This window comes from Mycobacterium sp. KBS0706 (genome assembly GCF_005938675.2).
GTDB lineage: Bacteria > Pseudomonadota > Alphaproteobacteria > DSM-16000 > Inquilinaceae > Inquilinus.
In genome coordinates, this window is record NZ_VCCH02000048.1 from 1 (window position 1) to 56,465 (window position 56,465).

General features: G+C 66.7%; 49 protein-coding genes and 4 pseudogenes (1 of these 53 running past the window's edge). 36 read left to right on the forward strand and 17 right to left on the reverse strand.

Annotated features, from left to right (window positions below; genetic code table 11):
* Positions 1-391: 391 nt before the first annotated feature.
* A complete protein-coding gene (locus tag FFK22_RS23935; protein WP_138891991.1) occupies positions 392-2,302 on the reverse strand; it encodes an adenylate/guanylate cyclase domain-containing protein in 1,911 nt (636 codons plus the stop codon).
* A 756-nt stretch (positions 2,303-3,058) separates the two neighbouring features.
* Between FFK22_RS23935 and FFK22_RS23945 the strand changes: the two genes are divergently transcribed.
* A complete protein-coding gene (locus tag FFK22_RS23945; RefSeq protein ID WP_138891990.1) occupies positions 3,059-3,808 on the forward strand; it encodes an SDR family oxidoreductase in 750 nt (249 codons plus the stop codon).
* A gap of 75 nt (positions 3,809-3,883) precedes the next feature.
* The gene (locus tag FFK22_RS23950) at positions 3,884-4,435 is read left to right on the forward strand and encodes a flavin reductase family protein (protein WP_138891989.1); all 552 of its coding nucleotides are present in this window, start codon (positions 3,884-3,886) and stop codon (positions 4,433-4,435) included.
* A gap of 56 nt (positions 4,436-4,491) precedes the next feature.
* On the opposite strand, the gene FFK22_RS23955 is transcribed toward FFK22_RS23950, so the two are convergent.
* Both FFK22_RS23955 and FFK22_RS23960 read right to left on the reverse strand, forming a co-directional pair.
* Positions 4,492-4,932 carry a DoxX family protein gene (locus FFK22_RS23955; RefSeq protein WP_138891988.1) on the reverse strand — a complete coding sequence of 147 codons (441 nt, stop codon included), beginning with the start codon at positions 4,930-4,932 and terminating at the stop codon, positions 4,492-4,494.
* A 176-nt stretch (positions 4,933-5,108) separates the two neighbouring features.
* Positions 5,109-6,026 (reverse strand): LysR family transcriptional regulator, encoded by a 918-nt coding sequence (locus tag FFK22_RS23960; protein WP_138891987.1) that lies wholly within the window; start codon positions 6,024-6,026, stop codon positions 5,109-5,111.
* A 118-nt stretch (positions 6,027-6,144) separates the two neighbouring features.
* On the opposite strand from FFK22_RS23960, the gene FFK22_RS23965 reads away from it, so the two are divergent.
* From FFK22_RS23965 to FFK22_RS23990, 6 genes are all read left to right on the forward strand, one after another.
* Positions 6,145-7,056, forward strand: a complete 912-nt coding sequence (locus tag FFK22_RS23965) for a pirin family protein (RefSeq protein ID WP_138891986.1) — start codon at positions 6,145-6,147, stop codon at positions 7,054-7,056.
* Positions 7,057-7,118: 62 nt separating this feature from the next.
* Positions 7,119-7,715, forward strand: a complete 597-nt coding sequence (locus tag FFK22_RS23970; RefSeq protein ID WP_138891985.1) for an NADPH-dependent F420 reductase — start codon at positions 7,119-7,121, stop codon at positions 7,713-7,715.
* A gap of 90 nt (positions 7,716-7,805) precedes the next feature.
* Positions 7,806-8,576 (forward strand): SDR family oxidoreductase, encoded by a 771-nt coding sequence (locus FFK22_RS23975; RefSeq protein ID WP_186002624.1) that lies wholly within the window; start codon positions 7,806-7,808, stop codon positions 8,574-8,576.
* A 128-nt stretch (positions 8,577-8,704) separates the two neighbouring features.
* The gene (gene wrbA / locus FFK22_RS23980; RefSeq protein ID WP_138891983.1) at positions 8,705-9,304 is read left to right on the forward strand and encodes an NAD(P)H:quinone oxidoreductase; all 600 of its coding nucleotides are present in this window, start codon (positions 8,705-8,707) and stop codon (positions 9,302-9,304) included.
* A gap of 92 nt (positions 9,305-9,396) precedes the next feature.
* A complete protein-coding gene (locus FFK22_RS23985; RefSeq protein ID WP_138891982.1) occupies positions 9,397-10,170 on the forward strand; it encodes an SDR family NAD(P)-dependent oxidoreductase in 774 nt (257 codons plus the stop codon).
* Positions 10,171-10,189: 19 nt separating this feature from the next.
* Entirely contained in the window at positions 10,190-10,624 is a 435-nt protein-coding gene (locus tag FFK22_RS23990; protein ID WP_138891981.1) for an ester cyclase, read from the forward strand.
* A gap of 412 nt (positions 10,625-11,036) precedes the next feature.
* Here FFK22_RS23990 and FFK22_RS24000 read toward each other — a convergent pair whose 3' ends face one another.
* Both FFK22_RS24000 and FFK22_RS24005 read right to left on the reverse strand, forming a co-directional pair.
* Positions 11,037-12,005: an NADP-dependent oxidoreductase gene (locus FFK22_RS24000; protein WP_138891980.1), complete on the reverse strand. Its 969-nt coding sequence runs from the start codon at positions 12,003-12,005 to the stop codon at positions 11,037-11,039.
* Positions 12,006-12,065: 60 nt separating this feature from the next.
* Entirely contained in the window at positions 12,066-12,470 is a 405-nt protein-coding gene (locus FFK22_RS24005; protein WP_138891979.1) for a cupin domain-containing protein, read from the reverse strand.
* 88 nt (positions 12,471-12,558) lie between these two features.
* Here FFK22_RS24005 and FFK22_RS24010 point away from each other — a divergent pair, with 88 nt between their 5' ends.
* The gene (locus FFK22_RS24010; protein WP_138891978.1) at positions 12,559-13,965 is read left to right on the forward strand and encodes a PLP-dependent aminotransferase family protein; all 1,407 of its coding nucleotides are present in this window, start codon (positions 12,559-12,561) and stop codon (positions 13,963-13,965) included.
* A 169-nt stretch (positions 13,966-14,134) separates the two neighbouring features.
* Positions 14,135-14,773: an HD domain-containing protein gene (locus tag FFK22_RS24015; RefSeq protein ID WP_138891977.1), complete on the forward strand. Its 639-nt coding sequence runs from the start codon at positions 14,135-14,137 to the stop codon at positions 14,771-14,773.
* A 296-nt stretch (positions 14,774-15,069) separates the two neighbouring features.
* Here the strand turns inward: FFK22_RS24015 and FFK22_RS24020 are convergent, their stop codons facing one another.
* Positions 15,070-16,650, reverse strand: a complete 1,581-nt coding sequence (locus FFK22_RS24020; RefSeq protein WP_138891976.1) for an aldehyde dehydrogenase (NADP(+)) — start codon at positions 16,648-16,650, stop codon at positions 15,070-15,072.
* 204 nt (positions 16,651-16,854) lie between these two features.
* Positions 16,855-17,886: a zinc-binding alcohol dehydrogenase family protein gene (locus tag FFK22_RS24025; protein WP_138891975.1), complete on the reverse strand. Its 1,032-nt coding sequence runs from the start codon at positions 17,884-17,886 to the stop codon at positions 16,855-16,857.
* Positions 17,887-18,152: 266 nt separating this feature from the next.
* On the opposite strand from FFK22_RS24025, the gene FFK22_RS24030 reads away from it, so the two are divergent.
* Complete coding sequence (locus FFK22_RS24030; RefSeq protein WP_221938810.1) at positions 18,153-18,851, forward strand: hypothetical protein; 699 nt, start codon at positions 18,153-18,155, stop codon at positions 18,849-18,851.
* 10 nt (positions 18,852-18,861) lie between these two features.
* Here FFK22_RS24030 and FFK22_RS24035 read toward each other — a convergent pair whose 3' ends face one another.
* Entirely contained in the window at positions 18,862-19,749 is an 888-nt protein-coding gene (locus FFK22_RS24035; protein ID WP_221938811.1) for a GlxA family transcriptional regulator, read from the reverse strand.
* 252 nt (positions 19,750-20,001) lie between these two features.
* Between FFK22_RS24035 and FFK22_RS24040 the strand changes: the two genes are divergently transcribed.
* The 3 genes from FFK22_RS24040 (at position 20,002) to FFK22_RS24050 (ending at position 22,018) form a co-directional block, all read left to right on the forward strand.
* The gene (locus tag FFK22_RS24040) at positions 20,002-20,826 is read left to right on the forward strand and encodes an alpha/beta fold hydrolase (protein WP_138891974.1); all 825 of its coding nucleotides are present in this window, start codon (positions 20,002-20,004) and stop codon (positions 20,824-20,826) included.
* A 26-nt stretch (positions 20,827-20,852) separates the two neighbouring features.
* Positions 20,853-21,572, forward strand: coding sequence for a hypothetical protein (locus FFK22_RS24045; RefSeq protein WP_138891973.1), 720 nt, complete (start codon positions 20,853-20,855; stop codon positions 21,570-21,572).
* Between the two features lie 98 nt (positions 21,573-21,670).
* Positions 21,671-22,018 (forward strand): carboxymuconolactone decarboxylase family protein, encoded by a 348-nt coding sequence (locus FFK22_RS24050; protein WP_186002625.1) that lies wholly within the window; start codon positions 21,671-21,673, stop codon positions 22,016-22,018.
* Positions 22,019-22,339: 321 nt separating this feature from the next.
* Here FFK22_RS24050 and FFK22_RS24055 read toward each other — a convergent pair whose 3' ends face one another.
* Together FFK22_RS24055 and FFK22_RS24060 are read right to left on the reverse strand one after the other, a co-directional pair.
* The gene (locus tag FFK22_RS24055; RefSeq protein WP_138891972.1) at positions 22,340-25,306 is read right to left on the reverse strand and encodes a Tn3 family transposase; all 2,967 of its coding nucleotides are present in this window, start codon (positions 25,304-25,306) and stop codon (positions 22,340-22,342) included.
* 217 nt (positions 25,307-25,523) lie between these two features.
* Positions 25,524-26,198 (reverse strand): annotated as a pseudogene (locus FFK22_RS24060) (IS6 family transposase); the annotation flags it as partial.
* A gap of 1,121 nt (positions 26,199-27,319) precedes the next feature.
* On the opposite strand from FFK22_RS24060, the gene FFK22_RS24065 reads away from it, so the two are divergent.
* A complete protein-coding gene (locus FFK22_RS24065) occupies positions 27,320-27,814 on the forward strand; it encodes a phage terminase small subunit P27 family (RefSeq protein WP_186002626.1) in 495 nt (164 codons plus the stop codon).
* Positions 27,815-28,331: 517 nt separating this feature from the next.
* On the opposite strand, the gene FFK22_RS24070 is transcribed toward FFK22_RS24065, so the two are convergent.
* The 3 genes from FFK22_RS24070 to FFK22_RS24080 all read right to left on the reverse strand — a co-directional run bounded on the left by FFK22_RS24070 (position 28,332) and on the right by FFK22_RS24080 (position 31,205).
* On the reverse strand, positions 28,332-28,691 hold the full coding sequence (locus FFK22_RS24070; protein ID WP_138891970.1) for a hypothetical protein: 360 nt from the start codon (positions 28,689-28,691) through the stop codon (positions 28,332-28,334).
* Positions 28,692-29,468: 777 nt separating this feature from the next.
* Complete coding sequence (locus FFK22_RS24075; protein WP_138891969.1) at positions 29,469-30,260, reverse strand: 2-keto-4-pentenoate hydratase; 792 nt, start codon at positions 30,258-30,260, stop codon at positions 29,469-29,471.
* A gap of 186 nt (positions 30,261-30,446) precedes the next feature.
* Positions 30,447-31,205: a 3-oxoacyl-ACP reductase family protein gene (locus tag FFK22_RS24080; RefSeq protein WP_138891968.1), complete on the reverse strand. Its 759-nt coding sequence runs from the start codon at positions 31,203-31,205 to the stop codon at positions 30,447-30,449.
* 739 nt (positions 31,206-31,944) lie between these two features.
* Here FFK22_RS24080 and FFK22_RS44510 point away from each other — a divergent pair.
* The 21 genes and pseudogenes from FFK22_RS44510 to FFK22_RS24185 form a co-directional block, all read left to right on the forward strand.
* A pseudogene (locus FFK22_RS44510) lies at positions 31,945-32,157 on the forward strand (helix-turn-helix domain-containing protein); the annotation flags it as partial.
* A 359-nt stretch (positions 32,158-32,516) separates the two neighbouring features.
* Positions 32,517-32,852 (forward strand): annotated as a pseudogene (locus FFK22_RS44825) (2'-5' RNA ligase family protein); the annotation flags it as partial.
* A 127-nt stretch (positions 32,853-32,979) separates the two neighbouring features.
* Positions 32,980-33,567 carry an AAA family ATPase gene (locus FFK22_RS24095; protein ID WP_143956866.1) on the forward strand — a complete coding sequence of 196 codons (588 nt, stop codon included), beginning with the start codon at positions 32,980-32,982 and terminating at the stop codon, positions 33,565-33,567.
* Entirely contained in the window at positions 33,564-34,646 is a 1,083-nt protein-coding gene (locus tag FFK22_RS24100; protein WP_143956867.1) for a tyrosine-type recombinase/integrase, read from the forward strand. The genes FFK22_RS24095 and FFK22_RS24100 overlap by 4 nt, the downstream gene beginning before the upstream one ends.
* A gap of 114 nt (positions 34,647-34,760) precedes the next feature.
* Positions 34,761-34,970, forward strand: coding sequence for a hypothetical protein (locus FFK22_RS24105; protein WP_138892392.1), 210 nt, complete (start codon positions 34,761-34,763; stop codon positions 34,968-34,970).
* Positions 34,971-35,661: 691 nt separating this feature from the next.
* Positions 35,662-37,125 (forward strand): class II fumarate hydratase, encoded by a 1,464-nt coding sequence (gene fumC, locus FFK22_RS24110; protein WP_138892391.1) that lies wholly within the window; start codon positions 35,662-35,664, stop codon positions 37,123-37,125.
* A gap of 17 nt (positions 37,126-37,142) precedes the next feature.
* Positions 37,143-37,538 (forward strand): cupin domain-containing protein, encoded by a 396-nt coding sequence (locus FFK22_RS24115; protein WP_138892390.1) that lies wholly within the window; start codon positions 37,143-37,145, stop codon positions 37,536-37,538.
* A gap of 17 nt (positions 37,539-37,555) precedes the next feature.
* Entirely contained in the window at positions 37,556-39,049 is a 1,494-nt protein-coding gene (gene mqo / locus FFK22_RS24120) for a malate dehydrogenase (quinone) (protein WP_138892389.1), read from the forward strand.
* Positions 39,050-39,146: 97 nt separating this feature from the next.
* On the forward strand, positions 39,147-40,868 hold the full coding sequence (gene poxB / locus FFK22_RS24125; RefSeq protein WP_138892388.1) for a ubiquinone-dependent pyruvate dehydrogenase: 1,722 nt from the start codon (positions 39,147-39,149) through the stop codon (positions 40,866-40,868).
* Between the two features lie 79 nt (positions 40,869-40,947).
* The gene (locus FFK22_RS24130) at positions 40,948-42,369 is read left to right on the forward strand and encodes a cytochrome ubiquinol oxidase subunit I (protein WP_138892387.1); all 1,422 of its coding nucleotides are present in this window, start codon (positions 40,948-40,950) and stop codon (positions 42,367-42,369) included.
* A complete protein-coding gene (gene cydB, locus FFK22_RS24135; RefSeq protein WP_138892386.1) occupies positions 42,366-43,352 on the forward strand; it encodes a cytochrome d ubiquinol oxidase subunit II in 987 nt (328 codons plus the stop codon). The genes FFK22_RS24130 and cydB overlap by 4 nt, the downstream gene beginning before the upstream one ends.
* 193 nt (positions 43,353-43,545) lie before the next feature.
* Positions 43,546-44,298 (forward strand): GntR family transcriptional regulator, encoded by a 753-nt coding sequence (locus tag FFK22_RS24140; protein WP_138892385.1) that lies wholly within the window; start codon positions 43,546-43,548, stop codon positions 44,296-44,298.
* Positions 44,299-44,345: 47 nt separating this feature from the next.
* Positions 44,346-45,860 (forward strand): ABC transporter substrate-binding protein, encoded by a 1,515-nt coding sequence (locus FFK22_RS24145; RefSeq protein ID WP_138892384.1) that lies wholly within the window; start codon positions 44,346-44,348, stop codon positions 45,858-45,860.
* 56 nt (positions 45,861-45,916) lie between these two features.
* Entirely contained in the window at positions 45,917-46,780 is an 864-nt protein-coding gene (locus FFK22_RS24150; RefSeq protein ID WP_306770159.1) for a BtpA/SgcQ family protein, read from the forward strand.
* A 7-nt stretch (positions 46,781-46,787) separates the two neighbouring features.
* Positions 46,788-47,696, forward strand: a complete 909-nt coding sequence (locus tag FFK22_RS24155) for a PfkB family carbohydrate kinase (RefSeq protein ID WP_138892383.1) — start codon at positions 46,788-46,790, stop codon at positions 47,694-47,696.
* Between the two features lies 1 nt (position 47,697).
* Positions 47,698-48,690 (forward strand): ABC transporter ATP-binding protein, encoded by a 993-nt coding sequence (locus FFK22_RS44515; RefSeq protein ID WP_138892382.1) that lies wholly within the window; start codon positions 47,698-47,700, stop codon positions 48,688-48,690.
* Complete coding sequence (locus tag FFK22_RS44520; RefSeq protein ID WP_138892381.1) at positions 48,687-49,769, forward strand: ABC transporter ATP-binding protein; 1,083 nt, start codon at positions 48,687-48,689, stop codon at positions 49,767-49,769. The genes FFK22_RS44515 and FFK22_RS44520 overlap by 4 nt, the downstream gene beginning before the upstream one ends.
* Positions 49,766-50,710 (forward strand): ABC transporter permease, encoded by a 945-nt coding sequence (locus tag FFK22_RS24170; RefSeq protein WP_138892380.1) that lies wholly within the window; start codon positions 49,766-49,768, stop codon positions 50,708-50,710. The genes FFK22_RS44520 and FFK22_RS24170 overlap by 4 nt, the downstream gene beginning before the upstream one ends.
* The gene (locus FFK22_RS24175) at positions 50,707-51,555 is read left to right on the forward strand and encodes an ABC transporter permease (protein WP_138892379.1); all 849 of its coding nucleotides are present in this window, start codon (positions 50,707-50,709) and stop codon (positions 51,553-51,555) included. Before FFK22_RS24170 ends, FFK22_RS24175 begins: the two co-directional genes overlap by 4 nt.
* Positions 51,556-51,665: 110 nt before the next feature.
* Positions 51,666-53,243, forward strand: coding sequence for a winged helix-turn-helix domain-containing protein (locus FFK22_RS24180; RefSeq protein WP_138892378.1), 1,578 nt, complete (start codon positions 51,666-51,668; stop codon positions 53,241-53,243).
* Positions 53,244-53,432: 189 nt separating this feature from the next.
* The gene (locus tag FFK22_RS24185) at positions 53,433-54,857 is read left to right on the forward strand and encodes an ATP-binding protein (protein ID WP_138892377.1); all 1,425 of its coding nucleotides are present in this window, start codon (positions 53,433-53,435) and stop codon (positions 54,855-54,857) included.
* 299 nt (positions 54,858-55,156) lie between these two features.
* On the opposite strand, the pseudogene FFK22_RS24190 reads toward FFK22_RS24185, so the two are convergent.
* The 4 genes and pseudogenes from FFK22_RS24190 to FFK22_RS24205 form a co-directional block, all read right to left on the reverse strand.
* A pseudogene (locus FFK22_RS24190) lies at positions 55,157-55,483 on the reverse strand (Tn3 family transposase); the annotation flags it as partial.
* 132 nt (positions 55,484-55,615) lie between these two features.
* Positions 55,616-55,972, reverse strand: coding sequence for a DUF983 domain-containing protein (locus FFK22_RS24195; RefSeq protein ID WP_138892376.1), 357 nt, complete (start codon positions 55,970-55,972; stop codon positions 55,616-55,618).
* Positions 55,973-56,015: 43 nt separating this feature from the next.
* Complete coding sequence (locus FFK22_RS24200; RefSeq protein ID WP_138892375.1) at positions 56,016-56,309, reverse strand: hypothetical protein; 294 nt, start codon at positions 56,307-56,309, stop codon at positions 56,016-56,018.
* A gap of 86 nt (positions 56,310-56,395) precedes the next feature.
* Positions 56,396-56,465: the final stretch of a hypothetical protein gene (locus FFK22_RS24205; RefSeq protein WP_138892374.1), read on the reverse strand. The gene runs 350 nt beyond the window's last position; 70 of the gene's 420 nt are visible here — the last part of the coding sequence; the start codon falls outside the window, past its right edge; its stop codon occupies positions 56,396-56,398.

Genomic DNA, 56,465 nt, shown 5'->3' on the forward strand with positions numbered 1-56,465 from the left:
CCTCCGGGCTCGGGACCCGAAGGCGATCCGCCGGGCCGCTGTCATTCGCGATGCGGCGTATTTCGCCGAGCTCAATCTGTCCGCTCCCGGATGGCTGCCTGTCGTCCGACAGCTCCGGCCGGATCATTCCTGGTCGACGGTGGTTCGCGTCCTGAACGGGCGCGGCCGATCTGGGACCTGGACCACCGAACGGCTGGTGAGAGCCGTGAGGCGCTTCGTCCGTGAGGGGCTTGCCGACAAGGCACTGCTCGATCGCGCGCCGAGGCGCACGAGAGCCGACCATGCGGCGATCCTGATATCGGGTATCGCCCAGGCGAACCCGACGCTGTCGCTGAGAGCCATCGGAGCGCAGCTCGACGCGATGCGAGTAAAGCCTCCGCGGGGCCCTGAACTATGGCTTCGCGGCGCACTCCGACAATCGCAACGGCGTGTCAAGTTTAGACATCTCTTCCGGCGGCGCACATGCCGGGAATCCGGCAAGTCGCATCGTCTCGGCCAGGCGCTGTCGCTCGACATCGTTGAGGCCGGGATCGTTCACATGGCCTTCGATCGTCAGGTTGGGATAGCGCTTCAGAGCTTCCTGGACCGTGGCCTGAGCCTCGGTCGCTCGGCCTAGCGCCGCGAAGCTTCCCGCGCGCTCGACCCAGGCGAACTTGCTGTAGTTGTCGGGTGTCTGGCGCTCCATCACGCGCAGCGCGTCCTGGTAGCGGCCGACCATGAAATAGGCATAGCGAAGCCCGCCGCACGCCCAGCTCGGGTAATTCGGATTGAGCCGGATGGCCCGATCTGCCATTTCTGCCCCGCGTTCGGGTTCGCCGAAGCTACTCGCCCAGCTGAGGTAGTAGATCAGAATCCGGAAGGAACCGGGGTTGAGGGCCAGGGCCGTGTCCATTTCGGCCTTGGCGTGGCCGAGTTCTCCGCGTCTACCCAGGATTTCTCCAAGGGCTCCGTGGGCTCCAGCATCATATGGATCCAACGCGATTGCTTTCTCGGCTGCCTCCAGCGCCATTCGGTTTGAGGCTTCCGTGTCGGCACCGAAATTCACTGCCAGCGTCAGGGCCCAAGCGAGACCGTTCCAGGCGCGGGCATAATTCGGATCCGCGGCGATTGCCTGCCTGAAGAGATCAGTCGCCTCTGCAACCCTCTCCCGCGTCAGGCTCGTCAGCTTCTCCGCACCGAGCAGCTCGAGTTCATAGGCGGTGAGACTCTGTGGCCGCCTGCGGCGTACGGCGCCGAGTTCCGCGGCCTTGATGGGGCCGGTGGTCAGCTCGAACTCGATGACCACCCGTTCCGCGATGTCGGTCTGCACGGCGAACAGATCTTCCGCCGGCCGGTCCCAACGCTCCGACCAGAGATGTGCACCCGTCGTTGTGCTGATGAGCTGGGCCGTGGTTCGGATCCGCTCGGCCTGGCGCTGAATCGAACCCTCCAGCACGTAACCGACGCCCAACTGCCGGCCGATCTTCTGCACATCGACCGGCTTCTCCTTGAAGGCCTCGGTGGAGTTGAGGGCAATCACATCGAATTCGTTGATCCGCGACAAGTCCGTGATGATGTCCTCGGTGATCCCGTCGGCGAGCCGGCCGGTGGCTTCGCTGCCGCTGAGATCATCGAACGGGAGCACGGCGATCGACGCCCTGACGCTCGTCCGCTCGATCGGCTGAAGCCACCACCAGGTACCACCAGCCACGAACAGAAGGATCAGGATCGCGACAGCCCAGCGCAGTTTTCCGAGATGCGGCCGCATGCGCAGGCGCCAGGGTCGCCGGCCGCCGTCCAGCCGGACCTTGTAGGTGCGGACCGGCCGCGCGATGTTCTTCACGTGCTGGTCCCCGGCGTAGTCCAGCACCAGGTGATCGAGCTTGCCTTGCAGGTGGTCGAACACCGTGCCGGAAATCAGAATGCCGCCCGGGCTGCAGAGCTGTTCCAGGCGGGCGGCCACGTTGACACCGTCGCCGAGCAGGTCCTCGCCTTCGACGACCACATCGCCGAGATTGACGCCGATCCGGAAGACGATCTGACGCGCACTCGGGCGGTCGCCCTGCCGGGTCGCGCAGCCCTTCTGCAGGGCGACCGCGCCGGCGACGGCATCGACAACCGAGCCGAACTCGATGATCGCGCCGTCGCCCATCAGCTTGACGATGCGGCCGTGGTGCTCGACCAGCAGCGGATCGATCAGCGCGTGGCGAAGCTCCTTGATCGCAGCCAGGGTGGCCGCCTCGTCGGCCTCCACCAGACGGGAATAGCCGACGATATCGATGGCCATGATCGCCGCGAGCCGTCGATCCACGGACATAGCCATGCCGACGTCCTCCAGAGCGTCCACGCCTCCCATGCACCGCGCTTCTTCTTGTGCCGACGGCCCGCCTGCTGCCACTGCTGACGGAAGTCGCTTGTATCGGCAGATCATACACCCGCCGAACCTGCGTTGCGATGGCACGGAGACGAGAGCGATCCCCCGTCCCGGGTGCCTTCTTCGGGCCCGCCAAGTCGATGTCCGCCACGGAGATTATGACCGGATATGGCGCAATGACGACGGCCGCATGTGACGATCGAGCGACCGCTTTCCGCCCTTCTCGGACGGTTGTGCCGGCTGCGCGGTGCCCGAAACCGGCCATCGCTATCAAGCGACTTCCGGAACTGGACCCCTGTCGTCAGGGGGAACTAGACCCCCTCGTGGTGGTTGGTTGCGGCTCATCCCCGGAGTCCACAGGAGGGACCCGCGCGTAGCGGAGCGCCTCCGCGCGGCTGGCGTAGCGAAGCGCGGGAGGTCCCTGTGGGCCCCCGGGGTTGAGCCGCGGGGGTGGGGGTTCGGGGGCGGGGGTGCGTGCCCAGCCATTTCGCGCAGATCTTCCGCCGCGAGACCGGCCTCTCGCCGACCGACTACCGTCGCGGTTGAAGCGTCAAGCCCGTCCGAGGTCAGAAAGAAGCAAAATCCCGACAGCCTCCGCAAAGCGCCGGGAGAGAGAAAAGCCAAGGTTTCCTAGATTTCTCCTTGTCGAACACGAACGCCTTTCCGCTCCCGCGAAAGCGTTCGCAAGCAAAAAGGAGACAGGCCATGACGAACATCGATGGAAGAGTCGCGCTGATCACGGGCGCATCGAGCGGCATCGGCGCCGCCACCGCCCGCAAGCTGGCGGCGGCCGGCGTCAAGGTCGGAATCGCGGCGCGGCGCGTTGATCGCCTCGACGCCTTGAAGGCCGAGATCGCGGAAAAGGGCGGCGAAGCTCTCGTGATCGAAATGGACGTGGTCGATCCGGCCTCCGTCGAAACCGGCGTCCGTAAGCTGATCGACGCCTACGGCTCATTCGACATTCTCTTCAACAATGCCGGTCTGATGCCGCTCTCCGACGTTGACCAGATCAAGATCAGCGAATGGCATCGCATGGTCGACGTTAACGTGAAGGGCTTGCTCAACACCACGGCCGCCGCACTGCCGCAGATGATCAAGCAGCATTCGGGTCACATCTTCAACACCTCGTCGATCGCCGGCCGCAAGGTCTTCAAGGGGCTGTCGGTCTATTGCGCGACCAAGCACGCCGTGACCGCCTTCTCCGACGGCCTGCGCATGGAGGTCGGGCAGAAGCACAACATCCGTGTCACCTGCATCCAGCCCGGTGCTGTCGCCACCGAACTCTACGACCAGATCACGGACCCCGGCTATCGCCAGCAGATGGACGACCTCGCCAAGCAGATGACTTTCCTGCAGGGGGGCGACATCGCAGAGACTATCCTGTTCGCCCTTCAGGCGCCGGCCCATGTGAACGTCGCGGAACTCTTCGTTCTCCCCGTCGACCAGGGCTGGTGATCGCCTAATCCGAGTCATCGAAACGTCCGCCTTCCCGCCTTTAGCGGGAAGGTCGGCGGTTAAGGGGACCTCACCATGAAGGAAATGCCCGCCTCGCAGGCCTATCGCCTGCTCGAGCCAGGTCCGATCGTACTCGTGACGACCAGCCACTTCGGAAAGCCCAATATCATGACGATGGGCTTCCACATGATGATCCAGCACGATCCGCCGCTGATCGGCTGCGTCATCGGCCCCTGGGATCATAGCTACAGCGCTCTGAGAGCGACCGGCGAATGCGTCATCGCCATTCCGACAGTCGATCTTGCAGAGAAGGTCGTCGACATCGGCAATTGTGCGGGCGACGCGGTCGAGAAATTCGGTCGCTTCGGCCTGACGCCGCAGCCGGCCCACGACGTGGCCGCGCCGCTGATCACGGAGTGCCTCGCGAATATCGAATGCAGGGTCGCCGATAGCCGCCTCGTCGAGGAGCACAATCTCTTCATCCTCGAAGCCCGGCGGATCTGGATCGACCCGGACCGCGAGGAGCAGCGTACCCTGCATCACCGCGGCGACGGTAGCTTCGCCGCCGATGGCGCCGTCCTCGACCTGCGCGAGCGCATGGTGAAGTGGCGCCATCTGCAGCGCTGACGCCGGTCGGCGCGTGGAAGGGCCAGAAGGATATGGAGCACCTTCCGGCCCTGCTCTTAGCGGGTGCGGGCATCGAGGCTGAAGCGTCCGGCGCCAAAGGCCACGATCTGCAGCAATCCGCCGACGATCGTGATGTTCTTGAAGAAATGAATGAACTGGTTCTGATCGCCGAGGTCAGCGTGGAACGCGAGTGCGGCCGCAAGGGTGAACAGCGCCATCACTGCCGCGACGAGTCGTGTGCGGTAGCCGAGGATGAGGGCGATGCTCCCCAGAACTTCGACAAGAACGGCAGCCGCGAAACCAAGCGTGGCCAGAGGCAGCCCGGAGCTTGCGATCATTCCGATCGTGGCGGCGGGAGCCGAAAGCTTGGAAATGCCCGAGAGCAGAAACAGCGGGGCGATGAGGAGACGCCCGGCCAACGGCGCGAATGACTGGATGGCTCCCACGGTGGAAACGGGACTGATCGAGTTCGAAGACTGGGTGGCGGTCTGTGACATGACGATTGCTTTCCTGAGGCGGCGCTCCCCGATGGAGCGCTGTTGCAGGATCAATCTGGCGATTCACCCCTTATCGAAATAGATGAATAGAATCGATGGTTAGGTTCTATAAATTCGACATGACTTCCGCGCCGCGAACAGCCGCCATGGGAGCGATGCCTGCGTGCCCTTCGCTGCTACGCCGCTTCGGCATCGTCGCTTTGCGCCTGAAATCGAAAGCGCTCGATCAGCCAACTGGCCGCCGGCCCCGGCGGTGTGTCCGTGCGATAGATGGCGTCCATGACGTAGTGACCTCCGATGCTGTCCGGCATGTCGAGGCAGACCAGTCGGCCAGCTTCGAGATCATCCCGAACCATGGGCTCGGGCATGTTTCCCCACCCAATTCCGGCCTTCAGCAGCATGTGCTTGGAACTGAGGTCGGCCAGGCGCCAGGTGCTCGTGCCGACCACCGCCATGTCACGGCCTCGGGTGAGTTCGGACCGATCTGTGAGAACCAGCTGGACATGCTCGCGACCGGCGCCGGGTTGATTCGTCTCCGCCGTGGCAAGGGGATGGCCGGGCGCGGCAACCGGAATCATGTGAACGCTGCCGATGCCGATCTTCTCGATTCCATCGACCGTCACCAACGGGCCGGCGACACCGATAGTTGCGACGCGATCAAGGACCAGCCGCGTGACGGCGCCGAGAGACTCCACATAGAGATGCAGGTTGACCGTCGGAAAATGTTCTCGAAAGCTCGTGAGGGCATCAACCACCCGATGCTCGGGAAGCAGCGTGTCGAGGACGACATGCAGTTCCGACTCCAGCCCCTGCAGCATCCCTTTCGACTTGGCCCGGAGATTGTCGATCCCATTGGCGACACGCCGCGCCTCGGCCAGGACCATGCGCCCGGCTTCGGTGAGCTGCGGCTTGCGCGTGGTCTCGCGGTCAAAAAGGGTGAGGCCGAGTTGCGCCTCGAGGTTCGCGATTGAGTAGCTGATGACGGAAGTGGCGCGGTTCAGCTTGCGCGCCGCACCGGCAAAACTCCCGACATCGACAACGGTCAGTAGGACCTTGAGCTGGTCGAGGGTGGGGGTGCCTGGTTCCGATATCATGTCGATTTCCTCGAACGTAAATGCCGATCTTATGCCGGTTTTTTCGTTCGTCTACCAGGCATAGCTTTTCCCCATCGCACAGGGGCACGGGCTTTCGAGCCAAGATGAGGAGAAGTCCATGAGCATCCAGTCCAACAATGCGCAGATTGACCAGGTTCTGCTTCCGTCCGTGCGGGATCTGGGCGATTTCCAGGTCCGCAGGGCTTTGCCCTCGGCGCACCGTCGCATGGTCGGTCCGTTCATCTTTCTCGACAGCTTCGGGCCGGCGGTCTTTCGCGAGGGTGCAGGGGTGGATACGCGCCCTCATCCGCATATCGGCCTCGCCACGCTCACCTATCTGATCGAAGGGGAGATGGATCACCGCGATAGCGAGGGCTATGTCCAGACGATCCGTCCCGGCGAGGTCAACCTGATGACCGCGGGGCGCGGCATCGTCCATTCCGAGCGCAGCGGTGCTGAGTTTCGGGCGCGGGAAGACCGGATGTTCGGTTTCCAAGCGTGGCTTGCCTTGCCGTTCGCGTTGGAGGAGACCGATCCCGGCTTCCAGCATGTCAACGCAGGCGAGATCCCCGTCATCGACGATCGCGGCGCTCGCCTTCGGGTACTGGCGGGCAGCTTTGGGGGCGTGACAGCGCCCACTCCGATCTTCTCCGATACTCTCTATGCCGACGCCATCCTTGCCGACGGCAAGACGCTCAAGCTCGCGTCGGACCATATCGAGCGCGCCGCCTACGTCGTCGAGGGTGAAATCGAGGTGGCGGGTCAGACCGGACGGTTCGGAAAAGATCGGCTGGTGGTTTTCAAGCCTGATGCGGAGATCGTCCTGAAAGCCATCGGGCCGACGCGCCTGATGCTGCTGGGCGGCGAGCCGCTTGAGGGCGAGCGGCACATCTACTGGAACTTCGTCTCCAGTCGCCGCGAGCGGATCGATCAGGCCGCCGCCGACTGGCAGGCCGGCCGTTTCCCCATCGTGCCGGGCGACCCCGAATTCATTCCGCTTCCCTCGGCAAAGCCGCGCCGGGCGGCGTGAAAGCGCTGCTCAGCACGCCTGCCACAAGTGACCCGACGAACAATTCACGAAAGGAAAGTTCCATGACCTACGCCATCATCGGTGCCGGCGCGATCGGCACGGCCCTCGCCCGGCAGTTCGCCCGCAAGTCCATCCCGGTCAAAATCGCCAACAGCCGAGGCCCCGCTTCGCTCGCGTCGCTCGCGAGCGAACTCGGCGCGAGCATCCAGCCGGCCGAGCTCTCCGAGGCTTTGGCGGCCGATATCGTTATCCTCGCCGTTCCCTTCACGGCTGTCGCAGCTACGGTGAAAGCAGCTGGGCCCTGGAACGGCCGCATCGTGGTCGATGCCACCAACGCGATAAATTTCACCGACTTTTCCCCGGCCGACCTCGGAGGCAGGCTTTCGAGTGAGATCACCGCCGAGGCGGTTCCCGGCGCTCGCCTGGTCAAGGCGTTCAACACGCTGCCGGCCGCCGTGCTTGCCGATGTGCCCGACGGCCCGAGCGGCCGGCGCACGATCTTCGTGTCGAGCAATGACGCGGCGGCATCGACGACGGTGGCGGGTCTGGCGGACAGCCTCGGTTTTGCCCCGATCGAACTCGGCAGACTCGCCGAGGGCGGCCGTCTCCAGCAGTTCGGCGGCGCGCTGATGGTCCACAGCCTGATCAAGCAGGGCTGACAAAGCAGCGCTCGACCCGAGCACATCATTCCAGAGATGCCCAAGGACCGCTTGACCGCGGAATGCGCTCGCGCGCCCAGGAGACAGACAATGAGCGATATTTTGAAAGACAAGACGGTCGTCGTGACCGGCGCATCGAGCGGCATCGGGCGCGCCATCGCCATCGCGGCGGCCCGTCACGGCGCCAAGGCCGTGATCGTCTCAGACATTACGGAGATGCCGCGCGAAGGAGGCGCGCCGACCACCTCCGAGATCGAAGCGCTCGGCGTACCGGCACGCTTCTTCAAGGCCGATGTTTCCAGCCGTGCCGACAATGATGCTCTGGTTGCCGCGGCGGATGAGTTTGGCGGCGTCGATGTGATGGTGCTGAACGCGGGCATTTCGCTCCGCTCTGACGGGGCCGAGGTCAGCGAGGAAGACTATCGCCGGCTGATGTCCATCAACCTCGATGGCACGCTATTCGGGGCGCAAGCCGCTGCCCGGCAAATGAAGGCGCATGGGAAGGCAGGCAGCATCGTCCTCATGGCCAGCATGGGCGGCATTGTCGGCGCCGGCATCACCGTGGCGTACTCGACGAGCAAGGGCGGCGTCGTCCTCATGGCCAAGGCCCTCGCGGATGCGCTCGGCCCGGACGGCATTCGCGTGAATGCCATCGCCCCGGGGACCATCGATACCGAGTTGCTCCGATCCACCCCCGACATTGCCGCAGCCAGCGAGGGCTTCCGCCAGCGCACGCCGCTGAGGCGGCTCGGGCAGCCGTCGGAAATCGGCGACGCCGTCGCGTTCCTCGGCTCGGATCTGTCGAGCTACGTCACGGGCATCGCCCTTCAGGTCGATGGCGGTCTGCTCGCCGTGATCTGAGCTCCTTGCCGAATTTTTCGAACCTATCTCTCGATCGTATTCGGATTTTCAAATCGACCGATGGGCGGCAGAAGTGCCCTGGCAAGCCCGTTCACGATCACCCTCTCACGAAATAGGAAGCCGCCATCATGGCCGAGGTTCTGGTTCTTTATTACTCGTCCTATGGACACATCGAGGGCATGGCGAATGCCATCGCCGAAGGTGCTCGCTCCGCAGGCGCAAGCGTTGACGTGAAGCGCGTCCCGGAAACAGTTCCCGAGGAGATCGCGGCGAAGGCGCATTTCAGGCTCAATCAGGCAGCGCCCATCGCCAGCATCGCCGATCTCGAACATTATGATGCGATCGTCGTCGGCACCGGTACGCGCTTTGGCCGGATATCGAGCCAAATGGCCGCCTTCCTCGACCAGGCTGGCGGTTTATGGGCTCGTGGGGCCCTGAACGGCAAGGTGGGCGCGGCGTTCACCTCGTCCGCGACGCAGCACGGCGGCAACGAGACCACGCTCTTCTCGATCATCACTAACCTGCTGCACTTCGGCATGACGATCGTTGGCCTGCCCTACAGCCATGCCGGCCAAATGACGATCGAGGAGATCGTCGGCGGTGCTCCCTACGGCGCAACCACCGTGGCCGGTGGCGACGGCTCGCGCCAGCCTTCGGCAATCGAACTGGACGGCGCTCGGCATCAAGGCGAAATCGTCGCGAAGACAGCCGCCAAGCTGTTCGGCTGACCGATAGGCCGGGCCGCATAGCCCGGCCGCCCCAACCTAAATCGACGGACCACTCACGCGAAGGACAATATTCCTTCGCAAGGGAGGAACTCATGCCCGATGACTTCAAAGACAAAGTCGTGCTTGTCACCGGCGCAGGTTCCGGGATCGGGCGTGAAGCCGCCCGGTTGTATGCGGCCAGAGGCGCCCATGTCTTCGGCGCCGATCTGAACGAAGCCGGGCTGGCCGAGACCGATGCCCTCATCCGCTCCGCAGGGCAGGCAATCAAGGTGCGAACGACCGACGTCTCCCGCGCGGCGGATGTGAAGGCGCTCATCGACCATATCGAACAGAACGCCGGGCAGCTCGACATCGCCTTTAACAATGCCGGCATCACCGGCGGCACCTATCGGATCGAAGACTACCCGGTCGAGGATTTCGACAAGGTCGTCGCCGTCAACCTGCGCAGCGTCTTCCTCGGCATGAAGCACGAAATCCCCGCCATGCTCCGGGCCGGCGGCGGCGCGATCGTCAATACCGCGTCGGTAGCGGCGCTGACGGGGCCGGGCGGCATGACCGCCTACGCGGCCTCCAAACACGGCGTTCACGGCCTCACCCGGGTCGCCGCCATGGAGAATGCTGCGCGCGGTATCCGAATCAACGCCTTGGCGCCGGGTTGGACCGAGACGCCCATGGTGGCCGCCAACAGCGCCCAGAACCCGGCTTTCGCGGAACTGGCACGCACGGCAATCCCGGCCAAGCGCGGCGGGCGGCCGCAGGAGCTCGCCGAGGCCGCACTTTGGTTGAGCTCGAACGCCTCGAACTATCTGTTCGGTCACATGCCGGTGGTCGATGGCGGAATGACCATCGGCGGCTTTGAACTCTAACCCACGAAGGAAAAATCCGATGACACAGGACATTAGCGAGCAGGCGAAGGCGATTGTCCGTCGCAACACGGAGGAAGTTCAGGGCGGAGGCAATTGGGCGCTCTTCGACACACTGTTCTCCGACGACTTCTACGATCACACGCCTCAACCGGGCATGGCCCGCGACAAGGCAAACGTTCTCGGCCTGTATCAGCGCCTGCGCGTCGCATTCCCCGATTTCAGACCGGAAATCCATTGGCAACGCGCCGATGGCGATGTCGTGACGACCTTCAAGACGTATCACGGCACGCATCTGGGCGACTTTCTCGGCGTTCCCGCCACCGGCAAGAAAGTGAGCTTCGAGACCGTCGACGCTATGCGCGTGGTGAACGGCAAGATCACCGATCATTGGGGTGTGGCGAACCTCTATTCAGTTCTCCAGCAGCTCGGCGTGATCGCGCCGATGGCGAAGTAAGGAGCGTGCCATGACCACCGTCAGGCCTAACGGCGTGACGATGATCCTTTTCTTGCGGCCAATTGCATCGGACTCGCGCGTCACATAACCGCGCTCCTCCAAGGCCAGGATTATTTTCGCGGCGGCTTGGTTTGACACGGAGAGGCGCCGGCCAAGCTCGACTGCACTCTCGCCACCTTGCGAATCGGGAGGGCTATGGAGGGGAATCGGCGACCATCGGCGGCAAGTCGTTCTTCTTCATGGTCATTTTAGCCAAGGTGGCGGATCGCGCGGGATTCGAACGACTAGGTCTTGGCAAGATCGCTGCGCGGGCGTCCGCTGAATCGCAGAAAGCGGCCAACCAGGCACAAGCCTTGCATTTCCGCTTGTGGCGCACGGCGGCCGCACTGGTCGCCGGCCTACGCCATCCTGCCTATGAGCCGATGCGCAGCACGATCTTGCCACGAGGGTGCGGTCTGGTGCCGTCCAGCATCTCATGCGCGGTCCGCACCTCGGCCAGCGGCAGGACCGTGCCGATCTGGGTGACCAGCTCCCCGGTGTCGACCATCGCTGCGATCCGTTCGAGATCCGCAGTGTTCACCTGCACCAGGAAGAAGCCCGCCGTCACGCCGCGGCGCGCGGCCTCCTCCTGGTCCGGCTGCGACACCGCCGAGGCCAGGACACCGCCCCGCTTGAGCACCGCGAAGGAGCCGGCCTGCGCGTCGCCGCCGACGAGGTCGACCACGGCGTCGACCGCCGCGACCCGGTCCTCGAGCCGCTCTTTCCGGTCCACCGCCTCGTCGGCGCCTAGGCTGCGGACGTAGTCGAGGTCGCCGGCGCTGGCGGTTGCGATCACCCGCGCCCCGGCGCGGTGGGCGATCTGCACCGCATAGGCGCCGACATTGCCGGCACCGCCAAGGACGAGCACGGTCTGGCCCCGGCCGATCCGGGCCTGCCCGAACAGCGCCTGCCAGGCGGTGACCGCCACCACCGGCAGCGAGGCGGCATCGACATGGCCAATCCGGGCAGGCTTGCGGGCGAGCATGCCGGCCGCGGCGATGGCATATTCGGCATAGGCGTCGGTGAAGCGGGCGTTGGTCACGCCGAACACCTCGTCGCCCGGGGCAAAGCCGGTGACGCCGGGGCCGACCGCCGCGACGGTGCCGGAGAGGTCCGAGCCCAGGGTCAGCGGAAGGGGCTGCGGCAACACGCTCTTGCCGGCCCGGATCCAGCCGTCCCAGGGGCCGACGCCGGCTGCGGCGACGTGGACCAGCACTTCGCCCTCGCCCGGCTCGGGCCGGTCGATGTCCTCGAGGATGATCGCCTCCGGCGGGCCGAAGCGGTGGACCCGCGCGGCCTTGATGGTGCGGGGCAGCGAGGCGGGGGACGCGGTGGAGGTCATCGGAAGAGTCCTTGGTGATGCACGGCGATGCTCACGTGATCGTCCTGCCTAGGAGATGGATCAGTCGAGGGGAGTCGTCAGGGCCTTGTCGTCGGTATCGACAACGAACACCGCCAGCAGCTTCGCGGGCTCGGTGGCACTCGCATTCCGGCTGACGAGGTGGCTGGCCCCGGGCGGCTCGTAGAAGCTCTCGCCCGCGCGGTAGATCCGCCTGGGCCCGTCATCGACCTGCGATTCGATGGCGCCCGAGACGACGTAGGCGTAGATGAACGCCGATTTGGCATGGCTGTGCGGGGACGATGCCGCGCCCGGCGGATAGTCGACGACGGCGGCGATCAGCGACTTGCCCGGGATGTTGGGGATCGCATGCGCGAAATTCGGCGTGACGATCTCGCCCGGGTCATGGGCCGCGGCCGGTGCTGCAGTGGCGATGTAGATGGCGGCGATGAGGGATCTGATAATCATGGCGGCTGTTCTCCTTCGCCGCTGAATTGACCCTTCGATGGTTCAAAGATAAGCACCAGGAATCGACAAAACTCGTGTACCAAGGGGCATGACCAAGCTCCTGCCGCTGGACCTCGATCGGTCCGCCAAGACGCCGCTGGCCGAGCAGATCCGCAACGGCATCGGCGCCGCGATCGAGAACGGCGCGCTGGCGCCGGGAGCTCGCCTGCCCTCCTGGGTCGACCTTGCGGCGCAGCTCGGCGTCGCCCGGGGCACGGTGCGGTCGGCATATGAGAAGCTGGCCGCCGCCCAGCTGATCGTCACCTCCCGCGCCGCCGGAACCCATGTGGCCGATCGGCCGCCCCTCGCCGTTCGCCAGGAAGCGCCACCCGATCCCGGGTCGTTCATGGAGATGTACCGGGAGATGACCGCCGGGCCGTCAGTCTTCCAGATGGGCGTGCCGGCGCAGTCGACCTTTCCCGCCAAGCTGTTCGCCCGGATCCGCTCGCAGGCGGTCCGCGCGGAATCGAGCGCGCCGGCCCTGTATCCCGATCCGCGGGGCGAGCCGGAGCTGCGGCGGGAGATCGCCGCCTATCTCGCCATCGCGCGCGGAGTCGAATGCTCGCCCTCCCAGGTCATCGTCACCGGCGGCTTCGGCAGCGGCCTCGGCCTGGCGCTCCGCGTGCTCGGGATCGAGGGGCGGAGCGCCTGGATGGAGGAGCCCGGTTTCTTCTTCACCCGGCGCGGCCTGGAGCTCGCGCGATTGGCGCTGGTGCCGGTCCCGGTCGATGACGACGGCATCGACGTCGACCACGGGCTGCAACACGCCCCGGATGCGGCGCTGGCCGTCGTGACCCCGGGCCAGCAGGCGCCGCTCGGGCCGACGCTGTCGCTGGCCAGGCGCCTGCGCCTGCTCGACTGGGCCGCGCAGGCCGGGGCCTGGATCGTCGAGGACGATTATCTGAGCGAGCTGCAGCTGAAGGGGCGGGCCACGCCGGCGCTCGCCTCGCTCGACCGCGCCGGGCGGGTCATCCATATCGGCTCCTTCAGCAAGACCATCAGCCCGACGCTGCGCCTGGGCTTTCTGGTCGCGCCCGCGCCGCTGGCGTCCCGGTTTGCCGAAGCCGCCGCGTGCCTCGCCCCGGCGCCCGGGCCGTCGTTGCAGCTCGCGACCGCGGCGTTCATGCGGGACGGGCACTATATGCGGCATCTCCGCCGCACCAAGCGCGTCTACTCCGCGCAGCGGGACGCGTTGCTGACATGCCTGCAGCCGCACGCCGACAGCATCACGGTCGCCGGGCTGGCCGCGCTGATGCGGCTTCCGGACGGCGCGCCGGACCTGGCCATCGCCCGGGAGGCGCAGGCCTTCGGGCTGGCGCCGGTCCCGCTGTCGCTCTGGTATTCGTCGCCCGCTGCCGCGCGATCCGGATTGCTGCTGGGCATCGCGACGACGCCGCAGAAGCAGCTCGAGAGGTCGTGCGACCGACTCCGCCAGGTCATCGCGCGCCTTGCGTGACGGACTGAGGCGCCGGCGAGGCCGGTGCGGAGAGCCGTCGCCCGATGGTTCAGCGGGAAATGCCGGTCTTGGTCCTGTTCCGGGGAGAGCCAGATGCGCATCTCTCCGCCACGATCATCAGCCGGGGCCGCGCGGTCGCGCATCGGAGGCTCCCGCAACGGAGGACGAAGTGGCGACAGCAACCCCCATTGCCGGCGTCGGGATTCCCGACAGCAGACTGGCGCGCGAGGCGACGCAGCTTGTCCGCGACACCGAGAGCGACCTGCTGTTCCACCATTCCACCCGGGTCTATTTCTGGGGGGCCCTGGTCGGGACGCGGAAGGGCCTGAGGTTCGATCCGGAGTTGCTCTACGTCGCGGCCATGTTCCACGACATCGGCCTGACGCCGCGCTATCGGGACAGCCAGCTTCGCTTCGAAGTGGACGGCGCGAATGCCGCGCGCGACTTTCTGCGAGGCCACGGCATCTCCGAGGGAGATATCGAGAGAGTCTGGGCCGCCGTCGCCCTCCACACCACGCCGGGGATCCCGGAGCATATGCATCCGGAGATCGCCCTGGTGCAGGCAGGCGCGGCGATGGATGTCGTGGGCCGCGGCTATCGCGACCTTACGGACGAGCAGCGCGAGGCGGTGATTGCCGCCTATCCCCGTGGCAGCGAGTTCAACCATGAGATGATCGAGGCATTCTATCAGGGGATGAAGCATCGGCCCGAAAGCACATTCGGCACCTTCAACGACGACATTCTTGCGTTCAAGGATCCGAACTTCCGGCGTGAGGATCTTTGCAGCATCATCTTGGGCTCACACTGACCAAATTGGCCGCTTGATCAATGGCCGGCCTGGTGGCACAGGCGGTGGACCTGGGCACTGCGCAGGTCCGCTCTCTGGCATGCTTGCGATGTCTCCTGTGGAGAGCCACCCCGTAGGGCTTCCGCGGCCGGACACGCGGGAAACTGCGAAGTTGGCCGGCGTCTGCTTCCAAGTCGCCCGCGTGAAGGCAGCTCTTGGCGCCTATCAGAAGGAAGTGCCGTGCCGAGTGCAAAAACCGGTGAGGTCGCAGCGGGCAACCCGTCCCAACTGCGATACCATTCGCCGGGCCACCCTTGCTACCCGCGCGTGCCGTCGAACAGGTGAGGCAGCCTCGATAAACCCTCCTGCTGCAGTTCCGGCGGCAGCAGCTCTTGCGGCAGATCCTGATAACAGACCGGCCGCAGGAAGCGCCGGATTGCCAGGGTTCCGACCGAGGTGGTGCGGCTGTCAGAGGTGGCGGGGAACGGGCCGCCATGGACCATGGCATGCCCGACCTCGACGCCGGTGGGCCAGCCGTTCGCGAGGATGCGGCCTGCCTTCCGCTCCAGGACCGGGATCAGCTGGCGGGCCAGCTCGGTGTCCGCGCGCTCGAGATGCAGCGTTGCCGTCAGCTGCCCTTCCAGCCGCTCGGCCACGCTCGCCATCTCTTCAATCGTTCTGCAGCGCACGACCAGGGCTGCGGCGCCGAACACCTCGTGCGCCAGGCGTTCGTCCGCGCCGAAGCTCGGCGCATCGGTGCTGAACAGCGCGCCCGGACTGCGGTTGACGCCGCTGCCGCATGCGCCCCGCGCCACGGCGCGCACCGCAGGATTGGTCTCGAGCGCCTGCACGCCTGCGGCATAGGCATTGTGGATTCCTTCGGTCAGCATCGGCGCCGGCTCCCGGGTCGCGAGTGCCGCGCCGGCCGCCGCGAGGAAGCGGTCGAGACCGGTGCCTTCGAGCGCGATGATCAGGCCAGGATTGGTGCAGAACTGGCCGGCGCCGAGCGTCAGCGAGTCGACGAAGCCGGCAGCGATTCCTTCGGCCCGGGCACCGAGGGCGGCGGGCAGCAGGAACACCGGATTGACGCTGCTCATCTCGGCATAGACCGGGATCGGCTCCGGCCGCTGCGCTGCGGCCGCGACCAGCGCCAGACCGCCGCCGCGCGAGCCGGTGAAGCCGACCGCCTTGATGTGCGGGTGCTTGACCAGGGCCGTGCCGGTCTCCACGGCACCGGGGAGCAGCGAGAACACGCCCTCCGGCATGCCGCATTCGCTCGCCGCCGCCTGGATGGCGCGGCCGACCAGCTCGCTGGTGCCGGGATGCGCCGGGTGGCCCTTCACAACGACGGGGCAGCCCGCCGCCAGCGCCGACGCCGTGTCGCCGCCGGCGACGGAGAACGCCAGCGGGAAGTTGCTGGCCCCGAACACCGCGACCGGGCCGAGCGGGATCTGCCTCAGCCTCAGATCGGCGCGCGGCAGCGGTGTCCGCTCCGGCTGCGCCGGATCGGCCCGCAGGTCCAGCCATTCTCCGCTTCGCACGACCTGGGCGAAGAGGCGCAGCTGCCCGACGGTACGCGCCCGCTCACCCTCGATGCGGGGCCTCGGCAGTCCGGTCTCGGCCATGGCGCGCTCGACCAGCGTATCGCCGAGTTCGAGAATGTTGCGGGCGATCGCCTCCAGGAACCCGGCCCGTTCCTCCAGGCCGGTCAGACGATATGCGTGGAAGGCGGACCAGGCGAGCTCGCAGGCCCGGGCGACCTCGGCTTCGCCGGCGAAGGCGAAGGCGGGATCGAGCGCGTCTCCCGTGGCGGGGTTCATCGCCCGCAGGGGCCGCTCGGCTGGGCTGATCGAGGCTGAGCCGATCAAGATGTCGCCGGTGATCGTCTTCGATACCATAGTGCTGATCCGGGTTAGGGCCTCACAGGTCGCATCCGAAAGCCAAGGCGGCGTTTCCGCCTCTGCCCGGTCAATGCCGAGAGCGCGGCCCGGAATCTGGCCGCGCTCCGGCTCGATCCGGCAGACGCCTCGAATGCGGTTGGCAGGACGTAGATGGCGCCGCCCGGGCGTCGGGCAAGGTATCCTGGACGCGAATCTGCCTTGTCAGCGGCCGCCGGTGGGCGCCCAGCCCGCCAGCACGACCTTGCCCTTGGCGCGACCGCTCTCGATCAGCGCATGGGCACGGCGGAGGTTCTCGGCCGAAATGGTCCCGAAGGTCTCTGCCAGCGTGGTCTTCAGGGTCCCGGCGTCGACCAGCCGCGAGACCTCGTCGAGGAGCGCTCCCTGCTCCGCGATGTCGGCCGTGCCGAACATCGAGCGGGTGAACATGAACTCCCAATGGGTCGACACGCTCTTCAGTTTGAAGGGCGACACGTCGAGCGACGCCGGATCGTCGATCAGGGCGAAGCGGCCCTGCGGCGCGATCAGGTTGGCGATCTCGGCGACATGCTGGTCGGTATTCGTGGTCGAGAACACGAAGGCCGGCTGCCCGATGCCGAGCCTCTCGATCTCTGCCGAGAGCGGCTTCGAGTGATCGACGACGTGGTGCGCGCCGAGGCTGCGGCTCCATTCCGCCGTCTCCGGGCGCGAGGCCGTCGTGATCACCGTGACGTCGGTGAGCCGGCGGGCGAGCTGGGTCGCGATCGAGCCGACGCCGCCGGCCCCGCCGATGATCAGGAGGGCGCTCGCAGCGCCCGGCACGGGCTTGCGGATGTCGAGCCGGTCGAACAGCGTCTCCCAGGCGGTGATGGCGGTCAGCGGCAGAGCCGCGGCCTCCGCGAAACCGAGTGAGGCGGGCTTGCCGCCGACGATCCGTTCGTCGACCAGATGGAGCTCGGCATTGGTTCCGGCGCGGCCGATCGCGCCGGCATAGAACACCGCATCGCCCGGCGCGAACAGGGTCGCCTCGGGCCCGACCGCCTCGACCGTCCCGGCCGCATCCCAGCCCAGCACCTTCCACTGCCCGGGCTCGGGCTGGGCCCGCACCCTGACCTTGGTGTCGACCGGATTCACCGAGACGGCCTCGACCCTGACGAGGATGTCCCGGCCGGTGGGCTCGGGCCGCGGCAGATCGATGTCGGTGAGGGAGGCTGGATCGTCGATCGGGAGAGGAGAGCGGTAGCCGACAGCTTTCATGATGGCACCCATCGCGATATGGCGTGACCCGCTATGCCGGGGAGCGGATTGCCGGCCCGTCGGGTGCCCCAGAGCTATCAGCCGGGCATCAGGGCCGACAGGACGTAGATGCCATCATTCCGGCCATTGGAGCGGGCGGATCTCTGGCCGGAAACAAGGCATCTACGACGTTCGTGCGCGCTCGACGAACGCCTAGCCTCCCTCCGACACGGCCGTATGTCGCGGCCATGCAGGAGGAGCATGTCATGACGGGGCTCAGGGATTTCGTGATCGACGCCCATGGCGGATTGCAGCGCTGGCGGCAGTTCGAGCGGCTCACCGCCGATCTCGCGCAGGGCGGGGTGCTGTGGCCGTTGAAGGGGCAGCCGCAGACCCTCGAGCGCACCACGGTCACGGTCGAGCTGCGCAGGGAATGGGCCTCGCATGCGCCGTTCGGCTCCGGGCGCCGCCGTTCCGAATTCGAGCCCGGGCGGGTGGCCCTGGAAACCATGGACGGGACGGTGCTGGAGGAGTTTTCGGATCCCCGGAGGAGCTTCGCGGGCCACACGCTGCAGACGCCGTGGACGGATCTTCAGCTGGCCTACTTCGCCGGCTGCGCGATGTGGACCTATCTCAACACGCCCTTCCTGCTCGCCTGGCCAGGCGTCGAGGCAGAGGAAATCGAGCCGTGGCGGGCGGGCGACGGGATCTGGCGCCGCCTCGCGGTCCGGTTCCCGGCGGACATCGCGACGCACAGCGCCGTGCAGACGCTGTATTTCGATGCCGAAGGGCTGCTGAAGCGCCACGACTATGATGTGGAGATCGCCGGCAACACCCCCGGCGCCCATCTCGTCGACGATTATGTGGAGGTCTCGGGCATCAAGTTCCCCACCAGGAGGCGCATCTTCGCGCGGCAGCCTGACGGTGGCTTCAACGAAGAGCCGCTGGTGGTGTCGATCGATCTGTCCAACATCCGGCTGAGCTGACGTCCGGTCCCTAAAGCACGGCGAGGGTGCCCGCTTCGTTGCGGATCGCCCTGGGCACCTCGCCATGCACCCTGATGAAGGCCTGGCGCATGCGCTCGCGGTTGGCGAAGCCCGACTGCTGCGCGACGACCTCGATGGGCAGCCGGCTCTGCTCCAGCATCAGTTTCGCGGCCTCGATCCGCAGCGCCTCGACCGCCTTCGCCGGGGTCGTCCCCGTCTGCGAGCGGAAGAGGCGCGTGAACTGCCGCGGGCTCAGGCATGCCGCGCGCGCCAGGTCCTCGATGCTCAGGCTCTCGCCCAGATTCTGCCTGGCATAGGTCAGCGCCCGCTGGATCCGATCCTCGCTCACATCGAGGTCCAGCAGGGCGGAATGCTGCGACTGCCCGCCGGACCGCCGGTGGTACATGACCATGCCTTTGGCGACGGCGCGGGCCGGGTCCGGCCCAAGGTCCCGCTCGATCATCCCGACGACCAGGTCCGTTCCGGCGCTCATCCCGGCCGAGGTCCAGATCTGGCCGTCCGCGACGTAGATCTTGTCCATGTCGACCCGGCACTCCGGGAACCGGGCCTGCAGTTCTGCCGCATAGCGCCAGTGGGTCGTCGCGCGCCGTCCATTCAGCAGCCCGGCATCGCCGAGAACGAAGGAGCCCAGACAGATGGACGCGACTCGCCGCGCGTCCCCGGCGGCGGCACGGAGAAGCCGGACCAGTCCGGGCGACGAGGTCGGGATCTCGAGCCCGGCGGCGACGATGAGCGTGTCGAAGGGGCTCAGGTCGAACGGCTCCGTTATCACCTGGATTCCCGAAGAGGAGGCGACGAGCCCGCCGTCCTCGGACAGGACGCGGACGTCATAGACCTTCTCTCCCGCATGCTTGTTGGCGACGTCGAAGGCCGCCACAGCGCCGAAGCAGACGGCCTGGAAGCTCGGGCACAGAACCAAGCCAATTCTCATGATTCCTCCTGGACCTCGGGTCCGTCGTATCTGGTCGCGCGGCTCCTCCCGTGCCAATTCCCATGGCCGAAATAATGGCATCTACGTCCTGTCGGCCCCGGTTGTCGACTGATACGTCTTCGCCACCAAGAGCGCTGGAGACGACACGGCCCGCATCGCCTGCCGGGCTCGTTCCGCGCATCCGAAAAAGGACATCGCATGTCACTCGAAACGGCGAAGACCGAGTTCGTCGAGGCCGGCGGCATTCGCTTCGGCTTCCGGCGCCTCGGCCCGGCAAAGGGCACGCCCCTCGTCCTCCTGCAGCATTTCACCGGCACCACGGATTCCTGGGATCCGGCGGTGGTGAACGGGCTGGCGGAGACGCGGCCGGTCATCGTCTTCAACAATGCCGGCGTCGGGACCTCGACGGGCGTCACGCCCGACAGCGTCGAGCGGATGGCGGCGGACGCGGAACGCTTCATCGGCGCCCTCGGCCTTGGGCAGGTCGATCTCCTCGGCTTCTCCCTGGGCGGCATGCTGGCACAGGTCCTCGCGGCCGAACGCCCCGGCCTGGTCCGGAAGATCGTCGTCGCCGGGGCGGCGCCCCGGGGCGGGGAGGAGCATCTGCTGGCGGTCGTCGAGGAGGCGTTCTCCCGCGGCGCGGCGGATGTCCGGCTGCCGCTGTTCTTCACGCCATCCGAAGCCAGCCAGGCCGCCGGAAGGGCCTTCATCGCGCGAGCCGCGGCGCGCGTGCAGGACCGGGATCCGGACAGCGGTGATGATGTCAGCCAGCCTCAGGCCAAGGCGATCATCGGCTGGTGCGCCCGCAAGGACGAGGGCGATCGGACCCTCCGCGCCATCGGGCAGCCCACGCTGATCGTCCATGGCAGCGACGACACGATGTTCCCCAGCATCAACGCCTACACGATGTTCAAGGCGATGACGCGGGCGCATCTAATCTTGTATCCCGACTCCGGACACGGCGCGCTGTTCCAGTACCCGGACCTGTTCGTCGCGCATTGCCGCACGTTCCTCGACAACTGATCGAAGTCACAGGTGGACCGAGCCAAATGAACGATCTTCGACAGCAGGTGATCGAGGCCCATGGCGGCCTGGATCGGTTCCGGCGGTTCACGACGCTAACGGCGAAGCTGCACCAATTCGGGATCCTCTGGGAGCTCAAGGGCAAGCCGGATGTGCTGACCCGGGCAAACGTCCGGGTGAACCTCAGGACGGAGGAGGTGTCGCATTGGCCCTTCCATCCGACGGAGAACCGGTCCCGCTTCACGCCGGAAAAGGTCACGATCGAACGGCCGGACGGGACCGTCGTCGAGAGCCTGACCAACCCGCGTGCGAGCTTCGCCGACTTCCAGATGGAAACGCATTGGAGCGACCCGCAGCTCGCCTATTTCGCGGGCTACACGATGTGGACCTATCTCACCTCGCCCTTCATCCTCGCCCAGCCCGGCGTGGTCTTGGAGGAGATCGCGCCCTGGTCGGAGGCCGGGCAGACATGGCGCCGGCTGCGCGTGACCTTCCCGGCCTCGGTCGCGACGCACAGCACCGCTCAGACCTTCTACGTCGATGCGGACGGCCTAATCCGGCGCCACGACTACGAGGTCGAGATCCAGGGGAACAACGCCGCCGCCCGATACCTGATGGATCCGGTGACGATCGACGGCATCACGCTGGCATCGAAGTTCAGGGTCTATCCAAGGGCGGCGGACAACACGCCGCTGCCGGAGCCGCTGATCGTGGGCGTCGATATCACCGACTACCATTTCGAATGAAGGGTGCAGGCCGGCGATGCAGACCGACTGGCCGGTGACGCCTGTCAGTGGCGCGATCACCGGCTTGGCTCTATCCCATCAACCAAGGAGATTGCACCATGCACATGCACGACTGGAACACCTACCGGCAGCAGCTCTTCGCCGGGGTCGGCGAACTCGGGAAGCTGAGCCCAGATACGGTCCGCGGCTATGTGACGCTCGGCGGCGCCGGCGCCAAGTCCGGCCATCTTGACGCCAAGACACGCGAGCTGATCGCCCTGGCTGTGGCCATCACGCTGCGTTGCGACGGCTGCATCACCGTCCACTCGGAAGCGGCGCACAAGCTGGGCGCGACCAAGGAAGAGATCACCGAGGCGCTGGGCGTCGCGGTCAGCCTCAACGCCGGGGCTGCGATCGTCTACTCCACCCGCGCGCTGGATGCCTTCGCCGCTGCCCAGGAAGGGTGATCGTCGAACACCTTGCCAGACATCGCGCGGGACCGATTGGTCCCGTGCGATCTGGCCCTGTCAGCGTTTGGCTGCTCTGCCGCGCCGCTGCGCATGGATCGCTAGCCGGCGGCACCACGCAATTCCAGTACGGCGTACCCCAGCCGCACGCCTTAAACGAGGCGTTTCCACAGTGCCTTGGTCGCCTCCAGACGCGTCCGCTTCCGGGACCGACTGGGTGGCCGATTTTGAGCTAGCTGCGACGGGCTGACTTGAGCGGAAGGGGGGCACCGCAAAGTTTTTCCGCCAATGCACCTTTCTCCGGACAAAGCGAGAACATAGTCAGCCGGCGGCAGCAGACAGGTCATCCTGCAGGCGAAGCGGCCAGTAGTCGAACGGGGCCTGGGCCGCCTGCTCCCAGAGGTAGTCGCCGGTCAGGCTGATGTGTTCCCAGCCCAGCGGCGCGACATGAGTCAGCGACTCGTCGGGCGCCAGGATCCCCCTCGAGCGGAGGTGCTGCACGGCCCGCCCCATGTATACCGTGTTCCAGTAGACGATCGCCGCGATCACCAGATTGAGGCCGGAGGCGCGGAAGCTCTGGTTGAGCAGGGTTCGGTCGGTGATCCGGCCCTGGCGCTGGGTGTGGATGGCCTGGGCGAGGAAGTGCCTGGCCTCGCCCTTGTTGAGTCCGGCGCGACAGCGACGCCGGAGGTTCAGGTCCTCGAGCCAGTCGAGGGTGAACAGCGTGCGCTCTATGCGGCCGATCTCCTGCAGCGCCAGGTCGAGCCGGTTCTGGCGCCGGTAGGCGGCGAGCTTCTTGAGGATCTCCGAGGGCGCCACGGTGCCGGCGTTGATCGACGCGACGGTGCGGACGGCGTCGTCCCAGCACTCGACGATGACATCTGTCCGGATCGGCTTGCCCATGAGATCCTTGAGGCCCGGATACTGGCCGGCGGAGCCGATCGAGGCCAGCTTGCGATCGGCCAGGTCGCGCAGCCACGGCACGAAGCGGAAGCCGAGCATGTGGCTCAGGCCGAAGATATGATCGCTGGCGCCGCCGGTGTCGGTGTAGTGCTCGGTGAGCTTCAGCGACGTGCCGTGCCGCATCAACCCGTCGAGCACATACGGCGCCTCGGAGCCGGTCGAGGAGATCACCACGGAGTGGTAGGATCCATGCTGGTCCGAGACATGGGTGTAGAAGCGGATGCCGGGGTCGATGCCGTATTTGGCGTTGACGGCGGCATGGCCTCCCTTGCCGCGGCCGGTCCGAACGAACTGGCCATCCGACGACGAGGTCGTGCCCTGGCCCCAGATGTCGGCGAAGGGATGGGCATGGTGGGCGTCGATGATCGCGGCCAGGCCGGCACGGTAGGTCTCCTCGCGCAGGTACCAATTGTGGGTCCAGGCGAGCTGGGCGTAGCTGACGCCCTGAGAGGCGTTCGCCATCCGCTCCAGGCCGAGGTTGCTTGCATCGGCCAGGATCGCCGCCAGCACGGCGTTCGGATTGTCATGTGGCCGACCGCTGCGGAGATCGGTGAAGGCCGACAGGAAGCCGGTGCGGCGCGCCACCTCCGTCAGCAGCTCGGTCACGCGAACCCGCGGCAGGATGCCGTCGATCATGCGATCGAGGTCGTCAGCCTCCGGCGGCGTGATCGCCGTCAACGGCGCGATGTGCAGCCTGCCGTCGCGCAGCTCGACGCCGCTCAGCTGGCCGCGCTTCAACTTCCGCTCGAAGCGCCGCAGCCGCCAGTCGAGCAGCTGCGTCCGTTCCTGGAGATAGGCGTGGACATCCAAGGTGAAGGGCAGCTTCGCCGCAGCGGCGGGGACAGCGGATTTCGGCAGGAGGTAGCGGTCGAAACGCTGGTAGTTGCGGGTGCCGTCGATCCAGATGTCGCCAGAGCGCAGCCGGTCGCGCAGCGTGGCGCAGACCGCGACCTCGTACCGACGCCGGTCGACCTTGCCGTCCTCGACCACCAGCGCCTTCCATTTTTTGTGCGAGAAGGACATGGGCGCCGTCGCGGGAATCGCGCCGCGGCCCTTGCGGTTCACCTCGCGGAGAACCTCGACGGCCGACAGCACGGGATCGCGCGCCCTGGATGCCTTGAAGGTGAAGGCCTCGAGGAAGGCCGGCGCGTATCTGCGCAGCGTCATGTACTTGCCGGTGGCGGTGACCAGCGCATCCTCCTCCACCAACTCGGCCAGCGCCGCGACCTCAGGCTGGGCCTTCATCAGCGTCCACCACCCGACTTCGTGATCGATGGCGTCGAAGGCGTCGAGATCCTGCTCATGGGCGTTCTGGAGGGCGGTCAGCGTTTGGTCGAACAGGCGCATCAGGCGGCCGACATCCTTCGCCGTCGCCTGATATTGCCGCTCCTTCCGCCGTTTGGCGCGGGTGAACATGGCGCCAACCAGCTTGTCGAACATCTCGACCGCGGCATCCGCCAGACGGCTCTCCAGGTCGATCATCTGGGCGACCAGCGTCGCCCGGCGCCGGCGCAGGCCATAGGCGCTCAGCAGGAAGGCCGGCGCGACCGCACCCTCCCGCACGAACTGCCGGAATCGGCTCTCGTGGATCGCGTCCGCCAGCGCCGGCTCTATGCCGATCCGCCGGACACGATCGAGCCGCGCCAAGACGGCGTTGACGTTGTCGGCGCTGGGTGACTCAGGATAGCCCCGCAGCCAGGCCAGCGGCGTGCGCCCCAGTTCCGGGTCGTTGAGCAGCAGCATATCGACCTGCGCCAATTGATCCGGCATCAGCGACGCTACCAAGGCGTCTGCCGTGAGCCGGCGGGCCCGGGCGCGGCCCGTGGCTCCGGCGCGCTCGATCGTCCCCGGCGCCGGCAGGATGATCTTCCGCTCCCGCAGACCCTCCATCAGAGCGACCGCGATCTCCAGGCCGCGGTCGGTCGACCAAGCCGCATCGGCCGCAAGGCCGATCATCAGCGGCATGTCGGTCCGACGCGACGCTCGCAATCCGAGACGCTGCGCGACCTCTTGGGCATGTCTCTCGCGGGTTTGGCGCCGACGCCCGTAGTCGCGGTAGACCTCTGCAGGAACGGCGAGCTGCATCCCGAGATAGCGCAGCACCTCGTCCGGAACCCCCTCCCAGTCGCGCAGGCCGAAGCCCGGATGCCGATGCAGGCAGAGCTGAACCGCAACGCCGAGGCGGTTTCTGTCACCATGCCGGGCCAGGATGAACTCCAACTCCTCCGGGGCGAGCGTATAGTGCCGGATCAGCGCCGCCCGGTCGGTCGGAATGTCGAAGAGCCGACGCCGCTCGTCGTCGGTCAGCAGGTTGTACCGCGCCATCGAGACCCTCGGCAGAGAGCGATCGGGTCAGACCACCTCAGCGCCGAAAGCGAGTCCAGCGGGAATGATCCGCCCGTGTCCGCAAGAGCATCGCTCAACGGACCGCCTGGAGCGGGACGGCCCTCCGCCTCCGTGACAACCGATCCCCGTCGCCGGGCGACCATGTTCTTGCTTTGTCCGGCGAAAGGTGCACTGGCGGAAAAACCTTGCGGTGCCCCCATGTGGCAAACGCCTCGGCGCGAAAGCGGCGGTGCGTGGCGGCGGTGGTGAGGTGGCGGCAAACGTTGAAGGTGTTGTAGGTCGCGGCGTGCATCGACAGGAACCGCTGCGCCGAGGCCGCCGATTTGAACCGTTGCAGCTTGCGCTCCCGTCGCCGGGCCGGGACGTGCGAGCTCTCGGCCCGGTTGTTCAGCCGCTTGGCCCGTAGGTGGGGTATTCCGTCGAGCCGCAGGTCACGAAGCGCCGCGCCGTAGGCCGGACACTTGTCGGTGACCCAGGTAATTGGAGCGATGCCCTGCTTCCGGAGAAGCTTGCGCATCAGCTTGCGGGCGGCCGCCGCGTCCCGCCTGGCTTGAACCAGCGCCTCGAGCACCTCGCCCTCGGCATCGACGGCGCGCCAGAGGTACATCGGCTTGCCGGCGATCCGGACGAACATCTCGTCGAGGTGCCAGCACCGATGCGGCGCCGGCCGCCGCGCCCGGAGGCGGCGGGCGATGATCGGTCCGAACACGTTCACCCATCGGCGGATTGTCTCGTAGGACACCTCGAGGCCGCGCTCGGTGAGCAGGTCCTCGACGTCGCGGTAGCTCAGGGTGAAGCGGAGGTACATCCAGACGGCGCGCTGGATCACGTCGGATGGAAAGCGGTAACCGGCATAGTCAGGCGGGGGCATGGCTACCGCTACGCCGCTCGCGGGCGCGCCGCAGGGCCCTGAACGTGACAAGCCCGGTGGGGCGGTCTCCCCAGACTTCTGGCCTTCGGCCCTGTAGCCCGGCTCTGGTCGCCGCCCTAACCGCGGGCGGCCAGGGTGGGTGAGTCCCCGTCGCCCCACCGACCCCTGACGGAGCTCGACCGAGGACACCTCGGTCCGCCCCGGCGATGGTCAGACCCCGTGGAGGCTCGCGGTCAAGCGGGGCAAGGATGGGCGCGACAGAGCATCGGCTAAGGTAGAAAGCTCGTCCGCAAGGGCCAGAAGGCTGCTATATTGGAGTTTCGCAACTTCCTATTTGGCGACCGCTAATTTGGGTCTTACCTGCAGAATGTGGCACGGACCGGAGTTGCTATGTGCAGAGTGCATAACTTGTTCATTTTGTTGATATCGGCTTTCATGCTCCTCTCCCAGACTGCTCTTGGGCAGAAGCCTAGTGCAGGGTCGGCTGAAGAAAGAAGCTTCAATCGGCAGCAATTTTCGGGGTGGGGTGGAATCGTGTTCCGTTGCCTCCCAAATAACTTGAGTGACTCATTGGAGAAACGTATCTGCAAATCCGCGTCATCTGACGCGCGATTCCTTGCGGAATCAGCTAAAATACCTTTCCAGGACACCGGAAGCGAAGATTACTCCGCCGTATTAATAGCTTCGAACGCACTGAGCCATGCTCTTGTATTGGAGACCAGCGTGCTATCTACGAAGCTCTATCCTAAAGGCGTGCATGTGGCAGTTAGAGCAGGATCATTCTACAGCGGGGCGATAGAGCTGGGTGCCATCCCAGGCACACCGGAGAGCACGGGACGAGATGGAGATCTCATTCTGTGGGAGCGATCGGCGATTGGTACTGGTGACGAGAATGGGTTGGCGCAATCGATGCCCGGCTACGTTTCGACGGTGTTGAAGGAATTCTTCGCGCTATTCCTGAAAAGTCGCAGCTAGGACCTTCGCCAAGGGTCCTGGACCGCACCCCCCTAGGGAGGTCAAAAGACCGGCCCATGGCGGCGGGATCGGCGCGGGGTCATTCATTTCAAACGCCGCAAAATTCGAAAATCGAGGTATTCTGCCGAGCCTGGAGGAGTCAGGTCATGCGAGGCCGTAAACGAACCCCGTCCTACCTCAAGGTGATCGAAGGCAATCCCGGCAAGCGGCGCATCCCAAAGCCGCTGTCGGTCGAGCCGATCCTGCCGGAACCGCCGGACCACCTCGACGAGATCGCGAAGGCCGAGTGGCGCCGGGTCGCAAAGCATCTCTTCCGGCTTCGGCTTCTGACCCCGCTCGATGTCGGCGCGGCCGCCGTGTACTGCCAAGGCTGGAACCGGCTCGTTCAGGCCGAACGTCTGCTCGCCGAGAAGGCCGAGCGGGATGGCGTCACCCACGGCCTGCTGATCCGGGGCAAACACGGCACGCCGGTCCAGAATCCATTGATCGGCATTGCGCGCCGGTCGGCGGCGACGATGATGCACGTAGCCGCCGAATTCGCGATGACGCCGAGCGCGAGGAGCAGGATCGGGGCCGGGCCGAATCCGCCGAGCTCGGAATTCGCCGGTCTCCTCGGCGACCTGGACGACGAGCCGGCGTAGCGCTGCAAGGCGCGGTGTCCTCACGGCGCCTCTCCGGGGGTCCGGATTCGGCTCGTTGCGGACGGCCGCTGGCGCTGCCGGCTTCTCTGAAGCGGACATCTCCGGCGGTCCAACCTTGCCCGAAAGCGGACAGGACCGCTTTGGTTCGAGTCAGGTTGGATCCCACTTTTCGGCACCGAGGGCGACGGCGGCTTCCGGGCGTCCGTCATTCGACGTGGCCGACCGCAACGGGCGGAAAGTGGAACTCAGGGGAGGTACGGCGTCGCTGCGCCTCATGACCGCAATGGGTGATGAAGCGGCCATTGGCACGGCCCTTCACATCAGTCCGGCCTTTGGCTCTAACCGGCCATCACAATCCTGTTTCTGAAATTGGACTAATTTCATCCGCGAGCATGATGTCTCGCATGCCCGAATTGTATGTTACGTCACTGTGGGCGGCGAAGCTGCCCATCGCGCCGATATCAAATATCAGGTTGATCGGGGGCAGCGCGGCAGTCGTGCTACCGCGCTGCGATCGTCACTTCTTGAACTGCAGCGTTCGTGAGTCGAACGGAATGACGCGCAGATGATCACCCTGCTCGAAAACCGCATTCTCGCGAATGAAGTCGATTGCCACGACTGACGAGAGCGGGGCCTCGCCGGGCTTGATCAGATTGGCCATTTGCATGCTGTTCAGCAACATGGTCCTCGCAACCTCATAGACCGAGTTGCCTCCAGTCGCGCGACGCTCGACTTCGGCCCGAGTGTCGGGCGAAAGTCCCTCCAGAATCGCCCGCTGGAAGGCCGGGCTGGGTGCCGGTTGGGCAATTCCTGCTGGCGCCGCCAAGGTGAAGGGAAAAAGTATGATGGCCACTAATAGTGCTTTGCGCGTGAGCATGCGAGTCCTCCCTTCTTGAATCTGTATCGGCTGCTCAAGGCAGTCGGATCAGAGCTGTTGGGACGCGGCGATAGATCTAGCCCTAAGCCGCGTCGCCTTTCGTGCAACTTGTCGGTGCGTCCTAGATGCAGCGGCCATTGCACACTCGGGCAGCAACATCATCGCACGATCCGCTCCGGTTCGCTTTGATCTAGAGCATTTTCACAGCAAGTCCCGAAAGCTTGATCGGCTGCTGCCTCGTTTCATGTCACCGCAGCCGAGTTTCCCAAGCGGGAAGCCTGGCCCGCCCGGCGAGCGAGGGGACGCCACTCTCCCTCGCTCGCCCGATTTGAGCTCCTGCCTATCGCGTGACTTGCTCGTCTGGATAGGATCGCAGAGCAGACGATTGCTACCCTGTTGCCGGATGTCCGCATCGAGCCGTAAGTGGTCGCGAAGAGTGGGCTGCATCGATGTCGTGCCTCATGACCGGATAGGGTCGAATCGCGTCAGGTTCGCTTTCCAGAGCGGAGGTTGACGTCGGCTCTCGGGCAGCCGGCCGTGGGCTTGGCTGACCGAGAAGGGCGGAAAGCGGAAGTTGGAAGCCAGGCTGTTGCATGGCCGGTTCATGCTGTAGCGGACGCCAGTCGCGGCGCGCACTGCTGCCCGGGATGAGGCGGACTTCGCCATCTATGCAGAGGAAGCGTTGTCTCTACTGTCCGGCTGGCGATGTCGTCATCCTCAACAGTCTCGGCTCGCACATCGCAAAGGCCTCCTGTCCGGCCATCAGTCCGCTTCATCTCAAACGATCGATGCCATCACGTCTCCAAGACCCTGGTCGAAGCTGCAGCAAATCTGCTCACCCGGCCGCATCGGGAAGGCCCGCACGAATGAGCCGCTCAGGATGGTCTGACCGGCATCGAGTGCAACACCGAACTGAGCCAACTTGTTGGCAAGCCAAGCAACGGCATTGATTGGGTGACCCAAAACCGCCGATGCCTCGCCCTCGGTCTCCTTGACGCTGTCCCGGTAGACCGCGCCCTTGACCTTGCCGAGTTCCAGTTGATCGAGCGTCCTTGGATTTGCGCCAAGAATAACGCCACCGCATGCAGCGAGGTCCGCAACCGTATCCACGATCGTCATTGCGGGATTGTAGGCCACCCGGAAATCGCAGATCTCGATGGCTGGCAGAACGAAGTCCGTGGCCCTGATAACATCGACAGGTAGGATGCCAGGCCCTTCAAGCCGATTGTTGAGGACAAACGCGATTTCCATCTCGGCGAAAGGCGTGATGAAACGGCTTGCTTCGATCGGGTTATTTTCGTCGAAAAACAGGTCTTCGGTAATTGCGCTGAAATCGGGCTCTTTGGAGTTCACCAGTTCCTGCATCGTCTTGGAGGTCAGACCTATTTTATACCCCCGCACAGGGATTCCCTGTTGCACGCGGCGGGCGATGAATTCCTCCTGGATGCGGTAGGAATCCTCGACTTCGATATTCTCGTAGGTCCTGGTCAGTAACGGGAGCTGCTTCCGTGTCCGATAGACGTCTTCGATGTCTAGGACGATCTTGGATCGTGTCGCTGCGTCAAGCATCTGTCCTCTCCTCATGCATCACAATTTCAAGGGTCTTCGCATCCGCATGAAGCGATGCTGATAGACCATGCAGGTCACTACCCTTCGAATTAGAAAGCCCAAGTCGCTGCGCTACACCCTTGGCAGCAGAGGCAGGCGACACACGGACCTTGAGCACCCTGTGCTGTACAATGCCTTTGCGGCAAGTCAGGCGGAGGTGCCGCCGTCGATCCTGAGGTTTGCGCCGGTGACAAAGGCCGCTTCTGGACCCGCGAGATACGCAATCAGTCCGGCAACTTCGTCGCAGGTTCCGTAGCGGTGCACGGCGATCATCTGCAGCACCTTGTCGGACGCCAGATCGTCGCCTGCGCTTTCTCGGGAGCTGCGCGTCATCTCCGTGTCCACCCGGCCAGGCTGAACGTTGTTGACCGTGATGCCGCGCGGGCCGAGGTCTCGCGCCAGGCCGCGTGTGAGACCGGCGACGGCCGCTTTGGTCATGGCGTAGACTGAGCCTCCGGCGATCGGCATGAACTCACTACTGATGCTGCCGATGTTGATCACCCGACCGCCTTCTTCCATGTGGCGCACGGCTTCCTGCGTGGCGACGAACAGCCCCTTGACGTTGACCGCGATCATCCGGTCCAAGTCTTCGAGGGAGTAGTCGGTGATGGTGCCGAGCTTTGCGATCCCTGCATTGTTGACGAGCACATCAAGCCGTTGGAACCGCTCCACCGTCGCGGCGACGGCGGCTCTCACAGCGTCGATATCCGCACTGTCGGCATGGATCGCCATAGCCCGGCCGTGATCTGCTTCGATGGCGGCGACGACCGCGTTTGCACTATCGCCGGATGACGTATAAGTGATCGCTACGGTGGCTCCTTCGCGCGCCAGCCGCTTGGCGACCGCGGCACCAATGCCCCGCGACCCGCCGGTTACCAGGGCGACCTTGTCCTTGAGCCTATCCATGCAAGACCTCTTGGTCAGGTGTGAAACGGCTACGCTTCTCGTGCCGTCCGATACGTCGTGGCTTCTGGAACGGCGATTCATGGTGCGGACGCGCCTCCACGAAGCTGGAGCGGGCATGCCGCATTCCCCGACTAGCGGTAGTGATAGGTGCCGGGCGTGAAGAGCAACGAACCGATCCGGACAGAAGCGAGCGACCGGAAGCCGTCTGCCCTTCACGGCCCATGGCGAAATCAGGCCGGGATGTCAGCGAACGGCTGGGCCGATGCCTATAGCGCTCGCCGACATTGTGAGCCCAAGTGATCCAGGTAATCGAACTCACCAAACTCGGCTGCGTGACGGCGAAGGTCGTTTTGTCGGAGCATCTCTGCCTTTCCCGCGCCCTGGCCGCGTAGTCTTCAGGATAAGAACAATCGTACCGGGACCGGCCGACTCCCCTCCACCCTACAGGCGTGCCAGCGGAGTCCTACGTTCGGGTCGCCAACCGCATACCTTGGTGTAAGGCGGGATGGCATCGTCAAATAGACGCGGTTCGGACTATAGGCCGAGGTCGCGGCAGTCTTGGCGGGCAGGTTGTGGCGCCAAGCCACGCTGCGACAATCTCTTGCCGAGCCGATGCCGAAGTTCGAGCCGAGACATCGGGACGACTGCTGCGTACCTAATGGATTGACCGGAACAGAAGAGCCCGGTTGAGGATTCTCGTGCAGCGCGGTCTGTGCGAATGTGAGGGACGCGCACAGGGATTTCCATCGAGGTCACCGCCGAGGACCGCCGCCGGCTGGAGGCGGTAGTTGCGGACCGCAACACGCCGCAGAAGCATGTCTGGCGAGCCCGGATCGTGCTTCTCACCGCCGCGGGCGCCGGCACGACCGCGATCATGCGCGAGGCGGGGGTGTACAAGACAGCGGTCTGGCGCTGGCAGGAGCGCTTCATGGCCGAGGGTGTGGACGGCTTGAGGGGCGTGGCTATCTAGGCCGGATGAAGCGTCCTCAGTGACCGAGGTCGGGTGCGCATCCTGGCAAGGCGGGGGCGTCACCGCCGTTGGTCGCATGCAACCGCGTCCGGTTTGGCGAACCGGGTGAGGTGACCGCATTTCACCCTATCCGGACATAGTAATCCATTGATTCCATTGGACAATAAGGGGGCTTATCGGGCGTTGGAGCTTTCGCACGCGGCGATGGACGGGTAGACTCCTCACGTCAGCCGCTCCTGGGAGGCCCCGTGCCGTTCGCCGTCCACCTCGATCTCGACCCGCCCAGCGCCGCCGCGCTGACACCGCTGATCGACGCCGTCGAGCGGGCCGATCCGGACGCGATGACGCCACGACGGGCCCAGGTCGCGCCACATCTCTCGCTCGGCGTCTACGATCGGCTCGACGCCACGGCGATGAGCGCGTCGTTGCAGCGCTTCGCCGCGCTCCAACCCGCCTGCGACATCCAATTGTCGAGCCTCGGCCTGTTCCCGGGACCACCCGCCGTCCTGTTCGTGGCGCCGGTGGTCGCGGCCGAGCTGCTCGACCTGCACGGCCGCTTGCACCACGCCGCGGCGCGCTTCGTCCCGCACTGCTGGGTCCACTACCTCCCGGGCGACTGGGTACCGCATGTCACGCTCGGCGAGGGCATGAGGCCGGCCACGGTGCCGGCGGCGATCGGCAACGCCATCGCCGCCTGGCGGCCGCGCGCGGCGGTGCTGAACCGGCTCTCGCTGGTTCCATCCGGTCGAGCTGCTGTGGTCGACGGCGCTGGCGCCGTCGCACGCTTGAGCAGGGGAGGGGAGGGTGATCGTGCATCTCAACGGCTGGCCCGGGGTCGGAAAGCTCACCGTCGCGCGCCTGCTGGCGCCGCGGCTCCAGGCCCGCCTGATCGACAACCACCTGCTGCACGACGTCGCCATCCGCTGCACCGGCATCGATGACCCGGCGCGCTGGCCGCTCTACGAGACCGTGCGCGCCGCCGCCGATCAGGTGCTGGCCGACCGGCCGCGATCGGAGACCTTCGTCATGACCAACGCGCTGTGCATCGGCTCTCCGCGCGAATGCGAGGCCTGGCGCCAGGTCGTCGCCCTGGCGGAGACGCGGGCGGTGCCGCTGGTGCCGGTGGTGCTCGAGGCCGACGCCACCGTGCTGCGCTCCCGGGTCCAGAGCCTCGAGCGCCAGGGACGCAAGCTGACCGACCCAGACGCCCTTGCGGCGATGATCCGCGCCGACCGGCTGCTGAAGCCCGACGTGCCCGAGCGGCTCGATCTCGATACGTCCCGTCTCGCCGCCGCCGACGCCGCCGCGGCGATCGAAGCCCATCTGCTGGCTGTTCGCGGCCTGCTGGCGCCGGCGGATGCCAGGCACCTGACCCTGGTGACCGCACCATGATCGACGCGACGATCGCGAACGGCGCGGCAGGGGAGGGCGCGCCGGCGGCCGGGCGCCCGGCGGTGGCGCTGCCGGACGCCGGCGCGGCGGCCGGCCTGACCGAGACCCAGCGCGCCGAAATCCGCCGGCTCGCGCAGCGCGCGGACGCGCTGGTCGAGGCCTCGCTCTCGGCCAACACCCGGAAGGCCTATGCCTCGGCCTGGCAGCAGTGGACCACCTGGTGCCTCGGCTTCGACCTCGATCCGGCGATCGCGGACGCCTCCTGGCTGGCCATGCACCTCACCGCCCTGTCCGAAACCCGGTCCCTGTCAACCATCGAGCTGCGCCGGGCCGCGGTGCTGGCGATCCGGCGCCGGCTCGGCCGCCCGCTGCATCTCGACGAGGGATATTTCCCAAAGTTCCTGCAGGGCCTGCGCCGCACCAAGGGTGTCCGCCCAGAGAAGAAGGCCGCCCTGCTCGAGGAGAATCTGCGGGCCGTCCTGGTGCTGCTCGACCCGGCCACGGCGCCGGCGCCGAAGCGCTGCCTGCGTGATCGGGCCCTGCTGCTGACCGGCTTCGCCGGCGGCTTCCGCCGCTCCGAGCTCGCCGGCTTCGACCTGCGGGACGTCGGCTTCACCGCCGAGGGCCTGGTGCTGTTCGTCGCCGGCTCGAAGAATGACCAGGAGCGGCGGGGCGAGGAGGTCGGCGTCCAGGCGGTGCCGACATCGCCGCTGTGCGCCGTGACCGCGGTCTCGGCCTGGCTTGCCGTCCGCGGCGACGCGCCCGGGCCACTGTTCTGCCGCGCCGACCGCGGCGGCCATCTGACCTATGGCCTCGACGGACGGCTGCAGCGGATCGACACCAAGACTGTGGCCCGCCTGGTCAAGCGCGTGATCAAGGGGACCGGGCTGGCCGAGGGGGAGTTTTCGGCGCACAGCCTACGCGCTGGCATGATGACGGCCGCCGACCGGAAAGGGGTGCCGCTCGAGGCGGCGATGCAGCACGGCCGCTGGAAGGACGCGCGGACAGCTCGTGGCTACCGCCGGCATTCGAGTTTGTGGGTGGGGAATTTCACCGGCAAGCTGCTGGCGGACGAGTAAGCCTCAGGGCATGTTGCACAATCACGCCGATGGCGCTGACAGAGCGTCCACCGAGATCTGGACGAGTTCGTCCGCCGCAGCATGCTTGCCGGAGCGTCGCAGAGCGCCGGCACGATGCTGAAGGAACGCTGCAATTTCCTCTCGTCCGGCTCTCTTGCCAGCCGAAAACCCGTGCAGGTACGCACCCTCAAGGGCCTCGTGAGCCGCTTCGCCTATGGCGGCTGGGATTGCAGGCGTCGGTGCAATTTTGGTCATGATCGCCATGAGGCGCAGTTGGTGAAGGATCAGGGGTCGTCAGCGGTGATGCGGGCGGCGTCCAGGTGACAGATAGTATCCGATTCTACGGAAGATCGGTGGTGCTCTGAACGGCAGCTTCGTCCCCATTGCTGACGTTCGGGTACCTTCCGACCTTCTCCGGACCGGACGTTTCCGGCGACTTGGCCGTGTCCGAACGCGGACTCAACGCGGTTGGGATGGATCGTATTGCCGATCTTCGCCTAGCCGTAAGGTCCCGCCACGCGGACATTCTCATTCGACCTGACTGCACCCATTCCAAAATCCCCAACACGCCGAGCGAGCGAGCGCAAAACGGGGCCAAGCGGCGCCCGCGATGAGTTCCTCCCCACTGTCGCCGCCCAAAACTCCGCAATCTCACAAAGCCATCCCCGCGCGGAGCCCGCATCGGCCTGGAGAGGCCTCGGCCTGCCGCAAGCCCACCCTGGCCCAAACCTTCAGCAAGGTCGGACGGCCGACAATAGAGTTCGGGACTGGGCTGGTTTCTCTTCGAATGCACAGATGTGTGAAGCCACCCATACGAAGGTATTGTTCCGGCAATCCAGATTCAGAGGACGGATGAACCTTCGTAGGCTAGGGGAGCCGGGAGAACTCATCATATCGTCCTATCTGACATAACGATGATTTCCAGAACAAAATCCGGATGCTTCATAATAAAACAAAAGCATCCAAGAAGATCTATGATTGAAGCGCCCTTGGTTTTCTGATGCGGAGGTTAGGAATGACATTCTCTGTCGAAGACGGGACGCGCCTTCTCCGTGACGTCCCGATAGGGCTGACGGCAACGGGACTACGCCACGAATTCGACAGCATGGGCGAGGTCGAGGTCCCGGCCGACCGGTACTGGGGGGCGCAGACCCAGCGATCCCTCCAGCACTTCTCCATCGGCGGGGATCGGATGCCGAAGGCGGTCTATCACGCCTACGGCATCGTCAAGAAGGCCTGCGCCCTGGTGAACGCCGCCGCCGGCCGGCTTCCGGACTGGAAGCGCGATGCCATCATCCGCGCGGCCGATGAGACCATCGGCGGCCAGCTTGACGAGCACTATCCGCTGTTCGTGTGGCAGACCGGCTCGGGCACCCAGTCGAACATGAACGTCAACGAGGTGATCGCGAACCGCGCCATCCAGCTGCTGGGCGGCACGCTCGGCTCGCAACACCCAATCGGACCGAATGACGACGTGAATATGGGCCAGTCGTCGAACGACACCTTCCCGACGGCGATGCACATCGCCGCGGTCGAGGCCATCGATGCCGCGCTGGTGCCGCAGGTGGCGAAGCTGGCCCAGACCATTGAGCGCAAGGCCGATGGCTGGATGGACGTGGTCAAGATCGGCCGCACCCATCTGGAAGATGCCGTGCCCCTGACGGTCGCCCAGGAATGGCATGGCTGGGCCGGCCAGATCCGCGCCGCCATCGCCGAGATCGAGGCGAGCCGCGCCGGCCTCTACGAGCTGGCGCTGGGCGGCACGGCCGTCGGCACCGGTCTCAATGCACCGAAGGGCTTTTCGCAGCAGGTGGCAGCGAAGATCGCGGAGCTGACGGGCAGGCCCTTCGTCACCGCGCCCAACAAGTTCATGGCCCTGGGGTCGCTCGACCCCATGGTGCGCGCCCACGCCGCCCTGCGCGGGCTGGCGGTGGCGCTGATGAAGGTCGCCAACGACATGCGCTGGCTCGCCTCCGGCCCGCGCTGCGGCCTGGCCGAGCTGAAGCTGCCGGAGAACGAGCCGGGGTCGTCGATCATGCCGGGCAAGGTCAACCCCACGCAGTGCGAGGCGATGGTGATGATCGCGATCCAGATCATGGGGAACGACACCGCCGTGGCCTTCGCCGGCAGCCAGGGCAATTTCGAGCTGAACGCCATGCGGCCGATCATCATCAGCAATTTCCTGCATTCGGCCCGCATCCTCGCCGATGGCTGCGGGACGTTCCGCCGGTTCTCGGTGGAAGGGACGGAGCTGAACCGCGACAGGATCAAGCGCTATGTCGACGGCAGCGTCATGCTCGTCACCGCCCTGTCGCCGGTGATCGGATACCAGAACGCCGCGCACATCGCCGAGAAGGCGATCGCCGACGGCACGACCCTGAGAGAGGCCGCGCTCGCGTCCGGCAAGGTCGACGCGGCGCTGTTCGACAAGACCATCGATCCGCTCAGCATGGTCGGCCACGGCCTGGCCGGCGCCTGACAGGAAAGGACAGCACCATGATCCGATGCGTGAGGTTGTGGACCGGCGATGACGGCAACTCCCATTTCGAGGAGGGGACCATCGACCTGTCCCGCGGGGAACGAGGCGATATAAGGAGCGACGTGGTCGCGGCCGCCAGCCTGTCCTTCCAGGAGACCGGATCCGGCGGATCCTATGAATGGCACCAGGACCCGATCCCGCGCTTCGTCATCACCCTCAGCGGCACGCTGGAGTTCGAGACGGTGGGCGGCGAGCGCTTCACCATCCGTCCCGGCGACATCCTGCTGGCGCAGGACAACTCCGGCACGGGCCACCGGTGGAAGCTGATCGGCGACGAGCCGTGGCGGCGCGCCTATGTGGTGTTCCAGTCCGGCGCCGCGCTTCCGTTCAAAGCCAACTCTCCCGAGGCCTGAACCGCAGGAGCCGACCCATGCCGACACAGATCGACACCCCCGACGTGGTCCTGATCGGGGCGGGCATCATGAGCGCCACGCTCGGCACCGTTCTGAAGGAGCTCGAGCCGTCGCTCTCGATCACGATGTTCGAGACGCTCAAGGACTGCGCCCAGGAGAGCTCCCAGGCGTGGAACAATGCCGGGACCGGCCATGCCGCCAATTGCGAGCTGAACTACACGCCGCAGCGCTCGGACGGCAGCGTCGACATCTCCAAGGCGCTGACGGTCAACACCGAGTTCGATGTGTCGCGGCAGCTCTGGGCCCATCTCGTCCGCAAGGGCGCGATCCCGGATCCGCGCGCCTTCATCCATCCCTGCCCGCATATGAGCTTCGTCTGGGGGCAGGAGAACGTCGACTTCCTGAAGACCCGCTACCGGGAGATGTCGGCGCATCACTGCTACAAGGGCATGGAGTACACCGAGGATCGCCACCAGATCGCCGAATGGGCGCCGCTGATCGTCGAAGGCCGTGACGAAAGCCAGCCGATCGCCGCCACGCGCATCATCACCGGCACCGATGTGGATTACGGCGCACTGACCCACCTCCTGGTCGGCGCCCTGTCCAGGCAGCCGGGCTTCGACCTCCGTTACGACAGCAGGGTCGTGGCGCTCGACCGCGAGGCCGGCGGCCGCTGGCGGGTCACGGTCGAACACACCTATGACGGCACGCGCCAGACCGTGTCCGCCGGCTTCGTCTTCATCGGCGCCGGCGGCGCCTCGATCGAGCTGCTGCAGAAGTCGGGCATTCCGGAGGGCCATGGCTATGGCGGCTTCCCGGTGAGCGGCATCTGGCTGCGCTGCGACGATGATGCCGTGAGCGCTCGCCACCACGCCAAGGTCTATGGCAAGGCCGCCAGCGGCTCCCCACCGATGTCGGTGCCGCATCTCGACACGCGCGTCATCGGCGGCAAGACCTCGCTGCTGTTCGGCCCCTATGCCGGCTTCTCCAGCAAGTTCCTGAAGCACGGGTCGCTCACCGACCTGTTCCGGTCGATCAGGCCGGACAACATCGTCCCGCTGCTCGACGTGGCGCGCGACAACCTGCAACTGACCGAATACCTGATCGGCCAGGTGCTGCAGAGCGCGAGCCATCAATTCGCGGCCCTGCAGCAGTTCTTCCCCAGGGCGACCCGCAACGAGTGGAAGGAAGCGGTCGCCGGCCAGCGTGTGCAGATCATCAAGCCCGACAAGGAGCGGGGCGGTTTTCTCGAGTTCGGGACGGAGCTGATCCCGGCCGCCGACAAGTCACTGGTGGCACTGCTCGGCGCCTCGCCGGGTGCCTCGACGGCCGCCTTCATCGCGACCGAGGTTCTCAAGCTCTGCTTCGCCGACAGGCTGACCGAGGACGGCTGGCTGCCCGCGGTCCGGCGCCTGTTTCCGACCTGGGGCATCGACCTCACCGTCGACGCCGACGCCTGCCGCCGCACCAGGGCCGACACGGCCCCGGTCCTCGAGATCGCCAACATCTGAGTCCACGCCGGCAGGGGGGCGCGCCGGGCGAAGCGATCGCCCGAAGGGGCGCTGCTGCCCCGCCGGCACCCATCCCGCATGTCCTGGAGTAGCACCGATGAAAGCCGCCGACCTGATCACCGATGTCCTCCACTCGGTGGGCGTCCGCCGCATCTACGGCGTCGTGGGCGACAGCCTGAACGGGATCACCGAATCCCTGCGCCGCCGCGGCGATATCGACTGGGTCCACACCCGGCACGAGGAGGCAGCCGCCTTCGCCGCCGGCGCCGAGGCCCATCTGACCGGCCGGCTCGCGGTCTGCGCCGGCAGCTGCGGTCCGGGCAACCTGCACCTCATCAACGGGCTGTTCGACGCCCACCGCTCACGGGTGCCGGTGCTGGCGATCGCGGCGCACATCCCGAGCGCGGAGATCGGCCGCGGCTACTTCCAGGAGACCCATCCGGAGCAGCTGTTCCGAGAGTGCAGCCACTATTGCGAGCTCGTGTCCCATCCCGAGCAGCTTCCGGGCGTGCTCGAAGCCGCGATCCGCGCCGCGGTGGGCCATCGCGGCGTCGCGGTCGTGGTGATCCCGGGCGACATCGCGCTGCAGGAGGTCTCGACGCCGATCTCGACCGGGCCTTCCATTGCCGTCAATCCGCCGGTCGTCGTGCCGAACGACCATGATCTCGGCGAGCTGGCCGCGCTGCTCAACGCCGGCGGCCGGACCACGCTGCTCTGCGGCCGGGGCTGCGCCGGCGCCCATGACCAGCTGCTGCAGCTCGCCGAAGCGCTCAAGGCCCCGATCGTGCACGCCCTCGGCGGCAAGGAGCATGTCGAATATGACAACCCCTACGATGTCGGCATGACCGGGCTGATCGGCTTCAGCTCCGGCTACCATGCGATGCTCGACTGCGACACGCTGCTGATGCTGGGGACGGACTTCCCCTACCGGCAGTTCTATCCGCCCCGTGCCAAGATCGCGCAGGTCGACCTGCGGCCGGAGAATCTGGGCCGGCGGACGCGGCTCGACCTCGGGCTGGTGGGCGATGTGCCGGCCACGATCTCGGCCCTGCTGCCCCGCCTGGAGACGAAGCAGGACCGGTCCCATCTGGACGACGCCCTGGCCAACTACCGCAAGGCGCGCGAAGGGCTGGACGACCTGGCGACCGGCACGCCCGGCCGCAAGCCGATCCATCCGCAATACGTGGCGAAGCTGGTCAGCGAGCATGCCGCCGATGACGCCGTCTTCACCTTCGACGTCGGCACGCCGACGGTCTGGGCGGCACGGTATCTGAAGATGAATGGCCGTCGCCGGATGATCGGTTCGCTGAGCCACGGCTCGATGGCCAACGCCATGCCGCAGGCCATCGGCGCCCAGGCCGCCTATCCCGGCCGGCAGGTCATCAGCCTGTCGGGCGACGGCGGTTTCGCCATGCTGATGGGGGATTTCCTGACGCTGGTGCAGCAGAAGCTGCCGGTCAAGATCGTCATCTTCGACAACAGATCGCTCGGCTTCGTCGCGCTGGAGATGAAGGCCAACGGCTTCCTGGAGACCGGGACGTCGCTGACCAACCCGGATTTCGCGGCCATGGCCCGTGCCATCGGCGTCCACGCCGTCCGGGTCGAGGACCCTGGCGAGCTGGAGGGGGCGATCCAGGAGGTGCTGGCGCATGACGGGCCGGCGCTGCTCGACGTCGTGACCAACACGCAGGAGCTGGCGATGCCGCCGGCGATCAAGCTGGAGCAGGCCCAGGGCTTCGGCCTCTGGGCGCTCAGGGCCGTCATCAACGGGCGCGGCGACGAGCTGATCGAGGTCGCCCGGACCAACCTGCTGCGCTGATGCCGCTGCGATCGGTGCCGGCAGGGCTGTCCGGCGCCGATCGACCTCCCGGTTCACCCGATTCCGCTTGGAGCGTGTCATGGACCTGACAGCGCTGCTGCTTTCGCGCCTGCAATTTGCCTTCACGGTCTCGTTCCACATCATCTTCCCGGCCTTCACGGTGGGCCTTGCCGCATGGCTCGCCGTGCTCGAGGCGCTGTCGCTCGCGACCGGCCGGCCGGTCTATCGCCGGCTGTTCGATTACTGGCTCGGGATCTTCGGCGTGGCCTTCGGCATGGGCGTCGTGTCGGGCATCGTGCTGGCCTTCGAATTCGGCACCAACTGGAGCGAGCTGGCACGCCGCACCGGCTCCATCCAGGGGCCGCTGCTGGCCTATGAGAGCTTCACGGCCTTCGCACTGGAGGCGGCGTTCTTCGGGATCGTGATCTTCGGCCGGGACCGCGTGCCGCGATGGTTCTACATGCTGGCCTGCATCATGGTCGCGGCCGGGACCAGCCTGTCGTCCTTCTGGATCATGGTCAACAACAGCTGGATGCAATGGCCCGTCGGCTTCGCACCGGGGCCGGACGGGGCGTTCATCCCCACCGACTGGTCGGCCATCATCTTCAGCCCGGTCGTCTGGGTCCGTTTTCCGCACATGATCCTGGCGGCCTATGTCACCTCGGCCTTCTGCGTCGCGGCGACCGGGGCCTGGCACCTGCTGCGCGGCCGCTTCAAATCCGACGCCCGGACCATGCTGCGCATGGGGCTGGGCCTCGCCGCCGTGCTGGTTCCCGCGCAGCTGCTGTTCGGCCATCTCGTCGGCGACTACACCCACGACAAGCAGCCGGCCAAGTTCGCCGCGATCGAAGCACGCTGGCATGACGAGCAGCCGGCCTCCGAGGTCGTGATCGCCTGGCCCGACCCGGAGCATGAGCGCAACCGCTATGCCCTGAGCATCCCCTATCTGGGCAGCCTGATCGGGTCGATGAGCCTCGACAGCAAGGAGGTCGGCCTGACGGATTTTGCTCCGGCCGACCGGCCGCCGGTTTTGATCCCGTTCTTCGCGTTCCGCATCATGGTCGGCTGCGGACTTCTCATGCTCGCCCTGGCGTGGCTCGGCGTGGCGCTCGTCGCGACCGGCGGGATCGAGCGGCAACGCTGGTTCCTGCGGGCGACCTTTTGGTCGTTCCCTCTCGGCTTCATCGCCACCCTGACCGGCTGGTTCACGGCCGAGGTCGGCCGGCAGCCCTGGGCCGTCTACGGCCAGGTCCGGATCGCCGATGCGGTGACGCCGTTCCTGACGGCGCCGCAGGTCGCGGCCTCCCTGGTCATCTTCGTCGCCGTCTACTCGCTGATCTTCCTGTTCGGCGGGGTCTACATCTACCGGCTGCTGCAGCGCGGGCCGGTGGTTCTTCCGGACTACACCGAGGCGGCGATCAATCCGAAACGGCCCCTGTCGATGGCAGGGCAGGGGCCTGGCGTGCCTGGTGCCACCCCAGCCCCGGAGGCCGGCGAATGATCACCTTCTGGACCTGCGCCCTCGGCCTCACGATCCTGCTTTACGTGACGCTGGACGGCTTCGACCTCGGGGTCGGCATGCTGTTCGCCTTCGCCCCGAACGAGACGGCGCGCCGCCACATGCTGGCATCGATCTCGCCGGTGTGGGACGGCAACGAGACGTGGCTGATCATCGCGGCCGCCATCCTGTTCGGCGCCTTTCCCCTGGTCTACGCCACGCTGCTGTCGGCGCTCTATCTGCCGCTGATCGTGATGCTGGTGGCCCTGATCCTGCGCGGTGTCGCCTTCGAGTTCCGGTACAAGAGCCGAGGCCTGCGGCGCCTGTGGGATATCGGCTTCGCCGGCGGATCCTTCGTCGCCAGCTTCGTCCAGGGGGCCGCCGTCGGGGCGCTGGTCGAGGGGCTCGCCATCCAGGATGGGCGCTATGTCGGCGGTCCGTTCGGCTGGCTGTCGCCCTTCTCCCTGCTGTGCGGGCTGGGGCTGTGCCTCGGCTACAGCCTGCTCGGCGCCGGCTGGCTGACCTACAAGACCGCGGCTGACGTCCAGGCGCTGGCCTTCCGCCTGCTGCCCGGCCTGACGATCGCCGTGCTGGCCTTCCTCGCCGCAGCCCTCGGCGTAGCGCTGGTGATCGACCTCCGGGTCCTGCGTCGCTGGCTCGATGAGCCGGTGATGGCGGTCTTCCCGCTCGTCGGCGTCGTGGCCTGCGTCGTCCTCTATGACGCGATCCACCGGCGTCGCGAGCTGGTGCCGTTCCTCTGCGGCATCGCGATCTTCGCCGCGGCCTTCGGCACGCTCGCCCTGTCCTTCTATCCCTACATGGTACCGTTCTCGATCCGCATCGCGGATGCGGTGTCGCCGCCGGCCAGCCTTGCCTTCATGTTCTGGGGCGCGGGCATCATCGTCCTGCCGATCACGCTGATCTACACGCTCGTCGTCTATTTCGTCTTCAAGGGCAAGGTCGATCCGGGCGCGGACTACCACTGACGGGCGGTTTCGGGCCGGTATCGGTCGCGGAGATCCACCGACGATCGGCGATTAGATCGTGAGCTAGACGCAGGCGACCTGGCTGATGCCGGTATCGGAGACGCCGGAAGGCCGAGGTCCTCTACCTGCTCTCGCCAGGCGCGATGAGAGAAGACACTTGACTCAAATGTCATGACGTCATTACATTCAACCCATGTCCTGGATGCTTCACGACCTCGATGACGGTCCGGCCCCGCTTTGGGCCCAGATCGCCGATCGCCTTCGCGCCGACATCAAGAAAGGCGCGTTCCGTCCCGGCGACCTGCTGCCGGCGGAGTCGGAGCTGAATCGCCGCTTCGGAGTCAGCCGGACGACATCGCGAGCGGCGCTGGACTGCCTGGAGAGCGAAGGCCTGATCGTGCGGAAATCCGGCCGGGGCTCGATGGTCCTGCCGCCGCGGATCGAGCGCCCGCTCAACCGGCTCTCCTCCTTCTCGGAGGACATGCAGGCCCGCGGCCTTCGCGCCGGTTACAGGACCCGATCGATCCGGCGCTGCCCGGTGGAGGCAGCGGTGGCGGCCGAGCTGCAGATCGAGCCCGGCTCCATCGTCATCGAGATCGACCGGCTGCTGCTGGCCGATGACAAGCCGATCGCGACGTCGATGACCTATCTGGCACCCTTCGCCTTCGAGAACGGCCTCTTCCCGGACTGTGCGGAGCTGGACAGCGGGTCGCTTTACCAATGGCTGCAGGACAAGGCCGGAATCCGCCTTGCCACCGGCAGCGAACGGATCGAGGCCATGATCGCGGATGCGCCGACGGCACAGAGCCTGGGCCTGCGGTCGCCGGCCGCGGTGCTGGTGTCGCACCGGATCTCGCGCACGGCCGCAGGCCGGCCGGTCGAGTACGCCGTCCTGCACTACCGCGCCGACCGCTACAACTTCCGCGTCGAATCGGCGCGCCCGTGAGCATGGCGGCGCCCTTGCCTTCCTTTCCCTTGTAGAGGACGCCGCCCATGAGACAGATCCTCTCCGCCCTACTGGCCTGTGCCGCACTCCTCCTGCCGGCCCGGCAGGGATGGGCCGAGGATGCGGCGCCGCAGCCGGGCGGCACCCTGACCATCGGCGTCGTCTCCGACCCGGTGACGCTCGACCCCGCCTTCTTCGCCTCATATTTCGAGCTGTCGGCCCAGTACCTGATCTATGAGCCGCTGCTGACGCTGACCCCGGACCTGAAGGTCGAGCCGGGCCTCGCCAGCTACACGCAGCCGGACGACCGCACCTATCGGTTCGAGATCCGCCCTGGCGTCACCTTCCAGGACGGCACGCCTTATGACGCGGCGGCGGCGAAGTTCAATCTGGACCGGATGTTGGACCCGAAGAACGGCTCCCCCCGCCGTTCCGAGCTCGGGCCGATCCAGTCGGTGGACGTGACCGGCCCCCTGGCCTTCACCGTCAAGCTCTCCCAGCCCTATTCGCTGTTCCCGGTGGTCATGACCAACCGGCCCGGACTTTTCGTGTCGCCTGCCGCGCTCGCCAAATACGGGCCGGACTTCGCCACGCACGGCGTCGGCGCCGGGCCGTTCCAGGTCGCAAGCTGGACCAAGAACGGGCAGTTGGTGCTGGACCGCTTCGACGGCTACTACAAGGGCAAGGCGCCGCTCGACAAGGTCGTCCTGCGCCCGCTGCCGGACGAGACGTTGCGCACCGCCAGCCTGCGTGGCGGCGAGGTGCAGCTGACCGACAGCCTGCCGCCGCAAACCTTGTCGACCCTGAAAATCGACGGCTCGGTCACGGTCAGCAACCTGCCGGGCATCGGCTTCAACGCCCTGTCCCTGAATGTCACGCGACCGCCCTTCGACGACCCGAAGGTGCGCCGCGCCTTGATGCTCGCGGTCGATCGGGACGTCGTGAACCGGGTGGCCTATTTCAACACCGGCGTCCCCGCCTTCGGCCCCATTCCCCCCTCGATCGGCTGGGCCTACGACGCGGATTTTCATCCCTACAAGCGCGATGTGGAGGAAGCGAAGCGACTTCTGGCTGAGGCCGGGCATCCGGACGGTGTCCCTTTTGCGATCACCGTCGTTGCATCGCCACTGCAGAGCCGGATCGCCCAGATCATCCAGGCCCAGGCCGGCGAAGCGGGCTTCAAGGTTACTGTTCGCCAGGTGGACGCCACCAGCCTGATCTCCGTCCTGCAGAAGCGCGACTTCGACATCTGCTGGTCGCCCTGGACCGGCCGGCCCGACCCCGACGGCAACATGTACAACTGGTTCACCAAGGGCGGCCCGAACAACTTCTCGGGCTATGCCGATGACGAGGTCGATGCGCTGCTGCGCCAGGCCCGCGTCACCCCGGACCAGGGCGCCCGCGCCACGATGTACCGGCAGGCGCAGCAGATGATCTCGGACGACGCCCCGGTCCTGTTCCTGCATTTCGACGCCTCGCTGCAGGGGGCCAGCACCAGGTTGCGCTGGACCCCTTACCCCGACGGCGCCTTCCGCCTGGGCGATGCATGGCTGCAGCCCTGATCTGATCGCCGCTGCCTGTCCGCGCCCAACCTGTTTCGACGCCCTGGAGAATCGTTGTGAGCGAACCATTGGTCGCCCGAGCCAAGCCCGTGTTCCGGACCAAGCCGAATGCCGTCGAGGCGATCTTCGGCCGCAGGAAGGCCGTGATCGGGGTGATCCATTCGCTGCCGTTGCCCGGCTCTCCCGACTATGACGGCCGCGACATGGAGGATGTCGTCGCCTTCGCCGTGACGGAGGCCGAGCGGTACCGCGACGGCGGGGTCGACGGGCTGATCGTCGAGAATCATGGCGACATTCCCTTCGCCAAGCCCGACCGGCTCGGGCCGGAGACGGCGGCCTGCATGGCGGTGATGACCGATGCAGTCCGCCGCGCCTCCGCCCTGCCGGTCGGGGTCAATGTCCTGGCCAATGGCGCGGTTCAGGCCCTCGCCGTGGCCAAGGCGGCGGGGGCGGCGTTCATCCGGGTCAACCAATGGTCCAACGCCTATGTCGCGAATGAGGGGCTGATCGACGGCCCGGCCGGGGACGCCGCACGGTACCGCTCCTGGCTCCACGCCCGCACCGTCCGCATCTTCGCCGACGTCCATGTGAAGCACGGCGCCCACGCCATCACCGCCGACCGTACGATCGGGGAATTGGCGCGCGACAACGAGTTCTTCGATGCCGATGTGGCGATCGCCACCGGCCAGCGCACGGGCGACCCGACGACGATGGAGGAGCTGCGCACCGTCGCCGCCGGCACGTCGCTGCCGGTCGTCGTCGGCTCCGGCGTCGCGCCGGACAATGTCGGGGACATGCTGACCGTCGCCGATGCCGTCATCGTCGCCAGCTGGCTGAAGCGGGACGGCGTCTGGTGGAACCCCGTGGACCCGGACCGGCTGCGCCTCTTCATGCAGCGGGTCGAACGCGCCAGGGGTTGAGGCGAGGATGGGCCGCGTGTTCATCCTGGGCAATGCCGGTCTCGATCTCGGCCTCGGCCTGCCACGCCTGCCCCTGCGCGGGGAGACGCTGCTGGGCCACGGCACGACACGGGCGCCCGGCGGCAAGGGGTTGAACCAGGCGGTCGCGGCCGTCCGCAGCGGCGCGCAGGTGATGTTCCATGCCCCGGTCGGGCAGGATCCGGACGGGGATTGGATCGGGACCGTCCTGTCGGGAGAGGGCTTCACCGCCCTCGACCTGCCGCGCCTGCCGCACCCGACCGATTTCTCGGTCCTGATGACGCTGCCGGACGGCGAGAGCTGCATCGCCAGCGCCGGCCCCTGCGCCACGGCGCTGATGCCGGAGGCTGCCGCCGAATTCGCCGCCGCGGTGGCCCCAGGCGACGTGCTGCTGCTCCAGGGCAATCTGAGCCGGGCGGCGACCGAGGCCGCCCTGTCCGCCGGCGCCGCCCGCGGGGCCGGCACCATGCTGAATCCGGCGCCGCTCTGGTGGGAGGCCGGGCCGTTGCTGCCGCTGTGCCGCATCCTTGTCGTGAACCGGGTGGAGGCGGAGGCGATCACCGGCCTGGCCGATCCCCGGGCCGCGGCCGCGTGGATGCGGGAAAAAGGTGCCGACCTCGTGCTCGTCACGCTGGGCGCGGAAGGCTGCCTCGCCGCGGCGGAAGAGGGCATCCGGCTCCACCCCGCCGTGCCGGTCACGGCCGTCGACACCACCGGCTGCGGCGACACCTTCTGCGGCGTTTTGGCGGCATTGCTGGCAAGCGGGCGCGGCCTCGACACCGCGGTCGGTGCGGCCCAGCGGGCGGCGGCCCTGACCGCCACGCGCGCCGGAGCCTATGCCGCCTTGCCGTCGCGGGACGAGCTGGGTTTCCTCCAGGCCGGCCGCGGGGAGGCGTGAGATGGCATCCCCCGATCCCGCACCGCTACTCGACATCGACCGCTTCTCGGTCTCGCTCGGGCCCTTCGGCCGGCGGATCACCGTGGTCGACGAGGTGTCGCTGCGCGTCGGGCGCGGGCGGATCGTCTGCGTCGTCGGCGAATCCGGTTCGGGCAAGAGCGTTTTGGCCACCTCGCTGATGCGCCTGCTGCCGCGGAAGCTGTGCGGCATCACCGCGGCACGGGCCGCGTTCGAGGACATCGACCTGCTGCGGATGAGCGAGCGGCAGATGCAGGATCTGCGCGGGTCGCGCATGGCGATGATCTTCCAGGAGCCGATGACGAGCCTGAACCCGGTCTTCACCATCGGCGACCAGATCGCGGAGGCGGTGCGGACCCATGGCCGCCTGTCGCGCGAGGCGGCACGGGACAAGGCGCTGCAGGCGCTGCGCCAGGTCCATATCCCCGCCGCCGAGCGCCGGATCGACGCCTATCCGCATGAACTGTCTGGCGGCATGCGGCAGCGCGCGATGATCGCGATGGCCCTGGCCTGCGAACCGTCGCTGCTGATCGCGGATGAGCCGACCACGGCGCTGGACGTCACCATCCAGGCGCAGATCCTGGCCCTGCTGACGGAGCTGCGCGACCGGATGGGCACGGGCGTCCTGCTGATCACCCACAATCTCGGCGTGGTGGCGGAGGTCGCGGACGATGTCGTCGTGATGTATGCCGGACGGGTGGTCGAGCGCGCCCCGGCCGCCTCCCTGTTCCGCGACGCGCAGCACCCCTACACGCTGTCGCTTCTGGCCGCGATGCCGCAGCTGGACGGCGAGACCGACCGGCTGGAGCCGATCCCCGGCCGCATGCCGTCACCCGATGCCATGCTGCCCGGCTGCCGCTTCGCGCCGCGCTGCCCCTTCGCGGCGCCGGAGTGCAACGTGGCCCAGCCCCTGCGGGCCATGGCTCCCGGCCATGACGTGGCCTGCTGGCGTGCGCCGGTGGAGGCGCTGTCATGACCGCCGCTGCCCCCTTGCTTCAGGCCGAAGGCCTGGTGAAGTCCTTCGCCGTGTCGGCCGGCCCTTTCGCGCGCGCCCGTCGGGTGCGGGCCGTGGACGAGGTGGGGTTGCGGCTGGAGCGCGGCCGGACGCTGGCGATCGTCGGCGAATCCGGCTGCGGCAAGAGCACGCTCGGCAGCGTGCTGCTGCGGCTGCAGGACCCGGATTCGGGCACGCTGGCGCTGGACGGCGAGGATGTGCTGCGGCTGGACCGGACCGGGCTGCGCCGCTTCCGCCGGCGCGTCCAGGTGGTGTTCCAGGATCCCTACGCCTCACTCGACCCGCGCGAGCGCATCCGCGAGGTGCTGGTGCGTCCAATGCTGCTGCACGGCCTGTGCGACCGGCCGGCGGCCCTGCGCCGGGCCGCGGAGCTGATGGAACGGGTGGGCCTGTCGGCCTCGCAGCTCGACCGCCTGCCGCACCAGTTCAGCGGCGGCCAGCGCCAGCGCATCGCCATCGCCCGCGCCCTGTCGGTCGAGCCCGACCTGATCGTCTGCGACGAGCCGGTCTCGGCGCTTGACGTCTCGATCCAGGCCCAGATCATCAACCTGCTGCAGGATCTGCAGCGCGACACGGGCGTCGCCCTGCTGTTCATCTCCCATGACCTGGCCGTCGTCCGCCACCTGTCGCACGACGTCGTGGTGATGTATGCCGGCCGGGTGGTGGAGACCGCGCCGGTGCGGCGCCTGTTCGAACGGCCAAGTCATCCCTACACCCGGGCCCTGCTCGCCGCGGTGCCACGCATCGAGCTGGGCGCCCGGCACCATGCCCTGCTGCCGGGCGAGCCGCCCGACCCGACCCGGCCCGAACCGGGATGCCGCTTCGCCGGACGCTGCCCCCACCGCCGGCCGGCTTGCACCGACGGCGCGGTGCCGCCGCTGCACCCGGTCGCGGCAGGGCACCTGTCCGCCTGCCTCTTCGCGGAGACCCTGCCGCCTGTCGCCGCGAGCTCCGGCATTCCGGAGGAGACGGCGACGGCCCGGCGGATCGCGGCCTATCGCCGGGCGCGGGACGCGGCCCGGCAGGAGCGGGCGTCATGAGGATGGTGCTGTCCCGCCTGGCGGCGCTGCTGCCGGTCCTGCTCGGCCTGTGCTTCCTGTCCTTCGCCCTGTTGTCGCTGGTGCCGGGCGACCCCGTCACCGCCCTGCTGGGGCTGGAGGCGGACCCCGCGGCCGCTGCGGCGCTCCGGGCCAAATACGCGTTGGACCAGCCCTTCCTGCTGCGCTTCGTCGTCTGGCTGGGCCATGTCCTGATCGGCGACTTCGGCCGGTCGATCCAGACCGGGCGGCCCGTCCTGGAGATGGTGCTGACGGCCCTGGTGCCGACGCTGCAGCTGGGCTTCTGCGCCCTGCTGGTGTCGCTGGCAATCGCCATTCCGGCCGGCGTCATCTCCGCCTCCCGCCGCAACAGCCTGGCGGATTTCGGCGCGTCGCTGCTGGCGCTGTTCGGCCTGTCCCTGCCCAGCTTCTGGCTGGCCATCCTGCTGGTCCTGTTCCTGTCGATCCGCCTGTCGCTGTTCCCGGCCTCCGGCTATGTCCCCTTCGTCACCGCCCCCCTGGAGGCGTTGCACCACATCGCGCTGCCGGCGCTGACGCTCGGCGTCGGCATGGCGGCCGCAACCATGCGCATGTCCCGCGCGGCGATGCTGGAGGCGCTGAGCGCCGACTATATCCGCACCGCCCGCGCCAAGGGGCTGCCGCGGCGCCGGGTGGTGTGGAAGCACGCGCTGCGCAACGCCCTGATCCCGGTGGTCACCCTGGTGGGGCTGCAACTCGGCCAGCTGATGGGGGGCGTCGTCGTGACCGAGACGGTCTTCGCCTGGCCGGGCATCGGCAAGCTGACGGTCGATGCGATCTTCGCCCGGGACTATCCGGTGGTGCAGGGCGCGATCCTGGCGGCAGCGGTGCTGTTCGTGCTGATCAACCTCGCGACCGACATGATCTACGCCGTTCTCGATCCACGCATGCGGGGCACGCCATGAGCAGCAGCGCGCACACCGCCGGCCCCGGCCTGCTGCTTCGCCTGGCGCGTGACGGCCGCAGCGCCATCGGACTTGCCCTGGTCGTGCTGCTGGTGCTGGCCGCGGTCATCGGGCCATGGCTGTCGCCCTATGCGCCCGACCAGGCCGATTTCCTGGCGACGCTGGCGCCTCCCTCCTGGTCGCATCTGCTGGGCACGGACGATCTCGGACGTGACGTACTGACCCGCATCCTGGTCGGGGCCCGCGTCTCTCTTCTCGTCGGTCTGGCCAGCGTCGGTGGGGCGCTGCTGGCTGGAGTGCCGGTCGGGCTGGCTGCGGGATATTTCGGCGGCAAGGTCGACATGGTGCTGATGCGGTGCATGGACGTCCTCCTGGCCTTTCCGGGCATCCTTCTGGCGCTTGGCATCACCGCCGCGCTGGGTGCGTCGCTGCTGAACACCATCCTGGCCATCGCCGTCATCAACTTCCCGACCCTGGCGCGGGTTGCGCGCGGCCAGGCCTTGCTGGTGCGGCGGCTGGACTATGTAAAGGCCAACCGGGCGCTGGGCTTCGGCAACGGCACGATCCTCCTGCGCTGCATGCTGCCGAACATCGTCTCGCCGGTGCTGGTCCAGGCCTCGCTGCTGCTGGCGTCTTCCATCATCACCGAATCCTACCTGTCCTTCCTGGGGCTGGGCGTGCAGCCGCCGGCCCCGACCTGGGGCAACATGCTGCGCGACGCGATCAGCTTCCTCGACCTGGCGAGCTGGCTGGCCTGGTTTCCGGGCGCCGCGATTTTCCTGACGGTCCTCGGTTTCAACCTGTTGGGTGACGGGCTGCGCGACCGGCTGGACCCGCGCGGCTGATGCTGCCAGCCCGCGGCCGGGATGATCCCGGTCAGGATTGATGAAGCCGCTGCCGGGGGGCCGGCGTCAGGCGAAGGAAAGAGGAAGCCGGGGGAAACAAGGCTTAATAGATGCCGTACCATCAGGGTTTGCAGAATGCCGTTCGTCGGGACGTGGTGTCGTTCGGTCCGTTCCGTCTGTCCATTGCCAGGAGACTTCTCGAAAGGAACGATACCCCGGTCCCTCTCCGCAGCCGCGCGCTCGACCTCCTGCTGGTCCTGATCGAGCGTGCGAACGAGGTGGTGACCAAGGACGAGATCATGGCCAGGGTCTGGCCGGGCTTGACGGTCAGCGAGACGACGCTCCGAGTCCAGATCGCCGGCCTGCGCAGAGCGCTCGGGGATGGCGAGCAGGATGCCCGCTACATTGCCAACGTGACCGGCCGCGGCTACTGCTTCGTCGCCAGCCTCACCCATCACACGGGCATGGAGCCGGCAGCGGGGTCTCAGCCGCCCAGCGCAGCCGCCGAACTGCCACCCGCACCGACCCGGATGGTCGGACGGGACGACACGGTCCGCAATGTTTCCAGGAACCTGGCGACCCGGCGTTTCCTCACGATCGTCGGTCCGGGCGGCGTCGGCAAGACGACCGTCGCGGTGGCCGTTGCCCGTCACATGCTCGAAGATGTCGGGGGAGCCGTTCATTTCATCGATCTGGGCTCGCTGAGCGATCCTTCGCTCGTGCCCAGCTCCATCGCGTCTACGCTGGGGGCGCCCGTCGGCCCGGACACCACTGCCGCTTCCCTTCTGGCGTTTCTCCGTCGGAGGCGCATGCTGCTGATCCTCGACAGCTGCGAGCACGTCATCGATGCGGTGGCGTCGCTGACGGACCGCATCCGCGGTGCGGCCCCCGAGATCCATCTTCTCGCCACGAGCAGGGAGCCGCTGCGGGTGGAAGGGGAGCAGGTGCACCGGCTGCGTCCCCTCGACTACCCGCCGGAGGATCCGGCCCTGACGGCTGCCGATGCCCTGCGCTTTCCGGCTGTTCAGCTGTTCGTGGAACACGCAGTCGCATGCGGATCGCGCTTCGAGTTTTCGGATGAGGAGGCTCCGGTCGTCGGCGAGATCTGCCGCAGACTCGACGGCATCGCCCTGGCCATCCAACTCGCCGCCGGCCGTGTCGAAGCCTATAGCGTGCGGGTGATCGCGGTGCTCCTCGACAGCCAGTTCACGCTTGGCTGGGACGGGCGACGGACCGCCGTGCCGCGGCACCGGACGCTCAGCGCCATGCTCGACTGGAGCCACAACCTGCTGTCGGCGGCCGAGCGGGTGGTGCTCCGGCGATTGGCCGTCTTTTCCGGCTACTTCTCCTTCGGAGCCGCTCTCTCGGTTACGGCTGGCTTCGACATCGACGGCGCCCAGGCCGCCAACGCGGTCGCGAGCCTCGTCGCGAAATCCCTGGTTGCCGCGTGTGGCGGCGCGCGATCGACGCGATATCGGCTGCTCGGTACGACGCGGGCCTACATGCTGCAGAAACTTGTCGAAAGTGGAGAGGAACCCGCGATCATAAGCCGGCACGTCCTCTGCCACGGCGAAGAGTCCGAGCAGATCGGCGCAAATTTACGAATCCTGAGATCGAGGTATTGGCTGCTCCCTGGGGGGCGAGACTGCTGTCGAAACAGTGTTCCCGCCCGGTGCAGCGCAACTTAACGGACGAAAACACAACCTAACGCGCCGCGGCTCTCCTCTTCCGCGAGAGTGCTCCCGATTGACCGGCGGTGTTTGTCCTCGATCGCAAACGTCGGCCTGTGGTCTCGGGGGGGCACCTCCCCTCGAGGCCTTGTCATCCGATCTCAGGCGGCCGCTGAAAGGCCTTCACGCGAATAAGAGAGGGGCGCCATGGCGCGATACGGACAGGCATCTCTTGCGGTTCTCCTTGCGCTTGCCGTTGCAACCTTTCTCGACAGCTACGGCATACCGACGGCGTTCGCGACCATGCTGCTCGCCGTCGTGTTCTCGGTCTGGCGATTTGGCATCGGCGCCGGATTGCTGGCCGCGATTCTGGCGATTGCCAGCATCCGGTTCTTCTTCCTGCAGCCCCTCCATTCCCTCGATCCGTTCGCACTGCCCGACGAGAATGTTCGGCGATTGCTGCTCTACACCGAGTCGATCCTGCTGCTGTGGCTGCTGGGGTCGGCTCTGCGACGCGGGCAGAGCAGGCTGGAGCGAAGCGAGGCGTATCTGGCCGATGCCCAGGCGCTGAGCCGGACGGGAAGCATCAGCTTCGTCGCCCCCGATGCCGAAATCTTCTGGTCTGCCGAGACTTACCGCGTGTTCGGCTTCGGCGAGGAGGTCTCCCCGAGCGTCCGGCGGATGCTGGATCGGATCCATCCCGAAGACGTGAACACGGCCCGGAGCGGGTTCTACGGCCTGGCCGAGCCTGTGCAGCGCATCGAGCTCGAGCATCGAATCGTGATGCAGGATGCCTCCGTCAAGCATCTCAACATTCTCGGCAAGGCCGAGCGCGAGAAGGACGGCAGACTCCGGATCTCGGCGGCCGTCATGGACATCACGGAGGCCAGGCGCACCGCCGAGCTGCTGCGGAAATCCCGGGCCGAGCTCGCCCATGTGACCAGGCTCACGACCATGGGTGAGCTGGTTGCGTCGATCGCGCATGAGATCAACCAGCCGCTTGGCGCCATGAAGCTGCATGCCCAGAGCGGCTTGCGATGGCTCGATCGCAAGCCGCCCGAGCTGGAGAGGGCCGAAATGTCTCTGAACCGCGTCATCGACAACGCAGTCCGCGCCGAAGGCCTGATCGCCAAGATCCGAGCCATGGCAAAGAAGCAAGAAGTGGAGTCCGTACCCGTCGACCTCAACCATCTCGTCGGCGACGTCATGGAACTCCTCAAAGGCGAAGCTCATGAGAGAGGTGTCGCATGTCAGATCGATCTTGAGCCAAGCCTGGGAGAGGTGAGGGGCGACCCGATCCAGCTGCAGCAGATCGTGGTCAATTTCCTGATGAACGGCTTCGACGCCATGGCGGCAACGCCGAGGGAAGAGCGCGAGATCACGATCCGCTCGCGCAACCGCGGAAACGAGGTAATCTTCGACGTGCGGGACGCAGGCCCCGGGATTCAGCGGGGGGCGGAGGGTCTCCTGTTCGACGCCTTCTTCACCACCAAGGCCCATGGAATGGGAATGGGACTCTCGATCTGCCGCTCAATCGCCGAGTCCCACCAGGGCAGGATCGAGGCCTTCAACAACGACGATCGCGGGGCGACCTTTCGATTGACCTTGCCGCAGAGTGAGATATCGAAGTGAGTTGGAACGCAAGACGACTATCCAGCCCAGGGCTGTGGAAGCGGATGGCCCTCACTCCATCCGGCGTCGGCCCAACCCCGCCGCGCAGGATACCCGAGCTGACCAGGGATCAAGCTCCTACGGTCGAACGCGGTCATGTCCGCTATCCGGAACCGAGTGCGGTGTCCTGTGTGCTGCCTCTCGTCGGGCCAGGCCAACCGACAAAGGCCGGATCCGGCCGACAAAAACCAACGTCCGCATCGGAGACGCCGGCGCAGCGACCGCCCATCCAGGGGTCGTTTGCGGGAGGGGGCGAAATCCTACCTTAAGCGCGACCAGCGATACTCTCCGGTCAACGTGATGTGCTCCCAGCCCAGCGGCGAGACGTGCGCGAGAAGGTCGGGCATCGGCGCCTGGCCGGCTTCAACCATGCCAGCAACGATCTCGCCGAGGCGCCATGTGTTCCAGTAGATGACGATGGCGGCCAGGAGGTTGAGGCCGGCGATCCGATGCTGCTGGCCCTCGGAGGTGCGATCACGGATTTCGCCACGTCGGTTGAAGCTGATGGCGCGCTTCAGCGCATGGTGCGCCTCGCCCTTGTTCAGCCCCATCTGAGCCCGGCGCTGAAGGTCGAGATCGCTCAGCCATCCGGCCAGAATTTCCGCTGATCGACGCACTGCGCGGTGGGGCGCTGGAGCATCAATCCGCGGTCTTCGACGTCGCAGCACGGATGTGGCGACAGGGATCGACTATTCCCGACCGACTCATGCGCCGAGGTCTCAGTTGCCGTTTCGCCCGCGATACTGCAGGGCGACGACAAAAGCCTTCGCCGGTCGCAGCAGAGCCGCTGCGATCAGGACGATCATCACGGCGCCGATCGCGACCGGGGCCCATGCCGGCAGACCATAGGACAGGCTGAGCCACAAGGTGATCGGGACCACCGTGAAGCCGAGAATGAAAATCAAGAAGACCGCGGGACCATCGCCCGAGTCGACCTTGGACAGCTCGAGGCCGCAGACACCGCAGCGTTCGGCGACAGTCAGAAAACCCCGAAACAACGCGCCGCGGCCGCAGCGCGGACATTTGCACCCGAGGGCACAAACGAAGGGTGACACAGGCGGGAATCGGCTCTGCATTCAATTTGCCCTTATGGACGTTTCCGGAGGCGTCGTCAGCGAACTATAGGAGGTTGCCTGGGTGAGAAGCGTCGCAGCCCGTATCGCTCAGCAGCAGTCGGCCCCGGATGTAGTGATCCGCCCGATCGATGCCATGCTCGGCGCAGATCCGCATAGCCCTTACAACCTCGCCGGTGTAGGGGCGCCGCCTCCAGTTGATTCCCAGCACATCGAGGTGGTCGTGCAACGCCAGCACGGATAGCCGCTCGCCACGCAATTGAGTGGCCACACGCTTCAGGCGTTCCGTCCGCCCTGCATCGTCGTCGCCTCTGGTCACCGACACCTTGATATCAACCATCCGATCATCCTTCCTCTCGCTCGCGACCCCCGGCTATACACCCAGGTGGCTCAAGGCCCAGGCGTACCGGGTGCGGCCCGAGATCGTCAGCCATGCCGCTTGTCGACGTTCCCTTCGGCCTTCGGTCCTCCAAAGAGCCGAAGCAGTGGCCGGACG

Coding starts and splice junctions, on each gene's coding strand:
- FFK22_RS24020 (WP_138891976.1), bottom strand. CDS start 16,650: ATGGTATCGAAGACGATCACCGGCGACATCTTGATCGGCTCAGCCTCG.
- FFK22_RS44515 (WP_138892382.1), top strand. CDS start 47,698: ATGGCATCCCCCGATCCCGCACCGCTACTCGACATCGACCGCTTCTCG.
- fumC (WP_138892391.1), top strand. CDS start 35,662: ATGACATTCTCTGTCGAAGACGGGACGCGCCTTCTCCGTGACGTCCCG.
- FFK22_RS24105 (WP_138892392.1), top strand. CDS start 34,761: ATGCTGAAGGAACGCTGCAATTTCCTCTCGTCCGGCTCTCTTGCCAGC.
- FFK22_RS24185 (WP_138892377.1), top strand. CDS start 53,433: ATGGCGCGATACGGACAGGCATCTCTTGCGGTTCTCCTTGCGCTTGCC.
- FFK22_RS23990 (WP_138891981.1), top strand. CDS start 10,190: ATGACACAGGACATTAGCGAGCAGGCGAAGGCGATTGTCCGTCGCAAC.
- FFK22_RS23950 (WP_138891989.1), top strand. CDS start 3,884: ATGAAGGAAATGCCCGCCTCGCAGGCCTATCGCCTGCTCGAGCCAGGT.
- FFK22_RS24025 (WP_138891975.1), bottom strand. CDS start 17,886: ATGAAAGCTGTCGGCTACCGCTCTCCTCTCCCGATCGACGATCCAGCC.
- FFK22_RS24130 (WP_138892387.1), top strand. CDS start 40,948: ATGGACCTGACAGCGCTGCTGCTTTCGCGCCTGCAATTTGCCTTCACG.
- FFK22_RS23945 (WP_138891990.1), top strand. CDS start 3,059: ATGACGAACATCGATGGAAGAGTCGCGCTGATCACGGGCGCATCGAGC.
- FFK22_RS24170 (WP_138892380.1), top strand. CDS start 49,766: ATGAGGATGGTGCTGTCCCGCCTGGCGGCGCTGCTGCCGGTCCTGCTC.
- FFK22_RS24005 (WP_138891979.1), bottom strand. CDS start 12,470: ATGATTATCAGATCCCTCATCGCCGCCATCTACATCGCCACTGCAGCA.
- FFK22_RS24140 (WP_138892385.1), top strand. CDS start 43,546: ATGTCCTGGATGCTTCACGACCTCGATGACGGTCCGGCCCCGCTTTGG.
- FFK22_RS24195 (WP_138892376.1), bottom strand. CDS start 55,972: ATGCAGAGCCGATTCCCGCCTGTGTCACCCTTCGTTTGTGCCCTCGGG.
- FFK22_RS23970 (WP_138891985.1), top strand. CDS start 7,119: ATGACCTACGCCATCATCGGTGCCGGCGCGATCGGCACGGCCCTCGCC.
- FFK22_RS24200 (WP_138892375.1), bottom strand. CDS start 56,309: ATGGTTGATATCAAGGTGTCGGTGACCAGAGGCGACGACGATGCAGGG.
- cydB (WP_138892386.1), top strand. CDS start 42,366: ATGATCACCTTCTGGACCTGCGCCCTCGGCCTCACGATCCTGCTTTAC.
- FFK22_RS24040 (WP_138891974.1), top strand. CDS start 20,002: ATGTCACTCGAAACGGCGAAGACCGAGTTCGTCGAGGCCGGCGGCATT.
- FFK22_RS23955 (WP_138891988.1), bottom strand. CDS start 4,932: ATGTCACAGACCGCCACCCAGTCTTCGAACTCGATCAGTCCCGTTTCC.
- FFK22_RS44520 (WP_138892381.1), top strand. CDS start 48,687: ATGACCGCCGCTGCCCCCTTGCTTCAGGCCGAAGGCCTGGTGAAGTCC.
- FFK22_RS23960 (WP_138891987.1), bottom strand. CDS start 6,026: ATGATATCGGAACCAGGCACCCCCACCCTCGACCAGCTCAAGGTCCTA.
- FFK22_RS24010 (WP_138891978.1), top strand. CDS start 12,559: ATGACCAAGCTCCTGCCGCTGGACCTCGATCGGTCCGCCAAGACGCCG.
- poxB (WP_138892388.1), top strand. CDS start 39,147: ATGAAAGCCGCCGACCTGATCACCGATGTCCTCCACTCGGTGGGCGTC.
- FFK22_RS24175 (WP_138892379.1), top strand. CDS start 50,707: ATGAGCAGCAGCGCGCACACCGCCGGCCCCGGCCTGCTGCTTCGCCTG.
- FFK22_RS24100 (WP_143956867.1), top strand. CDS start 33,564: ATGATCGACGCGACGATCGCGAACGGCGCGGCAGGGGAGGGCGCGCCG.
- FFK22_RS24075 (WP_138891969.1), bottom strand. CDS start 30,260: ATGCTTGACGCAGCGACACGATCCAAGATCGTCCTAGACATCGAAGAC.
- FFK22_RS23975 (WP_186002624.1), top strand. CDS start 7,806: ATGAGCGATATTTTGAAAGACAAGACGGTCGTCGTGACCGGCGCATCG.
- wrbA (WP_138891983.1), top strand. CDS start 8,705: ATGGCCGAGGTTCTGGTTCTTTATTACTCGTCCTATGGACACATCGAG.
- FFK22_RS24155 (WP_138892383.1), top strand. CDS start 46,788: ATGGGCCGCGTGTTCATCCTGGGCAATGCCGGTCTCGATCTCGGCCTC.
- FFK22_RS24045 (WP_138891973.1), top strand. CDS start 20,853: ATGAACGATCTTCGACAGCAGGTGATCGAGGCCCATGGCGGCCTGGAT.
- mqo (WP_138892389.1), top strand. CDS start 37,556: ATGCCGACACAGATCGACACCCCCGACGTGGTCCTGATCGGGGCGGGC.
- FFK22_RS24145 (WP_138892384.1), top strand. CDS start 44,346: ATGAGACAGATCCTCTCCGCCCTACTGGCCTGTGCCGCACTCCTCCTG.
- FFK22_RS24065 (WP_186002626.1), top strand. CDS start 27,320: ATGCGAGGCCGTAAACGAACCCCGTCCTACCTCAAGGTGATCGAAGGC.
- FFK22_RS24080 (WP_138891968.1), bottom strand. CDS start 31,205: ATGGATAGGCTCAAGGACAAGGTCGCCCTGGTAACCGGCGGGTCGCGG.
- FFK22_RS24115 (WP_138892390.1), top strand. CDS start 37,143: ATGATCCGATGCGTGAGGTTGTGGACCGGCGATGACGGCAACTCCCAT.
- FFK22_RS24000 (WP_138891980.1), bottom strand. CDS start 12,005: ATGACCTCCACCGCGTCCCCCGCCTCGCTGCCCCGCACCATCAAGGCC.
- FFK22_RS24180 (WP_138892378.1), top strand. CDS start 51,666: ATGCCGTACCATCAGGGTTTGCAGAATGCCGTTCGTCGGGACGTGGTG.
- FFK22_RS23965 (WP_138891986.1), top strand. CDS start 6,145: ATGAGCATCCAGTCCAACAATGCGCAGATTGACCAGGTTCTGCTTCCG.
- FFK22_RS24050 (WP_186002625.1), top strand. CDS start 21,671: ATGCACATGCACGACTGGAACACCTACCGGCAGCAGCTCTTCGCCGGG.
- FFK22_RS23985 (WP_138891982.1), top strand. CDS start 9,397: ATGCCCGATGACTTCAAAGACAAAGTCGTGCTTGTCACCGGCGCAGGT.
- FFK22_RS24070 (WP_138891970.1), bottom strand. CDS start 28,691: ATGCTCACGCGCAAAGCACTATTAGTGGCCATCATACTTTTTCCCTTC.
- FFK22_RS24055 (WP_138891972.1), bottom strand. CDS start 25,306: ATGGCGCGGTACAACCTGCTGACCGACGACGAGCGGCGTCGGCTCTTC.
- FFK22_RS23935 (WP_138891991.1), bottom strand. CDS start 2,302: ATGGCTATGTCCGTGGATCGACGGCTCGCGGCGATCATGGCCATCGAT.